This is a genomic window from Profundibacter sp. (assembly GCF_056498605.1).
Genome location: NZ_JBSMEZ010000028.1, coordinates 1 through 56838 on the forward strand (window position 1 = coordinate 1; position 56838 = coordinate 56838).

Genomic DNA, 56838 nt, shown 5'->3' on the forward strand with positions numbered 1-56838 from the left:
CTTCCAAAAGATAAAGGAATTCAAAAGGATAGCATTACGTGCATGTAAAACTGACGATAGTTTTAAGGCCATGATTTCAATCGTCGCAACCGTCATTCATTTGCGGTAAACGTCAACAGGCCCTAAGATTATTGGCGATTAATCTTGTGAGTTACCGGAAATCGCCACCCCAGCGGCCCAACCCGATGACCACGCCCATTGAAAGTTATACCCGCCCAGCCAACCGGTCACATCCACCACTTCGCCGATAAAAAATAGGCGCGGCACGTCACACGCCTGCATGGTTTTGGACGACAGCGCATCTGTGTTGACCCCGCCCAAAGTGACCTCGGCGGTGCGATAACCCTCGGTGCCAGCGGGGTGCAGTTTCCACGCGGTGATCGCCTGCACCACGTCGATCAACGCGGCATCTGAATGGTCCGCTAGATTGCCGCCCCAGTCATGTAGCTCGGCCAGATAATTAACCAGCCGCTTGGGCAACAACTCTGCCAGTTTAGTTGTAATGTCGCGCCGCCCTGATATCTGGCGCATCGCCCGAAGGCGGTCCAGCAAATTGCCCGCAGGCCACAGGTTCAAGGTGATCGGCATGCCTTCGACCCAGTAGGATGAAATCTGCAAAATCGCAGGGCCGGACAACCCGCGGTGGGTGAATAACACCGCCTCGTCAAACGATGCCCCGCCGCAGGATACACGCGCATCCACAGCCACACCGGCCAGCGGTTTGAATGTGTCGCTAAAGGTCAGCGGCACCAGCGCAGCGCGGGTTTGGGTGACTGGTAGGCCGAACTGCCGCGCGATCTGATACCCCAAACCGCTGGCCCCCATTTTGGGGATCGACTTGCCACCGCAGGCCACCACGAAATTGCGGGCGGCCAGAACCTCGCCTGTATCCAGCGTCACCTCAAACCCCGCATCAACCTTGGAAACTTTGCTGATCGACGTGCGCAGCCGCACCTCTGCCCCGTCCATTTCAGCTCGCAGCATGGTGATGATCTCTTTCGCTGATCCGTCACAAAACAACTGCCCCAGTGTTTTCTCGTGATAATCAATGCCGTAGTGCGCTACCATTTCAATGAAATCCCATTGGGTATACCGGCTCAGCGCCGATTTCATGAAATGCGGGTTTTGCGAGATGAAATTTTCCGGCCCCGTGCCCGTATTGGTGAAATTACAGCGCCCACCGCCCGATATGCGGATTTTCTCGCCCACCGCACGCGCCTGATCGACCAGCAACACCCGCCCACCGGCGTGCGCAGCACACATCATACCAGCGGCCCCTGCGCCCAGAATGATAGTGTCATATGTGGTGATTGCTGTGTTCATTCCCCTTGATGAACACGATCGGCAAAAAGACGCAAGCCTTTGCGAACAAGGGACTAGCGCCGCGCGCGTCCTTGCGTTACAATGACACCCAGATCCGGCAAACGGACGAATGAGCAGAGGCAGTAAGGCGGTATCCCATGACGGTAATGGCACATGGTGCAATTCCGGTTCGCAATAGCGACCCTATTCTTCCCCGATGGTGGCAGACGATCGACAAATGGTCTTTGACCTCGATCCTATTGCTGTTCAGTATTGGTATTTTGTTAGGCTTGGCGGCCTCGCCGCCACTGGCTGCAAAGAACGGATTTTCCGCTTTTCATTACGTGCAACGCCAAGCGGTGTTTGGCGGCATGGCACTGATCGTGATGTTCGTCACCTCGATGATGGCCCCGTCACTGGTGCGCCGTCTGGGGGTGCTCGGGTTTCTGGGTGCCTTTGTTGCGCTGGTCTTGCTGCCGGTCTTGGGCACGGATTTTGGCAAAGGGGCGGTGCGCTGGTACTCGCTGGGCTTTGCTTCGTTGCAGCCCGCCGAATTCCTGAAACCGGGTTTTGTTATTCTGGCCGCATGGTTGATGTCGGGCAGTAACGAGATCAACGGGCTGCCGGGCAAGCTGTATTCTATTATCATTGCGATCACCGTCGTTGGTTTTCTGGTGATGCAACCCGACTTCGGCCAAGCGGCTTTGGTTCTGTTTGGTTGGGGCGTGATGTATTTCGTCGCTGGTGCACCGCTGTTTTTGTTGCTGGGTATGGCGGGGCTGGTGGTGTTTGGCGGCACCTTTGCCTATAATAACTCCGAACACTTTGCGCGGCGCATTGACGGTTTTCTATCGCCCGAGATCGATCCAAACACCCAAATGGGATACGCGACCAACGCGATTCAAGAGGGCGGATTTTTCGGCGTCGGGGTCGGTGAGGGTCAAGTGAAGTGGTCGCTGCCCGATGCCCATACTGATTTCATTGTTGCAGTTGCTGCCGAAGAATACGGGCTGATCCTGGTTCTGGTGATCATCATGCTTTATGTAGTGATAACAGTACGGTCCCTGCTGCGCCTGATGCACGAGCGTGATCCGTTTGTCCGGTTGGCGGGCACGGGGCTGGCCTCTATGTTCGGCGTTCAGGCAATGATCAATATGGGCGTGGCTGTGCGCCTGCTGCCAGCCAAAGGCATGACGCTGCCGTTTGTCAGCTATGGTGGATCGTCGCTGATTGCGGTCGGTATTGCGGTTGGTATGTTGCTGGCCTTTACCCGCACGCGCCCACAGGGCGAAGTGAACGACCACTTTGCGCGACGGGGACATTAGGCAATGGCCAAAGCGCCTCTGTTAATTATCGCGGCTGGCGGCACGGGCGGACATATGTTCCCAGCCCAAGCACTGGCCGAGGCCATGTTGCGCAAGGGTTGGCGGGTCAAACTGTCAACCGATGCCCGTGGTGCGCGCTATACTGGCGGCTTTCCGCATGTGGTTCAGGTTGAACAAATTGCATCTGCCACGTTCGCGCGTGGCGGGATATTGGCCAAACTGTTGGTGCCGTTTCGGGTGTTGGGTGGTATCATAGGTGCCACATTCCGTATGCTGCGTGACAAACCGGCGATGGTTGTTGGCTTTGGCGGTTACCCGTCGATCCCTGCCGTTACAGCCGCATGGATCCTTCGCCGCCCGCGCATGTTGCACGAACAAAACGGTGTGTTGGGTCGGGTGAACCGGCTGTTTGCCAAGCGGGTTAACGCGATTGCCTGTGGGACTTGGCCCACCGACCTGCCTGCGGGCGTTGAGGGCACGTTCACCGGAAACCCTGTGCGCAGTGCTATTTTGGAACGGGCCGGATCAGGCTATATCGCGCCGGGTGATTACCCGATGTCACTGCTGGTGATGGGTGGCAGCCAAGGTGCGCGCATCCTGTCCGATGTGGTGCCCCAAGCGATTTTGAACCTGCCTGAGGCCTTGCGTCGGTATCTGCGCGTCGCCCATCAGGCCCGCGAAGAGGACCAAAAACGCGTTGAGACCTTTTACGCCAGCCACGGCATTGCAGCCGAGGTAAAGCCGTTTTTCAACAACGTTCCCAGCCGGATGAGCGAGGCGCAATTGGTGATTTCCCGCGCCGGTGCCTCATCCGTTGCCGACATCGCTGTGATTGGCCGCCCGTCGATCCTGATCCCTTATGCCGCTGCAACGGGTGATCACCAAACCGCCAATGCGCGTGGTTTGGTCGAGGCGCAGGCTGCTATCTTGATCCCCGAATCCCAACTGGACGCTGACACGTTAACCGCGCAAATCCTTGCCGTATTTGACAACCCAACCGCCGCCAACCAGATGGCGCAGGCCGCATTATCATGTGGTCGCCCCGACGCGACCGAACGGTTGGTCGAAATGGTTGAAACCCTCGCTGATACAGGACCAAAAACATGAACGCAGCCGCAACCAAACTCCCGCTTGATGTCGGGGCCATCCATTTCGTCGGTATCGGCGGCATCGGCATGTCGGGCATCGCTGAAGTGCTGCTGAACCACGGTTATCAGGTGCAGGGATCAGACCTTAAGCGCAGTAAAATAACGGATCGTCTGGAGAGTCTGGGTGCGACTATATTCGAGGGCCAAAACGCCGATAATCTGGAAAACGCCCAAGTGATGGTGATTTCGTCTGCCATCAAACCCGGCAACGCAGAACTGGATGCGGCACGGGTGCGTGGTATGCCGGTTGTTCGCCGCGCCGAAATGCTGGCCGAGCTGATGCGGCTGAAATCCAATGTGGCCGTTGCCGGAACCCACGGCAAAACCACCACCACCACGATGGTTGCCACCCTGCTGGACGCTGGCGGGCTAGATCCGACCGTGATCAACGGCGGCATCATCCACGCCTATGGATCGAACGCGCGAATGGGCGGTGGTGAGTGGATGGTGGTCGAAGCCGACGAATCTGACGGCACCTTTAACCGGCTGCCTGCCACGATTGCGATTGTCACCAACATTGACCCTGAACATATGGAGCACTGGGGCACGTTTGATGCCCTGCGCGAGGGGTTCCATGATTTCGTTTCCAACATTCCATTCTATGGTCTGGCCGTTTGCTGCACCGATCACGCCGAGGTACAGGCACTGGTTGGCCGCATCACCGACCGGCGCGTGGTGACCTATGGTTTTAATGCTCAGGCCGACGTGCGGGCGGTCAATCTGACCTATAAAAAGGGCATCGCGCATTTTGATATTGAACTGCACGCCGAGGATAAGGTGATCAAGGATTGCACCCTACCGATGCCCGGGGACCACAATGTTTCCAACGCTTTGGCCGCCGTCGCTGTCGCGCGACATCTGGGGATGAAACTGGATGAAATACGCGAGGCTTTGGAGAACTTCAAAGGTGTGAACCGGCGCTTTACCCGCGTTGGCGTGGTGGATGGGGTCACTATTATAGATGACTACGCCCACCACCCCGTTGAAATTGCCGCCGCGCTAAAGGCCGCGCGCCAATCCACCGAAGGCCGCGTGATAGCCATGCACCAACCCCACCGTTTCTCGCGCTTGCACGACCTGTTCGATGAATTCTGCGCCTGTTTCAATGATGCTGATATTGTCGGCATTTCCAACGTGTTTGCGGCGGGCGAAGACCCGATTGAAGGCGCAAACCGTGATGATCTGGTCGCGGGCCTGATCCGTCACGGCCACCGCTATGCGACGGCCATTGATAATGAGGACGCCATGCTGGCGCTGATCAAAGCCGAGGCCAAACCTGGTGATATGGTGATCTGCCTCGGGGCAGGGACCATTTCGGCATGGGCCAACGCGTTACCGGACCGCATGAAAGGATAACCGCATGGCCGACACCCTGAAACGCCAACTCGGGCTAGGTTTGCTGACCGCCTATGGCGTCGGGATCATGGTTGGGGCTGGCATCTATGTTCTGGTCGGTGTGGCTGCGGGCGAGGCCGGAGTCTGGGCACCATTGTCGTTTCTTTTAGCCGCCATTGTGGCGGTACCAACCGCGCTCTCCTTCTCGGAACTTTCGGCCCGAATACCTGAGGCGGCGGGCGATTCATCCTATGTTGAAATCGGCCTGCACCAGCACTGGCTGGCGCTGGTCGTCGGGGCCATCAACGTGATTGCGGGCACCGTGGCGTCGGCGGCTGTGTTGCGCGGTGGGGTCGGCTATCTGACCTCGATTGTGCCGGTTTCCTTCGAGGCCGCGGTGATCGGCTTGGGTCTCGCCCTGACCCTGATTGCGCTGATCGGGGTGTTGGAGAGCCTGACCTTCGCCGCCATCCTGACCGTGGTCGAGGTGATCGGCCTCTTGATCATCATCTGGGTTGGTTTCGGGTCGGTGCCGGTGGCCGATTGGCAATCGCCGCCGCCCCCACAATGGTCCGGCATTGCCGCAGCGTCGGTCTTCGCGTTCTTCGCCTTTATCGGTTTTGACGATCTGGTCAACATGGCCGAAGAGGCCCATGAACCGACGCGCAACATGCCGCGCGCTATCCTGATCTCGCTGGCGATTACCACCTTGTTATACATGCTGGTTTCAATGGCCGCCGTGCGCACGGTGCCGCAGGAATTTCTGACCATAAGCGAACAGCCTCTGGCGCTGGTTTGGGAAACCGCGACTGGAAAATCGGCGGCGTTTCTGGCCGTGATCGCTGTGGCGGCGGCACTGAACGGGGTGTTGGCGCAAATCGTTATGGCCAGCCGCGTTTTATTTGGCCTAGGGCGGCGCTCCCCCAGCCTCGCCATCTTTCACCACGCCCATCCGCGGTTTGGCACACCGGTTTTGGGCACCGTGCTTATCGGTGCGGTTGTCATCGCCTCGGCGCTCACGCTTCCGGTTGCATCACTGGCAGAAATAACAACTATGGCGCTTCTTGTGGTTTTTGCTATTGTGAACGCAGCACTGATTGGATTAAAGCGGCGCTCACCCACTTCACCATTCAGTGTTCCGGTATTTGTTCCTTGGTTCGGGCTGTTTGCCTGCCTCGCCGCATTCGCGGCCGCAATCGGAGGGAAACTATGACCCTATCGCTCATTCTGGCCTGTTTATGGGTTGTTGCCGCAGCCCTTGTTGCGATGTTGCCAATGCGCCGCCAGTTTACGCCTGGTATCGCATTGCTGATGTGCGCCCCGTTTCTAATGGCTTTCCTCGGCTACCAGCACAATTTCTGGATCGTTCTGGCCGCCGCCATTGCCATTATATCCATGTTCCGTCGCCCGCTATTTTATATGCTGCGCCGCCTGACAACCCGTAACAGAGGTGCCACATGACGCTCTCGCTTATCCTCGCTTTTCTTTGGGTTATCCTCGCCAACATTTCTGCAATGATCCCCAGCAAAGATAACTACTGGACCCGCGCCTATTTCCTGATCGGTGTCGGGGTGCCGTTGCTGGGTTATGTCACCTATGAAAACGGACCTGTCTGGGGGATGATCTTTCTTGCTGCAGGGGCATCAATGCTGCGCTGGCCGGTGGTTTATTTGGGCCGTTGGCTGAAAAGACGGGTCTTTCGGACAAGCCCTTAGTGCGTTTCGGGTTGCAGTCCGTTCTGTTGGGCCGATATCTAGCGTTAACGGTTGTAACAGCGAGATAGCAAATGGGCGGCGTATCATTCGGAGAGATCATAGTTTTCGGAATGCCAATGCTGATTGGCGCCTCCATGTTCTTCTTCTTGGGGAAAAGTATCTCGGGCTTTGTGCTTATCGGTCTGACGTTGATATTCCCGTTTGCCTTGTTCTTTTTGGCTGTCGGTGCACTCCCCGCAAAGGATAGCCCAGATGTTGCTTTGCAGCTTATCGTTATTAGCAGTGCCGCGTTTGGTGCGATCACTGGCGCGTTGGTCGGGTTTGCAGTAAAGAAATACAAGACGAACAAACGGCAAGAATAGTATGGTTGATTTCCCCCCTGTGCGTGGCACCCTGACCGAAAACCGTCCGCTGAATGACCTGACGTGGCTGCGTGTCGGCGGGCCAGCGGATGCGCTGTTTCAACCTGCCGATGTCGACGATCTGGCGACATTCCTGCGTGCCCTTGATCCTGCCACGCAAATCTTCCCGATGGGGGTGGGATCTAACCTGATCGTGCGCGATGGCGGCATTCGTTCCGTGGTGGTCCGCATGGGGCGCGGGTTCAATCACATCGAAATTGACGGCACCCGTGTTACCGCTGGCGTGGCGGCGCTGGATGCGCATGTGGCCCGCAAGGCGGCTGCGCAGGGGCTGGACCTGACGTTCCTGCGCACCATTCCCGGGGCGATTGGTGGGGCTGTGCGGATGAATGCGGGCTGTTACGGCTCTTATGTGGCGGATGTGTTCGTGTCGGCCAAGGCGATCACGCGGGCAGGCGATATCGTCGCTCTGAGTGCTGATGATTTGAACTTTGAATATCGTCAGACCGATCTACCCGAGGGCTGGGTGATCATAGAGGCCACGTTTGACGCGCCCAAAGGCGACGCGGATGAATTGAACGCGCTGATGGATGCCCAAATCGCCAAACGTGACGCGACCCAACCCACCAAGGATCGTAGCGCGGGATCGACATTCCGAAATCCGGCGGGGTTTTCATCGACAGGGCAGGCGGATGACAGCCATGACCTAAAGGCGTGGAAGGTGATTGATGACGCGGGTTTGCGCGGGTTTTCCGTTGGCGGGGCACAAATGAGCGAGAAACACCCGAACTTTATGATCAACACCGGTGGCGCAACTGCCGCAGACCTAGAGAAACTGGGTGAAGAGGTCAGAAAAAGGGTTTTCAAATCAAGTGGTTTGACGTTAGAGTGGGAAATTATGCGGATCGGTGAACTGGTTATCAGAAAATAAGATAAAATGGGCCGCAAATGGTCCAATAATAAGGGGTCGCAAAAGACCCTGTAGGCAAAACACGAGGCGGGTATGTCGAGCAGGACAACCCCGAAAGTGGCGGTATTAATGGGTGGGCCTTCGCGCGAGCGCGAGGTGTCGTTATCATCCGGACGCGAATGCGTCGCTGCCCTGCGGGAAACAGGCTGTGAAGTGGTTGAGGTGGACGCGGGTCCAGACCTCTGCGCGCGTCTGTCTGAAATCAAGCCCGATGTTGCCTTTAACGCATTGCATGGCCGCTATGGCGAAGATGGCTGCGTGCAGGGGGTGCTGGAATGGATGGGCATTCCCTATACCCATTCGGGCATCCTGTCGTCGGCTTTGGCGATGGACAAAGAACGCGCCAAACTGGCCTATCAATCGGTTGGCCTGCCTGTGGTCGATAGCGTCATCGCCAGCTCGGCGGATGTGCAGGCGGCGCATGTTATGCCCCCGCCCTATGTGGTTAAACCGAACAATGAAGGCTCCTCTGTTGGCATCTATCTGGTGCATGAAGGCGCAAACGGGCCACCGAAGTTATCCCCCGATATGCCCGACACCGTGATGGTCGAGGCCTTCGTGCCGGGGCGTGAACTGACCACGACTGTGATGGGCGCGCGCGCCCTTGGGGTCACCGACATTCTGACCGATGGATGGTATGATTACGACGCGAAATACGTCGAGGGTGGCTCGCGTCATGTTGTGCCAGCGGACCTGCCGGATGAAATCACCGACGCCTGTCTGGATTATGCCCTTCGCGCCCATAAGGTATTAGGCTGCCGCGGTGTTAGCCGCACTGATTTTCGCTGGGATGAAACCCGCGGGTTGGACGGTTTAATCCTGCTGGAAACCAACACCCAGCCCGGTATGACCCCGACGTCGCTGGCACCTGAACAGGCCGCGCATGTGGGTATTTCTTTTGCGGAACTGACCCGCTGGATGGTGGAGGACGCCTCATGCAACAGGTAGACCAACCGATCACCGCGCCCCCGCGCCGCGATCCGGCCCCCAGCCGCGTTTCCTATAAAATGCAACGCCTGATGCTTACCCCGAGTTTTCGCCGTTTCCTGCGGGTTGGCCTACCGGTTCTGGCCCTGATGGCGACGGTCGGGATTATCCTGTCTGATGCAGATCGGCGCGAGGCGCTTGAATTGAAGGTTGCCGAGGTTCGCCGTTCAATCGAGGAGCGGCCGGAGTTCATGGTCAAGCTGATGGCGATAGATGGCGCAAGCGTTGCGGTGGCACAGGAAATCCGCCTAAGCCAGCCGCTGCAATTCCCTATGACCGCCTTTGATCTGGATCTGGAAGCGATGCGTGCCAGTATCGCCGAAATGGATGTTGTGGCCAATGTCGATGTGCAGGTGCGCAGCGGTGTTTTGCAAATCAACGTGGTTGAGCGCACGCCGGCATTGGTCTGGCGCAGCTTTGAAGGGGTGATCCTGCTGGATGCTGACGGGCAACGTGTGGCCCCGATTGGCAGCCGGATGGAGCGTCCTGACCTGCCGTTGATTGCGGGGGAGAGTGCGGATGAACACGTTGCCCAAGCCCTTGAAATTCTTGCTGCAACCGGCCCGTTGGCTGGGCGTGTGCGCGGGATTGAACGCATGGGTGAGCGGCGCTGGGATCTGGTTCTGGACCGTCGTCAGCGTATCCTTTTGCCCGAACAAAATCCGATTGCAGCACTTGAACGCGTGATCGCCCTGAGCAAGGCGCAAGAAATGCTCGCCCGCGATTTAACAGTGATTGACATGAGAAACGAACAGCGACCCACGATCCGAATAGCCGAAAGCGCCATAGAAGAGCTGCGGCGGATCAGGGCCTTGAAATGAGGGAGTATTGATGATGAGTGAATTATACGCAACCCAGCGCGCCATGCGCAACATGCGCAAAGCGGCGATGCAACGCGGGGTGATTGCCATTCTGGATGTAGGCACTTCGAAAATTGCCTGCCTTGTGCTGCGGTTTGACGGACCTGACCAGTTTAGTGGCGGCGACGAGATTGGCTCGATGGCCGGACAGTCCGGTTTTCGGGTGATTGGTGCTGCCACTACGCGCTCGCGCGGGGTCAGATTTGGCGAAGTCGAGGCAATGCAGGAAACCGAACGCGCGGTGCGCACGGTTATTCAGGCGGCCCAGAAAATGGCCAACCTGCGGGTGGACCATGTGATCGCCTGTTTTTCGGGCGCGCGGCCACGGTCGTATGGTTTGGCGGGCGCGGTTGATCTACATGATAGCGTGGTCACAGAAAACGATGTTTCCAGTGTTCTGGCCGCGTGTGATGTGCCCGATTACGGCGACGAGCGCGAAGTGCTACACGCCCAACCGGTGAATTTTGCGCTGGATCACCGGTCGGGTCTGGGTGATCCGCGCGGCCAGATCGGCAATCAGTTGGCCGCCGATATGCATCTGCTGACAGTGGACGCCCATGTGGTTGGCAATTTGCTGCACTGTATCAAACGTTGCGATCTAGAGGTCGCGGGGCTGGCGTCATCCGCTTATGTGTCCGGTGTTTCGGCGCTGGTCGAGGACGAACAGGAATTGGGTGCGGCCTGCATTGATATGGGCGGCGGCGCGACAGGTCTGTCGATCTTCATGAAAAAGCACATGATTTATAGTGATAGCGTGCGCCTTGGCGGTGACAACATCACCTCGGATATTTCGCAAGGGTTGCAAGTGCCGATGGCCACAGCCGAGCGGATCAAAACGTTTTATGGTGGCGTTGTTGCCACCGGCATGGATGACCGCGAGATGATCGAGGTCGGTGGTGATACCGGTGATTGGGAACATGACCGGCGCACGGTTTCGCGGGCCGAGCTGATCGGCATTATGCGCCCTCGCGTCGAGGAAATTCTGGAAGAGGTTCGCGACCGTCTGGATGCGGCCGGGTTCGAGCATCTGCCAAGCCAGCAAATCGTGCTGACGGGTGGTGGTAGCCAAATTCCGGGGCTTGACGGATTGGCGACAAAAATTCTGGGCCAACAGGTTCGTCTGGGTCGTCCGATGCGGGTTCAAGGCCTGCCACAGGCGGCAACAGGTCCGGCATTTGCCGCATCCGTCGGTTTGTGTATGAACGCGGCACATCCTCAAGATGAGTGGTGGGATTTTGATATTCCATCCGAAAAATACCCGGCACGGTCGCTAAAACGCGCCGTAAAATGGTTCAAGGACAACTGGTAAACCGCAACATATGGTGAACATGGCAAAATACTGCCGATAAATGGCTGTTTCACCCTATATTTTGTGGCTAAATTGCGTTTTTTAGGTGACGAGTGCTGTATCTGTGGATAAGATCAGCCAAGAGTAGGCAATCAAAAGCTCCTTTAAGGGCTTGGAACAACAAACAGGCGGATAGTTAAATGGCATTGAATTTTGTGGAGAACCAGCAACAAGACCTGAAACCGCGTATTACGGTTTTTGGGGTCGGCGGGGCTGGTGGTAACGCTGTCAACAACATGATCGAAAAAGAGCTCGACGGGGTCGAGTTTGTTGTGGCCAACACCGATGCACAAGCGCTGCAACAAAGCAACGCGCCCGCAAAAATCCAGATGGGTGTCAAAGTCACCGAAGGTCTGGGTGCTGGTGCGCGTCCCACAGTGGGGGCCGCCGCAGCCGAGGAAAGCATTGAAGGCATCGTTGATCATCTGGCAGGCGCCCATATGTGTTTCATCACCGCAGGCATGGGCGGGGGCACCGGAACCGGCGCTGCACCGATCATTGCTCAGGCTGCCCGCGAGTTGGGTGTTCTGACCGTTGGTGTTGTCACCAAGCCGTTTCAGTTTGAAGGTGGCAAGCGGATGAAACAAGCCGAGGACGGCGTCGAAGCGCTGCAAAAGGTTGTTGACACGCTGATCATCATCCCGAACCAGAACCTGTTCCGTTTGGCCAATGAAAAAACCACTTTTACCGAAGCATTCTCGCTGGCTGATGATGTGCTTTACCAAGGTGTTAAAGGCGTGACCGACCTGATGGTGCGTCCCGGCCTGATCAATCTAGATTTTGCCGATGTTCGCGCCGTAATGGACGAAATGGGCAAAGCTATGATGGGCACAGGCGAGGGCGAAGGCGAAGATCGTGCAGTTCAAGCCGCCGAAAAAGCCATCGCTAATCCGCTACTGGACGAAATCAGCCTGAAGGGCGCTAACGGTGTTTTGATCAACATCACGGGTGGTTATGACCTGACATTGTTCGAGCTGGACGAGGCGGCAAACCGGATCCGCGAAGAAGTGGACCCCGAGGCAAACATCATCGTTGGCTCCACTCTGGATACGGCGATGGACGGTGTGATGCGTGTGTCTGTGGTTGCCACCGGCATTGATGCAGTCGAAGTGGATACAGACATGCCAGTGCCGCGCCGCACTTTGGCCGAACCGCTGACCGCATCCGTAGCAGCCGAAACCGTAGCTGTCGAAATCGAGGATGATCTGGAGATGCCTAAAGAGGTGGCAGCAGCGCGCGAACCATCCGAGCCTTCGTTCTTTGACAATGTGCAAACCACCGCACAAGAGCAGGGCGAAGACATTTTGGACACAGGCGCCGATGATCTGCCGCCGCCAGCGTATCGCCCTGAAATGACAGAGTTTCAGGCGCAACCTGAAAGCATTGAAGCAGTAGAGGTCGAGGTGTCGCAATTTGTCGCCCCGCGCCCACCAGCAGCCGGCACCCCTACGCCCGAGGCAATGGCCCGCTTGCACGCTGCAATCGGCAGTTCCCCGACAGAAACAGCAGCCGAACCAGAGGCCAGTGCCGCCGCTGAGAAGCCGCGCTTCGGGATCAATTCGCTGATTAACCGGATGACAGGTCATGGTGATGAGCCAGCCGCACCACGGGTGCAAAACCCGCCGGTTCAAAGCCATGCGACGGATGATGAAGTTGACCCGGAACAGGAACAGATCGAAATTCCGGCGTTCCTGCGGCGTCAAGCGAACTGATCACATCTCACTTTATTACGGGAAGGGCCTGCAAGTTTGCGGGCCCTTTTCTTTTGATAACAATGGGTTAAAAACCTGCTTTTCCGTTTCCGGCAGGTCCCCGCGCAACCGTTACAAAGATGTTTCAGTCCGTTACAAAGAGTGTGTTGTGATACGGGCCAGTAGCAATTACCTCAAATGAGTCGGAACAGCTGTAATGTCCGGCGATTCCTTACGGGGTAGAATTTGCAAACGACGATAAAAAATTCAGTTGGTTTTTCAGGCATCGGCCTGCACACGGGTAAAACCGTGCGCATGACCGTGCATCCGGCGTCTGCCCAATACGGCATCTGGTTTCGCCGCACCGATCTGACGGGTGACGCGCTGATCCCCGCCCGCTGGGACGCGGTCAGCGATTCCCGTTTGTGTACTAAAATCTCCAACGCATCCGGTGCGTCGGTTTCGACAATTGAACATATCATGGCGGCCCTTTCAGGATGTGGTGTGCAAAACGCCCTGATCGAAATTGATGGCCCCGAAGTTCCGGTTTTGGACGGCAGCTCAGCCCAGTTTGTTAAGGCGATTGTCGCCGCGGGTCTGCAACGGCTGGATGCACCGGTGCGCGCTATTGAGGTTTTGATGCCGATCGAGGTGTCCATCGGTCAGGCCACTGCGCGTCTGGAACCTGCCGAAAACCTGCACATTGATTTCCACATCGATTTTGCCGACCAGTCCGAAGTGATTGGCCGTCAGAATAAAACACTGAACATGGCCAACGGCGCATTCGTGCGCGAATTGTCCGATAGCCGCACATTCTGTTTGGAAAAAGACGTTGAAACGATGCGGGACGCCGGACTTGCCTTAGGTGGCACAATGGAAAACGCTGTTGTTGTTGACAGCGACAGCGTGTTGTCCCCAGGTGGTTTGCGCCACGATGACGAGGCCGTGCGCCATAAAATGCTGGATGCTTTAGGCGATCTGGCGCTGGCGGGTGCCCCTTTGCTGGCGCGTTATACTGGTCACCGCGCCGGTCACGCGCTGACCAACAAATTGTTGCGCGAACTGTTTGCAACACCGGGCGCATATCGCATGGTTACCTGTAATGAATCAATGGCGTCGCGCCTGCCTGGTGTTGATGTTCACCGCAAGGATTTGCCAATCATCGCATAAACGGGGCGAACCTGTGAAAAAAGCGTCGTTAAGACGTTTTGCACAGGATTTTTCTGTGCTAGATAGGGGCGAAGCACGATGGATTGTGGTATCAATCCGCACAGGCATATGACGGGGTAGTCGGGCAATGGCACGCGGCAAAGCACGCTTAGTAATGATTGGTATGGTGGCTGCATTGGCCATCACAGCTGGCTGTTCCGGTCAAAGTGGGCGCAACAAAGAAAAACCAATCGAATCTTTTAGCGCCGAAGAAATATTCAAACAGGCCGAATTTGAACTGGAAACCAGCCGTAAAGCGACCGAGGCAACAAGGCTGTTTGGCGAGGTCGAGCGCCTGTATCCTTATTCGGAATGGGCCAAACGGGCGTTGATTATGCAGGCCTTTTCCTATCACAAGGATAAGGACTATGAAAACAGCCGCACTACTGCGCAACGTTTCATCGACTTTTACCCAGCTGACGAAGATGCGGCCTATGCACAATACCTGTTGGCGATATCCTATTACGACCAGATTGATGATGTGGGCCGTGATCAAGGGCTGACCTTTCAAGCGCTTCAGGCGTTGCGTACAGTGATCGAACGCTACCCCGAAAGCGAATATGCACGGTCGTCCATTTTGAAATTTGATCTGGCGTTTGATCATCTGGCTGCCAAGGAAATGGAAATTGGCCGTTACTACCTGAAGCGCGGCAATTTCTCGGCGTCGATCAACCGATTCCGCGTGGTGGTCGAGCAATTCCAGACCACATCACACACCGCCGAGGCGCTGCATCGTCTGGTCGAGGCGTATTTGTCGTTGGGGCTGGATAGCGAGGCGCAGACGGCTGGCGCGATCCTTGGGCATAACTTCAAATCGACCGAATGGTATCAGGACAGTTTTCAATTGCTGACTAGTCGTGGCCTAGAGCCAAAATCGCGAGGCAATAATTGGTTGGCCAAAGTTTACCGTCAAATGATCAAGGGCGAATGGCTCTGATCGGGCGTAACTTGGGGGACGCATGCTCAGAAGCCTCGATATTCGGGACATTCTTATTATTGACCGGCTGGAGCTTGCGTTTCAGCCTAGTTTGAACGTGCTGACAGGAGAAACAGGGGCAGGGAAATCTATTTTACTGGATTCACTGTGGTTTGTGCTGGGCTGGCGCGGGCGGGCCGAACTGGTGCGCAGTGGTGCCGCGCAGGGCGAGGTGATAGCATCGTTCGATCTGGCGGATGACCACGCGGCGCATGCGGTGCTGCATAAGGCGGGGATACCGTTTGAGGGCGAGTTGATCTTGCGCCGGATCAACACCACCGAGGGGCGTAAAACCGCATGGGTCAATGACCGACGGGTGTCAGGCGAGGTGCTGCGGGCGCTGTCGGAAACGTTGGTTGAACTGCACGGCCAGTTTGATGATCGCGGGCTGCTGAATCCGCGTGGGCACATGGCGTTATTGGATGAATTTGCCAACCTTTCCAAAGATATAACTTCGTTGCGTCGTCAATGGCGCAATGTGGCCGAGGCCCGCAAATCCCTGACCCAAGCCGAGGAGGATCTGGCGGCGGTCAAAGCCGAGGAAGAGTTCCTGCGCCATGCGGTGGCCGAATTGGACGCGCTGGACCCACAGCCACAAGAAGAGGCCGCATTGGACGCCTCACGCCGTCTGATGCAGGGGGCCGAACGCATCCGCGAGGACATCGACAAGGCCAGTAAGGCGCTTGGATACGAGGGGGCCGAGGGGCTGATCAATGACGCGACCCGTTGGCTGGACGGGGTGGGGGATCATGCGGACGGACGGCTGATAGCACCGGTTGAGGCATTGGCGCGCGCGCAGGATGCGTTGGGCGAAGCGCAGCAGGGGGTTGATGCGGCACTGGCCGCCCTTTCGTTTAATCCGTCTGATTTGGAACACGCCGAGGAACGCCTGTTTGCGATCCGCGCATTGGCCCGAAAACATGAAGTGCAGCCCGATGATCTGGGCGATTTTGCCAACGGGTTACGGGCCAAAATAACCGCGCTGGATCAGGGCGAGGGCGATGTCGCCGACCTGCGCACGGCATTGGCCAAACAAGAAGCGATATACGCTGACAAGGCCGAAAAACTGACCGCCAAGCGCCAAAAAGCGGCGCGTGCGCTGGACAAGGCGATGGCGGGCGAACTGGCCCCGTTGAAAATGGAACGCGCGGTTTTCACTACCGAAATCACCGCAACCGATGCCGGTCCGAGCGGCCAAGACGCGGTGGTTTTCACTGTTGCCACCAACCCCGGTGCGCCTTCGGGGCCGCTGAATAAAATTGCATCCGGCGGCGAGTTGTCGCGGTTTTTGCTGGCGCTCAAGGTCTGTTTGACCCGCGATACCACCGGCGTGACGATGATATTTGATGAAATCGACCGCGGGGTTGGCGGGGCCACGGCCGATGCAGTTGGCCGCCGTCTGGCGGATTTGGCCAGTGACGCGCAGGTATTGGTCGTCACCCATTCACCACAAGTCGCGGCCAAAGGGGCGCATCATTGGCGGGTGGAAAAACGGGTGGTTAAAGGCCAGACAATATCGGGTGTGGTGCATTTGGACAGCGGCGAGCGTATTGATGAAATCGCGCGGATGTTGTCGGGGGATACGGTGACGGATGTGGCGCGAGAAGCTGCCAAGTCATTGTTAAATCAAGAGTAAGTAAAAAAATTCAAGGCGACCCCGTGATGTTTAACACTGAATATAATGTGTCATTGCCACCCAACAGCCGCCCAGAATCCCGGTAATCCGGAAAATATGAATTGTCGAACTTTCATCCCGGAAGGGGAATGCGAAATCCTTAAAAAGTGTTACGGGTTTGCAGCGAGTAACCTGTTTACCGTTCTTCAATAGAACAATATTGCACCGGAACGGGCTGAGTCGTCATACCCCATATGGGGTAAGCAGCTAATTTTTATAAATATTTCTCGATCAGGAGGATGATTTCGGACCATTTCTTGAAAAATACCAACTGGCCGCAATCCTCGAAATCGGTAAAATGGATCCACGTATGTTTCGCTTGAAATTCACGTAGGGTTTCTTTGGGCACCTGCGGGTCTTGCAATCCACTCAAGCAATAGAACGGCACGGTGTCGCGGGCGGCGTCAATTAAATATGTCCAGTCATTGCGTTCCTGCACCAACACTTCGGCGGCGAATGCGTTATGGGCGCTGTGGGTTTCAGACAGGCATACTTCAGATCCACAAACCATGGCCTCATAGACTTCGGGGTTTTCAAATGTGGCAACGTCGGCGGGCGAGGTGCCAAACACCGCGTGAACGAATTTGCGCTTACCCAACTTGCGCGCCAGTGAAAATCCGGCCTTGACCATGAACGGCATAAGGTGCGGGGTGTAGCGGGCGCTGGCCAGAATGAAGCGGTGCCATTTTGCCATACGTTCGTATTGGGCCGAATTTTCCAGCGGAAAAGAACCGCCACAGGCGATGATCGCGGTTATGCGGTCGGGGTATTTATGGTGAAAATGCAGGGCGTGAAAGGGATCGGCGCCCAAGGTAACAACCGGAAACTTTTCGACCTTTAGATGTGTCAGCAATTCATTCAGATCATCAGCCACAATTTCGCTTGGCGGCACCTTTTTGGGCAGCGGGGTAGAGTTGCCAAATCCGGGGCGGATCGGCACAATTATCTTCATCCCGCGTCGCGCGGCTTCGGCCTCGGCTGATGCAGGCCAGCGCACAAGACCATAGTCCTGCGGCATGAAAACAAGGGGTTTTCCGTCCTGATTCCCCAATATTAGATATTCCATTTTGCGCCCGTCCCGCAGGGTAATCGCATGGAAAGGGCGCGAAACAAGGTCTTTTGTGCCAATGCTCTGGGCCTGAATTTCTGAGGCTATATCCTCGGTATAACTGGTGATATCCATCATCGAGAGGGCAAGACGCACCAGTTCGGTTTGCGAACGGGTTTCGGTTTTACCCAGCACCGATTTTAGCTGTGCCCTGACTGTATCTATTGAGCGTTCCCGCGCTTCAGCGATCTCGCGCAAGCTGTGGCATTCGGTCAGGGCGCGCACGATGTCAACTTCGGCATTGGTCAGCGAAAAAGCCGCGTTCAGCACCCCGTCAAACCCGTCGGGCCAGCTGACTTCGGATGATATGGCAACCACCAGCGGCGGCGCACCATCGGGTTGCAGTGTTTGCAGTTGAAAGATAATCAACCGCTGTGAATCCAGTAAACGGACCCGCAAAATGGCAGGCGCATCGCGGTTGCTCATCAGCATGGCGGCAGTCTGGTTTTCCAGCGCCCGCAGATCATCGGCCTCTATTGGTAAATCCGACAGCTTGTTGTCGGTTTGCACGCTGAAAACGGATTGGGCAGCTTTGTTCACATCTATCAGGCGTAAATCCCGCCCGATCAGGAATGCAGCGGCTTTGTCCACATGTGACAAGTGGTTTACCTGCTCCGAACTATCCTCCAGTTTCTCGAGGAACTTGTCAGCGCGGCTAAAGTGGCTTGCGTATTCGGCGTCCAGATCGAGATTGACCAATGTGCCGTTGGCCCCTTCACGCAAAGGGCGGATCATGCTTTCCCAATGGTCCAGCAAGTCCTCGTATCGCGACGGATCCATTGCGACCTCATAGAGGCGGTCAATCACCTCGTCGCGCACCTCGGGTGACGTTTCCGAGTTTAACTTGTCTTGGTCTACTGACATGCTTTTTACGCTATCTGTTGCTTCCCCAAACACCTACCGTTGCTACAAAACCATGCCGGAAACAGCCCTGAATGGCACACCTCTTAAAAATAGGGGAAAGTTATTTCTGTAAAATATTTAGTGTTTCCTGATGCGATGGTAACCGATTTCTGGATCAGGTCCAGTGATCAAGCCAGAAACACAGTGTTTTTTACCAGACGGGCAGCCTTTTTACCAAACATCAGTTTATTTCAACAACCTTAGCGGGATTAAGCGTGTTTTTGGGGTCTAGCGCCCGCTTGATTTTGCCCATTACGGCCCAGCCATCGCCATGCTCATCACGCATATAGTCCAGTTTCCCCATGCCGATTCCGTGCTCGCCTGTGGCGGTTCCACCCATCGCAAGGGCCCGTTCAACCATGCGGTTTGATAGCGCCTTGGCGGTTTCCATTTCGGCTGCGTTGTCCGGTTCCACCAGCAAAATAGCGTGGTAATTGCCATCGCCAACATGCCCCAGTATCGGGCCGGGGATGCCGCTGGCGGCAATATCGGCGCGGCTGGCCTCGACCGCTTCGGCAAGGCGCGAAATTGGCACGCAAACATCGGTCACCAGCGCTACGGCACCTTTGCGCAAGGCCAGACAGGCGTAATACGCCTTGTGGCGCATGTCCCACAGGGCTGTGCGTTCTTCGGCTTTTGAGGACCACTTGAACCCCGTGCCGCCCATTTCCTCGATGATTTCACCAAACCGCGTTGCCTGCTCGGCCACCCCCGCGTCTGATCCGTGGAATTCCACCATCAGATGCGGAACTTCCGGCATGTCGGCACCGGAATAGGCGTTGCAGGCGCGGGTGGTGTCCTCGTCGATAAATTCAATCCGTGCCATCGGGATACCCATCTGGATGGTGGCGATCACCGCATTTACCGCGTCGCCAATATCGTCGAACGAACAAACCGCCGAGGATACCGCCTCGGGCTGGCCTTGCAGGCGTAACGTCAGCTCGGTGATCACCCCCAGCGTGCCCTCGGCCCCGACAAACAGCGCCGTCAGATCATAGCCGGCGGATGATTTGCGGGCGCGGCTGCCGGTGCGAATAATCCGTCCGTCCGCCAGCACCACCTCGAGCGCCAATACATTGTCACGCATGGTGCCATACCGCACCGCCGTGGTGCCGCTGGCCCGTGTGCTGGCCATGCCGCCCAGCGACGCATTGGCCCCTGGGTCCACCGGAAAGAACAGCCCCGTTGCACGCAATTCAGTGTTCAACGCCTCGCGCGTCAGGCCTGGTTGCACCACCACGTCCATATCCTCGGGGTTGATCGCCAGCACTGCCGCCATCCGGCCCATGTCAATGGTCACGCCACCGCGAACCGCCAATGTGTGCCCCTCAAGCGCGGTTCCGGCGCCATACGGGATCACCGGACAGTCGTGATCGGCACAGGTTTTCACGATCCGCGCGACCTCGGCAGTATCAACCGGATAGGCCACCGCATCGGGCGGGGCGGGGGCGAAATGCGTTTCGGATGCACCGTGCGCTTCCAGATCAGGCTTGGATAGGCTTAGACGATCGCCTAGGAAGGATGTGAGTGCTGCAATTGCGGATGGGATGGTCATACTGGGCCTTCATAGTTGCTGGGTGCAGATTAGGCGATGCGGGCGGGCTGTGAAAGGCCGGATTGGTAAAGCGGGACATAACGGATGAATGCTGCGAAATCAGCGATGAAGCGTAAGCTGGGCGAGGGGCGCGATGATTTGGGGCGTGTATGGCGTATGATGCGCAAACATGGTCCCAGTCAGGTGCAGTTCTGGTTTATCGCGCTGGCTATTGGTATCGCGTCGGGTTACGCCGCTCTGGGATTTCGTAAGGGGATTACGGCGCTTCAGGGTTGGCTCTACGGGGCCGAAGATTTACACATGCTGCATTCATTCGCCGAAACCTTGCATTGGTACTGGATCCTGCTGATCCCGATTGCGGGCGGGCTGGCTGTGGGTCTGATCCTGAACCGTTTCACCGATGATGGTGTGGTGCGATCCGTCGCTGACGTGATCGAGGGGGCAGCCCTGAACGAGGGGCGGGTCGAGCAAAAAGAGGGTATCGCTTCGGCATTTGCCTCGATGATCACGCTGGCATCGGGCGGATCCAGCGGGCGTGAGGGGCCGGTGGTGCATCTGGCCTCGGTGATCTCCAGCTGGGTGTCGAACCGGATTCATGCCAGTGGCATTACGGGGCGCGACTTGCTGGGTTGTGCTGTGGCAGCTGCAGTGTCGGTATCGTTCAACGCGCCCATAGCCGGTGCGTTGTTCGCGCTCGAAGTGGTGTTGCGCCATTTTGCGGTCCACGCCTTTGCGCCGATTGTGATTGCATCTGTCGCGGGCACGGTGATCAGCCGCACCCATCTGGGCAATGTCACCGAATTTACCTTGCCGGTCGAGGGTGGATTGGCGTTTTATGTTGAACTGCCTGCCTTTGTGATCCTTGGTCTGCTTTGTGGTCTGGTGGCGGTGTTGCTGATGAAAGCGGTGTTCTGGGCCGATGATCTGGGCGACTATGTGCAGGATAAAACCCGCATGCCACGCTGGTTGCGCCCTGCTGTTGCAGGCGCGATGCTGGGCGCACTGGCCATCGCGTTTCCGCATATCATCGGGGTTGGATACGAAACCACCTCGCGGGCATTAACGGGTGATTTGTTGCTGTATCAGGCGATGGTGTTTGCAGTGCTTAAGGTGGTTGCGGTGTCGATCACCATGGCGGGGCGCATGGGCGGCGGCATCTTTTCACCATCCTTGATGGTCGGGGCGCTGACGGGGCTGGCGTTCGGGCTGATTGCCACCGCGATATTGCCCAATGTGTCGGGATCCGAAACCATCTATGCGCTGGCGGGCATGGGCGCGGTTGCGGCGGCGGTGCTGGGTGCACCTATTTCCACCACGCTGATTGTGTTCGAGCTGACCGGTGATTGGCAAACCGGCCTTGCGGTGATGGTCGCCGTGTCGCTATCAACAGCGCTGGCCAGCCGCATTGTGGACAGGTCGTTTTTCCTGACCCTGCTGGAGCGGCGCAATGTCCATCTGGCTGCAGGCCCGCAGGCCTATCTGCTGTCGATGTGCCGCGTTGCGACCACCATGCGGGCCAAAGATACGGACGGCGCCGCCAATGAGGACAGCTGTTGGGAGTTGATCGGGCAGGGGATTTACATTGATGGCAATGCCACGCTGGAACAGGCGATGCCGCTGTTTGACAGCACCGCCCGCACATTTATTCCCGTGGTCACCTTGGGCGGCGAGGGTGAAGCACCCGAACTGTGGGGCGCCCTGTTTCAGGTGGATGCACTGCGAGCCTACAACCGCGCCTTGGCAGCAACAGCTGCGGAAGAGCATTCCTGACGGATCGCAGGTTCAGCCTCCTAGCACCGTCCAAGCAATCGCCATCTGGCAGCCAAACCCGAACAGGTAAACTGGGGTCCGCAGCCACGGCACTCCGAAGGTGTAGACTGCAAAATGGACAACCCGCGAGATGAAATACAGTTTAGCCGCAGTGGCGGTCAGACCGTTCGCCGCCCCTGTAATTTCCAGCACTAGAACCAGCACGCCAAAGATAATCAGGTTTTCAACCGCGTTTGTGTGGGCGCGGATACTACGCTGTGCCCAAGGGGCTTGTGTCGCCACATCGTGGCGCGGGTCGCGAAAGGCGGCGTAGGGTTTCATTTCCAGAATGCGCTGCAGGATGTGCGGTGCCCACAGCATCGAGGTGAAAACCGTGGTGATGGTTAGCCAGTATAGTTCAGTGGATAGCGGGGTCATTTTTCTGCTCCTGTGATCAGTTAGGATTGCAATTTGCACCAAAGGAGAATTAAGTAAACTACGCAGTAATATTGCATATAGTGTCGTATTCTGTACTAAGGAGAGAAAGCGCATGCGTAAGCAAAAGCACGAAGACCCGATAGAATGCCCAGTCGAGGCAACGCTGGATATTATGGGCGGCAAGTGGAAAGGCGTGATCCTGTTCCGGTTGAACGAGGGCACCAAACGGTTTGGCGAATTACAACGGATGATGTGCAAGATCACCCAGCGCACCCTGACCAACCAGTTGCGCCAGCTAGAAGCAGACGGGTTGATCCGGCGCAAGGTTTACGCTGTGGTGCCACCAAAGGTTGAATATAGCCTGACGGATATGGGCAAATCCCTATCGGGTCTGCTGATGGATATGCATGACTGGGGGATGGATAACCTGATTTTACCAACCAAACCGAAGGGCGACATTCCATGACCGCTGCGCCCTATCGCTTCAGGGCAATACCCGCTAGGCTATAATACAAAGACCAAAACAGCACTGGAGATGCACATGTCAGATGATACCCCGATTGTAGTCGCGCGCGAAAACGGCCCGTTGATTGTGAAACACCTGAAGACCTTCAAAATGCCCGATGGTTCGGTTGCTGAGGCCAAACCGTTGATCGCCCTGTGCCGTTGCGGCCATTCCAAAAACAAACCTTACTGTGACGGTTCGCACAATGACGTGGGCTTTGATGGCAGCGCACAGGATGTCAGTGACCGCGATAAGGTTTATACCTACGAGGGGAGCGCCGCGACGATTCATTACAACAAATTGCTGTGCTCGCACGCGGGTGAATGCGTGAAACACGCCGGCAACATCTTTAACCCGAAAAACAAACCATGGTGCGCACCGGACGAGGGCACGCTGGAGCAGATCAAAACGGTTGTCGCCGCTTGCCCGTCAGGTGCCCTTAGTTACAGCACGGCAGATAGCGCCCGCGATGCGCTATATAGCGACGAGGTCGAGATTTCGGTCGAGACCAACGGCCCGTTCAGGGTGAAAAATGTGCCAATCGAAGTCGACTATTGGGCCGATGGCCAAACCGCGCGCGAATATGTGCTGTGCCGTTGCGGTCTGTCGAAAAACAAACCGTTTTGCGATGGCACCCATGCGGATGAAGGGTGGTCCGAGGACTAAGCCCTACAGTTCCTCGATGGTAACAAGCGCCGGATCAAATGCCAGATAGCTTTTGATCCGCGTGACGGACCCGATCGGGGCCTCATATGACCACACCGCGTTTTCTAGAACTGTGCTTTTGGTCTGGATCGAGAAATAGCTGGCATCGCCTTTGTGTGGGCAATGGCTGGAATGGTCGCTTGTGTCCAGAAACGCCATCGCAATATCCTTGCGCGGGAAATAGATCACTGGCGCATAGTCGCCCTCGCTCAATTCCAGCGCATTGGTGGATTCGCCCAGTATGGCCCCGCCAGCCCGCACAACCCATTTCCCGTCAGCCTTGTGGATTTTGATATGTTCTGACATGTGCGCGCCCCTTTTTGTTATGGTGAAGCGCGACCCTAGCACATCTTGGGCGCGAATTGCACGTCCCAAAGGCGCACAGGCAGAAAATAGCGCAGCTGTTAAATCTTTCGCCGCAACATTTGCAGATGCAAACCGATGGGGGGCATGAAAAACAGAACCAGTCCAAATGTGAAATAGCTTAGTATCATCATCGGGATCCACAGCACCGCAATCACTAGCCCGACACCTCCACTGACCCTTGTGGCCATGCCCGGCGACATGATGCGCATCAGGGCGAACTGGAACAATTTACCACCATCCAGTGGCATAACAGGGATCATGTTAAATCCGGCCAAAAACAGGTTGATCCAGGCCAGCGTGTTCACCGCCCACATCAACTGGCCAGCAGGCAGATATGGCAGCGACAGCGAGGCCAACGCCCAAATCACCAAGTTCACAATTGGCCCCATTGCGACGATCAATTCGTCCTGCTTGACCGACGCTGATCTTGACCGTTCGCAAAATCCGCCGCCGCCATAGATCATAATCCGGCGGACCGGTATGCCCTGCACAATGGTGCCCCACGCATGGCCCAGTTCGTGCAGGAAAATTGATCCGATTAGCAATGCAAGGAAGATTGCGTTGTAGTAAATCTGAGTCGCACTTGACCCAAAAAACAGGAAAACCATGACCAACAGCATGATGCTGGAGCCGATTTGAACCGGAACACCAAACGGTCCGCGAAACTCGAAAATTACATTATTATCTTGAAACATGCTCTACCGTTAACGCTACGCTCTTAAAATTGATCGGGGTGCACAGAATAGCCAACGCATCCGCATTGATTTCACGCTATAAAGGTGCGCAGGCTTGGGTCAACCAATGGCGTGTCTTTCCTTCGACCAGTGGGCCCAGAATTTCAAGTGTTTTTGCGTGATAGGCATCCAGCCAGTCCCGCTCACCTGTACTCAGCATGTCCGCCACAATCAGTCGCCGGTCAATCGGAACGTAAGCCAGTGTTTCAAACGCCAGCATATCGCGATCATCGGCACCTTGCAGGGCAGGGGCATCCTGCACCACGATCAGGTTTTCAATCCGGATGCCAAACGCACCTTCACGGTAATATCCAGGCTCGTTCGATAGGATCATGCCGCATTCCAGCGTCACATCCGATATGCGTGAAATCCGCTGTGGGCCCTCATGAACCGACAGGTATGATCCCACCCCGTGCCCCGTGCCGTGGTTGAAATCCTGCCCTGCCAGCCATAATGGATACCGCGCCAACGGGTCCAGATCACGGCCCGCCAACCCTTTGGGAAAACGGGCCCGTGATATGGCAATCATACCTTGCAACACACGGGTAAAACAGGTTTTTTCCTCGTTTCCGACGGCGCCAACAGAAATTGTTCTGGTAATGTCGGTGGTGCCGTCCTGATATTGCCCGCCGCTATCGATCAGGAGCATTTCGCCTGTTTTGATCTCGCGGTTGCTGTCACTAGACACCCGATAATGCATGATCGCACCATTCGACCCTGCGCCGCAAATCGTCTCGAAACTGATATCACGCAACACATTTGTCGCCCGCCTGTACCCTTCCAGTTTTTGCACCACATCTATCTCGTGCAACCCGCCTATGGGGGCTGCATCATCCAGCCACGCCAAAAACTGCACCATCGCCACACCATCGCGCAAATGCGCAGTGCGTGCGCCAGCGACCTCGACCGCATTCTTGCGGGCTTTGGGCAGGATGCAAGGATCAACCTCTTTGAAAATCTCGACATCCGCATCATGCAAAATATCAAACACGGCCTTGGGGGCACTTGCCGGATCAACCCGAACAATGCCCGTCAATGCGCCAAGTGCAGTCGCGAACGCGTCCCAATCCTGCACCTCGATATCCAGCCCTTGCGCCTTGGCTGGATCGGTAAACAGCACCACACGTCCATCGCTGTGCAAAATGGCAAACGCCTGCACCACGGGATTGCGTTCAATATCGCTGCCCCTGATGTTCAACAGCCAGCAAATGCTGTCGGGCAGTGTCAGAACCGTGGCATCCGCGCCCATATCAGCGGCTATACGGCGGCGCTTGTTAGCGGATGTTTCGCCTGAAAATTCAATAGGATGATCGACGATCTTGCCACATGGTCTGGCGGGACGCCCCGCCCAGATACGGTCGACCAGATTTGTCACGGGTACCAGCGTAACACCGCAATCGACCAGCTTTTCAATCTCTTCCGCGGTGTGCAACCAAGGATCAAATCCGACCTTACCTCCCTTGGGCATGGCGTCTTTCAACCACACACCCAGCTTTACCTCTGGCCAATCCACCGGCGTAAAATGCGCCAGATCGACCTGTGATTTGATCTGCGTACGGTAGCGACCATCAACGAAAACGCCCGCTCGCCCCGTCAGAACCGCACAAAACCCCGCCGATCCGGTGAACCCCGTCAACCACGCCAACCGCGCGTCACAAGGGGCGACATATTCGCCCTGATGCGCATCAGGGCGCGGCACCAGAAATCCGTCCAACCCTTCACGCGCTATTTCCTTGCGTAACAGTGCCAAACGCGCCGGACCATCCTCGGGCCGTGATGTCACCTCGAAACTTTGAAACATCCCTTGACCCTTCGTTTTGCTAAAAATACCTCCGCCGGAGGCATCCAGAATAAAGTCCAGCGTCAGCTGGCCCGCTTCATTCCCATCACCCGCGCGCGCGCCCGTGGATCACTGTCAAACAGGCTCGCCAGTTGTTCGGTCATTGCACCGGCCAATTGCTCTACATCGGTGATGGTCACAGCCCGCTCGTAATAGCGGGTCACGTCATGGCCGATGCCGATTGCCAGCAGTTCCACTTGTTTGCGTTTTTCCACCATGCCGATCACGTCACGCAGGTGTTTTTCAAGATAATTCGCGGGGTTAACCGACAAAGTTGAATCATCCACCGGTGCCCCATCCGAAATCACCATCAGGATTTTACGCGATTCAGGCCGCCCCACCATACGGCGATGCGCCCATTCCAGCGCCTCGCCGTCGATGTTTTCCTTTAGCAGGCCCTCTTTCATCATTAGCCCCAGATTGGGCCGAACCCGACGCCACGGAGCATCCGCCGATTTATAAATGATATGGCGCAGATCGTTCAAACGCCCTGGGGTCTGATCGCGGCCCGAACCCAGCCATTTCTCACGACTTTGACCGCCCTTCCACGCCCGCGTGGTAAAGCCCAAAATCTCGACCTTGACCTGACAGCGCTCCAACGTGCGGGCCAGAACGTCGGCACAAATCGCGGCAATGGAAATCGGGCGGCCGCGCATAGAGCCGGAGTTATCAATCAAAAGTGTGACGCAAGTATCGCGGAACTCGGTGTCTTTTTCCTGCTTGAAGGAAAGTGGCGTGGTCGGGTTGGCAATCACCCGCGCCAGACGGCCCGCGTCCAGCGTGCCTTCTTCCAGATCAAATTCCCAAGACCGGTTTTGCTGCGCCTGTAGGCGGCGTTGCAGCTTGTTCGCCAGCCGTGACACCGCGCCTTTTAGCGGCTCCAGTTGTTGATCCAGATAAGCCCGCAGGCGTTCTAATTCGGCAGGTTCAGCCAAATCTTCAGCGCGGATTTCTTCATCAAAATCAGTGCAATACACTTCATAGTTCGGGTCAGCTTCAGACACAGGGGCAGGCGGCGGTGGTTCCATCGGGGCGTCGCCCTCGGGCAGTTCGGCCTCATCGCCCTGCTCCATATCCGCCATGTCGTCCATCGAAACTTGGGCTTGCGACTGGTCCTGCTGTTCGTCTTGCGACTGCTCGGGGCTGGCGTCAGCATCTTCCTGCTCGTCCTCGCTGCCTTGGCTGTCGGGGTTTTCCTCTTCTTCCTCAGACTCTTCGGCCTGATCGTCTGACTGATCATCCTCCATATCAGGATCATCGCCCAACTGGTCAGCATAGCCCAGATCGGAAATCACTTGGCGGGCAAATTTGGCAAACTGTTTTTGATCCGCCAGCGTGTCTTGTAATCCGTCCAGCGTGCCGCCGGCCTTTTCGGTCATGAAATCCTGCCACAGCGCCATCACGTTCTGCGCACCAGCAGGCAGATCACGCCCCGTCGCCAGATGGCGCACCAGATATCCGGCGGCAGCGGCCATTGGGGCCTCGGATTGTTCGGTGATCTGGCCATAACCGCGCTTGTCGGCCTCGACTGCAATCTTGGCATCAATGTTGCCCAAAGTGCCGGGCATTTCCCGCGCGCCAACAGCCTCGCAGCGGGCATGTTCCATCGCCTCGTAAATGCCACGCGCCAATTCGCCTTGCGGGGCATAGCGGGCGTGGGTGGCCAGATCATGATGCTTGTGCCGCAGCGCCAGCGCATCCGCCGTGCCACGCGCCAACATAACCTCGTCACGGGTCATTCGGCGGGTGACTTGCGGCAGGCGCACGGTGTCTTGCGTTGCACCCGAAGGGTCCACGGTAAAGGAGACCGACAGGTCGGGGTCATCGGCCATCACTTTGGTGGCCTCGGCGAGGGCTTTTTTGAAGGAGTCGGCTGGGTGATCCGTTGGTTTGTTCATAGGGAGACTCTAGGATGAAATGTACAGATCATTCCTTCTGGAGAAACGTATCTAAGGACTTTGTTGTCACAATCTGGCGACAAGCCAATCCGTGTTTCTAGGAGAATTGATTCATTGTAGGTGACGATATTATAAACGAACAAGTTGGTAGCGCTTTCACTTACTTGCGTGAAAACCTGTCGATATTCCCCCACCGAAGGCGAGGCATGTAGGTTTAGGTTTTGCCCGCGAGGAAGAGTGCAAAGAGCAATGGCATCTGGGGCGGTTTCCCAATTGGAGTTATAGTGTGTAGGGTTGGCGCGCTTCTCGCTACAAACAAATGGGACTTCAGCCCCAACAACAGAGACGTTGCAGACAAGGGCTAGAAATACTGTTCCAAATAGCTTGCCGCTCATTGCCTCATCACCCCATACTCATGCTCGCCGCACTCTCCGGCAGTTCCTCATCGAAACAACGCTGGTAGAACTCGGCGACCGTTTGGCGCTCCAATTCGTCACATTTGTTCAGGAACGACAGCCGGAAGGCGTAGCCCACATTGCGGAAGATCGTGGCGTTTTGTGCCCATGTGATCACCGTGCGGGGTGACATCACTGTGGACAGATCACCATTCATAAACGCGGTGCGGGTCAGGTCGGCAACTGTCACCATCTGGCTGATGGTCTTGCGGCCCGCGTCAGTGTTGTAAACGGGGTTTTTCGACAGCACGATTGCCGATTCTGAGTCATGCGACAGGTAGTTCAATGTCGCCACCAGTGACCAGCGGTCCATCTGGCCCTGATTGATCTGTTGGGTGCCGTGATACAGCCCCGTGGTGTCGCCCAGACCAACTGTGTTGGCGGTGGCGAACAGCCGGAAATAGGGGTGCGGGGTGATCACTTTGTTCTGGTCCAGCAGCGTCAGCTTGCCGTCCACTTCCAGCACCCGCTGGATCACGAACATCACGTCGGCGCGGCCCGCATCATATTCGTCAAACACGATCGCGGTGTTGGTGCGCAGGGCCCACGGAAGGATCCCCTCCTGAAATTCGGTGACCTGTTTGCCGTCCTTCAGTTTGATCGCGTCCTTGCCGGTCAGGTCGATCCGGCTGATGTGGCTGTCCAGATTGACCCGAACGCAAGGCCAGTTCAGTCGCGCCGCAACCTGCTCGATGTGGGTTGATTTACCTGTGCCGTGATAGCCTTGGATCATCACGCGGCGGTTGTGGGTGAATCCGGCTAGAATGGCCAGTGTGGTGTCTGGATCGAACTTGTAGGTCGGATCAATCTCGGGCACACGCTCGCTGGTCTCGGCAAAGCCCTTGACCATCATATCCGTGTCGACGCCAAACACCTCGCGGACTGAAATTTCCTGATCGGGTTTCTCGTTGGTTTGCATCGTCATATCCGCTTCTTTTTCGTTTTCGGGGTCGCCCGTTTGGGCCTTACAGGAGTGGTGCAACAATTTGCGCGCCTGTGCAAGGGAGGGTGGCAATATTCATCAGAGCATCAGCGTAAAAGTGAGTGTCGATTACGAAAAAAAAGGCCCGATTTGACAAGGATCAGGGACTGCAAAAGAAGATGGATATACACTTTGCCCATCGGGTATGGGGGATAGAATGCCCCGCTGTTTATGTTGCTTGCATAGAGCACAGAATGGATGTCTCGGTATGTGCCGAATTTGGCCAAGGCTATGCATAACGAAGGGTAAGACGATGACTATACACACGAAAACTGCATTCATATCAGCAATGTTCGCAACCGCCCTGCTGGCGGGGTGTGATCTGGTGCATTATTCCGACGTTGTTTTGGGTGATAAATCTTATGAAATTCTCGCTATGGATGAAATCGACGTCTATGATGGAGATCCACTGCCGACACCGGATTTGTATATTGATCCCGGTGAAGGATACAAACTGGTCAAATGTTCACCAAACAGTGTCGCCGGATGCAAAAAAGCGCTGGAAACAGCGCTTTCATATCCACCTGCCAACCCAGCAGTGAATAATGCAGAAAACAGAGATGGCGGGGAGGGCGGTGGTCACGGCTGATCGTAGCACCAAGCCCTGTGCAGAGTGGAGGGCTTGGTGGCCACAACCACACCAAAGTGTGATTCCACCTGTGAACACTGGCGTGCTATGAGGCCCTAGCCATACAAAGGAGACTGATATGAACCGACGCACTATGTTGACATCCGGGCTTGCCGCCGCTGCTGCCCTCGGGTTTGGATCAACCCGCATGAATGCGGCAACGGGGAAATTTGAAGTGACGCGCACGGATGCCGAATGGCGTGCTCTACTGACCGCCAAGCAATACAGCGTTATGCGTCAAGAGGATACCGAGCGCCCGCGTTCCAGCCCATTGGACAAGAATTATGCTGCAGGCACCTATTTGTGCCGCGGATGCGATCTGCCGCTGTATCCGTCCAAGACCAAGTTTGACAGTGGCACCGGATGGCCCAGTTTTTGGAAATCGCTTCCAGGTTCAATTGGCACAAAAGACGATAGCACCTTTTTCACCACCCGCGTTGAAGTTCACTGTCGGCGCTGCGGCAGCCATTTGGGGCATATCTTTAATGATGGCCCAGCACCTACGGGCAAGCGCCATTGTCTGAACGGGGTGTCGTTGAAATTTATTGCGGCCTGATCTGACAAAACCTGTTCAATCATGATATGCCCTTCAGAACGTTGTTTCTGGAGGGCTTTTTTGTGCAGGACTTGATTTTGACGCTTGCTGGTATTGGTGCCGTGAGTGTGTTGGCGTGGCTGTCGCCTGGCCCAAATATGCTGGCAGTGGCAAGTGCGTCGATCAGCAAGGGGCGGCGTGCGGGGGTTGCAACCGCATTTGGGCTTGTTCTGGGGGGGCTGGTCTGGGCCACATTAACCATCATGGGGGCGGCAACGGCGTTTGAATTGTTCCCAAACGCGGTGCTTGCATTTCGTTTGATGGGCGCGTCCTATCTGGTGTGGCTGGGGGTTAAGTATCTGCGCAATGCCTGGACGGGGCAGGGGTCTGTGATGCAGATTAACCACGTCGATTACAGCAACTGGACCGCATTTAGAACCGGATTTGTTGTGATTATGACCAACCCCAAGGCGATGCTGTATTTCAGTTCGGTGTATGCGGCGTTTATTCCGGCCAGCGCCCCGATCTGGGTGTGGTGTGTGATTTTATTGTTCAGCCAGACAACGGCGTTTATGCAGCATTGCATTACTGTTTGGCTGTTTTCATCCCGTGCTGTAATGCGCAAAATCGAGGTGGCACAGCGCAGGGTAAACGGGGTGATTGGTACGCTATATTGCGGGCTTGGTATTGGTGTGGCGGCGGATGCCTTGCGCCGGATCTAGCCAAAAGGAGACCCTTCGGGTCGCTTGATGTCTCGCTGCGCTCGGGATTTGCCTGTGGCGCAGGTACTTAAGAAAAGAAGAAGGGCATCAGGTTTTGAAGTGGCGGCTGGTTTTGATTTGTTCCCAGGCCCAGACAACCTCTTGCAGCTGTTCCTCTTGTGAACGATCCCCGCCGTTCATGTCAGGGTGCAGCACCTTGATCAGCTTTTTGTAGGCTTTGCGCACTTCGGTTTTGGTCCAGTGGTCTTTGGCCTCTAACACCTGAATGGCTTTACGCTCGGTCGGGGGCAATTTGCGGGTGCCGGTGATGGAACGGCCGGGGTTTTGGGTGGCGTTGCTGCCCAGCACCTGATGCGGATCGTCCACGCCCAGCCGTGCCCATGCGCGTTCCTCGTCGGATTGTTTGAATGGTTTGGTTTCCCGTTCCCAGACGCGGTCCTTGTCAATCTGGTTCGCAACCGCATCTTCAGCCGAGCCATCAAAGAAATTCCATTTCAGGTTATATTCGCGCACATGGATTTTGCAGAACCACAGAAAATCATCCACCGCATCCGGCGAGCGTGGCGCGCGGTATTTTCCGGCCTCTTCACACCCCTCATGTTCGCATACTCGAGTTGAGGTATCGAATGCACCAGACATACCGCGGCGACCGCGGGTGCGTTTCTTTTTGTCTGTCGACACTGACATATCAAACCCGAAGGGATCGCTTTTAACCATTTTCACACCTTTTCGACTCGGACTGGACAGTCTAGCGTGATCCACGCCGGATAGAAGGGGGCAGATGAAAAAAATGTTGATAGAAGACCAGATTTCCGAAAAATTACAGGCCGTGTTTATGCCAGACGCGCTGCAAGTGATCAATGAAAGCGATCAGCATGCGGGTCACGCGGGCCATGATGGCACGGGCGAGAGCCATTTCAGGGTGGTGATCCACGCCGGTGCATTTGCAGATATGAGCCGGATTGCCCGCCACCGCGCGGTTCATGCGGCTTTGGGCAAAGAGCTGATCGGGCGTATTCACGCGTTGGCGCTAGAGATTAACGGCTGATTATTGCGCGGCTACATCAGAGCGCGGGTCTTTGGCCTCAACCGTTTCGTCGGTTGCAGGGCCTAGTGTTGGGGCGTTGCCATGGTCTGTGCCGGAAGTGCCGTCCAGCAGGGGCGCGTGGGTTTGGGCGATTGTTTCAGCCGCGACAGCAACTGCGGCTACAGGGGCGGTCTTCAACTCGGCGATGTCAGCCACTTCGACCTCGATCAAAACCTTGCGCCGAAAAACCAGCATGTTCTGGAATGTTGTGGATTTCCCCATCATGCCGCTGCGTTCTTCGCATGGCAATGTGTCGGAGCGCTGGTATTCCCAGCCATCGGCACCCAATTCGTTCATGGTAGTCATCAGCGCATTTGCAAACCGTTCCTCGGCGCCCTTGATGCCTTTGCCCTTCAGCCCCTTTTTAGGTGCTGGAACAACTTTATATTCGTAATGTGACATCTTGTGGCCCCCTAAACGGTTTGTAACAGGCTGGTTTATTAACAAATATTACCGCCCGAGTCCAAACCCCCATGGCAAGTTTATGCCGTGGCATCGTGGGCTGTGGCATTCGCGCAAACCAATACAAGGGGTGGTGTTGGCAGGGTCAGCGGGGCGGATATGTAGGGTGGGAAGCTTGCCCCTTTAGCTGTTCAGCTTCTTGGCGACGATCTCGTTCACTGCTTTGGGGTTGGCTTTGCCACCCGTAGCTTTCATCACTTGGCCGACAAACCAGCCTGCAAGCTTGGGATTCGCTTTGGCCTTTTCGACCTGGGCTGGGTTGGCGGCGATAATCTCGTCCACAGCCGCTTCGATCGCGCCGGTATCGGTGACTTGCTTCATGCCACGCGCTTTGATGATCTCGGCAGGGTTGCCGCCTTCAACGTATACAATCTCGAATAGTTCTTTGGCTATTTTGCCGCTGATGTCGCCCTTGGTGATCAATTCGATCACACCGCCCAGCTGATCAGCTGAAACGGGGCTGTCGGAAATGGTTTTATCGTCCTTTTTTAAACGGCCAAACAGCTCATTGATCACCCAGTTGGCGGCCAGTTTGCCGTCGCGGCCTTTGGCCACGTCCTCAAAGAACGCCGCATTGGCCACATCGGCTGTCAGCACCGAGGCGTCATAATCCGACAGGCCAAAGTCGCTAATAAAGCGTAGTTTTTTATCGTCAGGCAGTTCCGGCAGGGTGGCGGCAATGCCATCAACCCAGTCCTGTTCGATCTCAAGCGGCAGAAGGTCAGGACAGGGAAAATAGCGGTAATCATGCGCTTCTTCTTTGCTCCGCATCGAACGCGTTTCGTTTTTGTCCGGATCATACAGGCGGGTTTCCTGACGGATTTCGCCGCCATCCTCCAGAATTGCAATTTGGCGCTTGGCCTCATACTCAATCGCGGCCTGCATGAAGCGCATCGAGTTCATGTTCTTGATCTCGCAACGGGTGCCCAGATGGGCGAAATCGTCAGTTTCGCGGTAACGCTCGTAATCTCCAGCGCGACAGACCGATACGTTCACATCGGCCCGCAGATTGCCGTTTTGCATGTTGCCGTCACAGGTGCCCAAGTAGCGCAGGATCTGGCGGATTTTGGCGACATAGGCGGCGGCCTCTTCGGGGCCACGAATATCGGGGCGGCTGACGATCTCCATCAGCGCAACGCCTGTGCGGTTCAAATCAACGAAGGACATATTCGGATCCATGTCGTGAATGGATTTACCGGCGTCCTGTTCCAGATGGATGCGTTCAACCCGCACCAGACGGGCCACACCCTCGGACAATTCAACCAGCACTTCGCCCTCGCCCACGATGGGGTGGTAAAGCTGCGAAATCTGGTAGCCTTGCGGCAGATCGGGGTAGAAATAATTCTTGCGGTCAAAGGCGGAATAAAGGTTGATTTCAGCCTTCAGGCCAAGGCCCGTGCGCACGGCTTGTTCGACGCAAAACTCGTTGATCACCGGCAACATGCCGGGCATTGCAGCGTCGACAAAGGCGACGTTGGAATTTGGCTCGGCACCGAATTTGGTCGAGGCACCCGAAAACAGCTTGGCTTTGGAGGCGACCTGCGCGTGGACCTCAAGGCCAATCACCAGTTCCCAGTCGTGTTTAGCACCTGCGATCACTTTGGGTTTGGGGCTGTCATATGTTTGGTCGAGCATGGCTAAGTCCATCCGGCTGTTGGTTGTTCACAGCCTTCTAAGGTAGGGGGCAAGACGGGGCAAGGGGGAGGGCGGCAATGGATGGCCTACGCAGGTTTTTGCGATTGCCCTTATGGTGGATACGCCTTTAGGTAAGGGCTAAACACAATAGTGGGATTTATTATGCGTAACCTGTCTGCCGCCTTGTTGGCGTTGCCTTTGCTTTTCGTTGCTGCCTGTGGTGGAGGCGCGGACGATGTCCAAGAGCCGGAGCCGTTGTTCTTTACGCTGGATGATGCGGCGCTGCCCGCGACCCGCTGGGATCACCGACCCGAGGCCAGCCAGTGGACCCGCCAAACACTGGTAGCAGTGATGCAGGGGCAGGGACAGCCGCTGATCTCGATGGTGCCAAGCGACATCAATACATGGTGCCCGACCTATGAGAGTAACGGCGTCTTGGATCGGGCGTCGTTCTGGGTTGGTCTGCTGTCGGCGATGGCCAAACATGAAAGCACATGGAATCCGGCGGCTGTGGGTGGCGGTGGTCAGTGGTTCGGGTTGGTGCAAATCTCGCCTGCCACAGCAAAAGGCTATGGATGCGGGGCGAGTAGTGGCGAAGCGTTGAAGGATGGCGCTGCCAACCTGTCCTGTGCGATCCGCATTATGGCAAGCACAGTGCCGCGCGACGGGGTTGTGGCAGCGGGCAGCCGCGGAGTGGCCGCCGATTGGGGGCCATTCCACAGTGCGTCCAAACGCGCCGATATGGCGGCTTGGACGACGCAGCAGAGCTATTGCCGGTAGGTCAGCCTTTGAGTTGGTAACTTTCCCAACCAATATCACCGGACCAGCGCCACGCGGCCAGCATTGGATGGTCGCGGGTTTCGCTGCGGTGTGGCGTGTCCGCGGGGTGGAAGATGGCAGCACCAGCACCCTGCGGCGTGGACGGACCATCATCTGTTGACCAGAACCCTTCGCCTGCCAGCATGTGAAAACATTCTTCTGCGGCGTGGGAACGGGTGACGTAGTCAAGCCCGGCCTCTTGCAAAAACACCCCCAACCGCAGGTCCGAATTAAACACTAGGCCGTCGGGACCAATAAGTTCTGCGGTATACATATGGTGCGCAATTTCAGGCCGGATGCGGCCATCCTCGAGCCCCGCACAGTGCCAGTTTAGGCTGGTCAGAACATGTGAAAACCGCACAAGATCAGGCAGCGGGCCACGGGTTAGAACATCCTGACACAGGGTCGCGGGCATCGGGTTTTCGGTTGCATCCAATTCAGATAGGGCAGAGGATATATTTGCTGCCACCATCAGGGCATTGGCTGCGGCGTCGCCTCCGGCCCTGTGCTCGGACTGAAACAGGGGGGCAAGAAATCTGAAAAATTCTGAATAAACGCCGGACATGGATCACCTCTGGTGACCAGTCTTGAATGGCGGCACGGGGGGGCGTCTGTCTTGTTTGCGACAGAATTAACAGGCCTGACCCTACGGGTTCATAACCGCGTTCAGGCGCGGCTTTATCTCGGCTTTGGTGCCAGCATATGTCGGCAACCCGCGTGGCCCCCAGCCTTTGCCGTTTGGACCACCTACCATGCCTTCGGACACATCCAGAATATTCGGAAACCCTTGCTGGTTCAACGCACCAAATACATAGCCGGACCGGCTGCCGGTGCGGCAAATAAAGGCAATAGGTTTGTCAGGGTGGGCTGCTCGAAGTTTAACAAGCGAGTCCACAAAGGATTTTTCGGTCATATCCAGCGCAATCGCCCCTTCGCCGATACCGGTTTGGACCCATTCTTCGGGCGTGCGGATGTCGACCAGAATGATATTGCCAGCCTTGGCCGCGACATAGGCATCCGGTGCGCTGATCACGGTTTCGGTGGCGGATGCGGGCTGTGCGGTTAGCGAAAGCCCAACAACGGCGGTGCAGATAGCGCCAATCAAAAAGCCGCGACGATTTGCATGTGCAAAGGGGATGGTGACTTGTGATTGCATTTGGTCTACTCCACTGTGATGTTTAACGTGGTTTATATGACTGCAAAAGAACACATTGCAAAGCTCGAATATGAGGTTTAGCACAGACAAAAGGTCACATTCGCGTGTAGGAGTGTGCGGGGAACAAGGAGGAACGGGTCTTGAAAATAGGTGCACCTAAGGAAGTTTTTGAAGGCGAAGCGCGGGTGGCGATGACGCCCGAAAGCGCGTTGCAGTTGCAAAAACTGGGGTATGATTGTCTGATCGAGGCGGGTGCTGGCAAGGCGGCTGGTTTCTCGGACAAAGCCTATAAAGAGGCCGGTGTGACGGTGATCCGCGGGGCGGTGGCCCTGTGGAAAGCGGCCGATGTGATCACCAAGGTACGCCCCCCGACCAAGACCGAAGAGCGCCGCCTAGCCAAAGGCAAGACACTGATTTCATTCTTCTTTCCGGGTCAAAACGAAGAGTTACTAGAGCTTGCCAAATCCAAGGGTGCCAACGTTATTGCGATGGACATGGTGCCGCGCATTTCCCGCGCCCAGAAGATGGATGCGCTGTCCTCCATGGCCAATATCGCCGGTTATCGTGCCGTGATCGAGGCGGGTAACAATTTCGGGCGCTTCTTTACCGGCCAAGTCACCGCTGCCGGTAAAGTGCCCCCCGCCAAGGTCTTGGTAATTGGCGCTGGCGTGGCCGGATTGGCCGCAATTGGCACTGCAACCAGCTTGGGGGCGATCACCTATGCGTTCGATGTGCGTCCCGAGGTCGCCGAGCAGGTGGAATCAATGGGGGCCGAATTTGTGTTCCTTGATTTTGAAGAAGATCAGGCCGATGGCGCGGCGACAGGTGGCTATGCCGCCGTATCCAGCCCAGAATTTCGCGAGGCCCAACTGGCCAAATTCCGCGAAATTGCACCTGACATCGACATTGTGATCACCACCGCTCTGATCCCGAACCGCGAAGCGCCCGAACTGTGGACCAAAGACATGGTCGAGGCGATGAAACCGGGCAGCGTGATCGTCGATCTGGCCGCCGAAAAGGGTGGCAATTGTAAACTGACAGTGATGGATGAGAAAATCGTTACCAAAAACGGTGTGACCATCATCGGTTATACCGATTTTCCCAGCCGGATGGCAGCGCAATCCTCGACGCTTTATGCCAACAACATCCGCCACATGATGGATGATCTGACGCCGGATAAAGACGGCAAGATCAATCACGACATGGAAGATGACGTGATCCGCGGCGCGACCGCGACCTATAAGGGCAAGATCACCTTCCCGCCGCCCCCGCCAAAAATTCAGGCGATTGCGGCGCAGGCTCCAAAAGAAGCGCCCAAAGAACTGACAGTGGCCGAAAAACGGGCAAACGAGGTCGCCGAATTCAAGGCCGCCACCCGCAGCCAAGTCGGCATGTTGGCAATTGGCGCTGTGCTGATGCTGATCATCGGCGCATACGCCCCCACCAGTTTCATGCAGCATTTCATCGTGTTCGCGCTGTCGTGTTTCATCGGCTTTCAGGTGATCTGGAATGTCAGCCACGCGCTGCACACCCCGTTGATGGCGGTGACCAACGCCATTTCCGGCATCGTGATCTTGGGTGCGCTGTTGCAGGTCGGCTCCAGCAACTGGCTGGTGGTAATCCTTGCGACCGTGTCGATCCTGATCGCGTCTATAAATGTTGTTGGTGGTTTTCTGGTGACACGCCGGATGCTCGCCATGTTCCAGAAATCTTAAAGAGGGGGACGTGAGATGAGCATTGGTATCGTATCCGCAGCCTATATCGCATCGGCAATCCTATTCATCCTGTCGCTGGGCGGGCTAAACAATCAGGAAAGCGCCAAACGCGCAGTCTGGTATGGCATCGTCGGCATGGCCGTGGCAGTATTTGCCACCATTTTCGGCCCCGGCATCGGCAATTATTTCCTTGTATTGGTCGCCGTCGCGGCGGGATCTTACGCGGGCTATTACGTTGCGGGCAAGGTCGAGATGACCGAGATGCCGCAACTGGTGGCCGCCTTGCACAGCTTTGTCGGCTTGGCCGCTGTGTTCATCGGCCTGAATGCCGAACTTGAACTGGGCACGGTGCTGGCGCTCAAGGCCAACATCCCCGCCTCGTTGAACGAGGTAGGCGCCGCGATCTGGTTGCAAGAGGCAGGCCTTGCGGGTTTTGCCGAAAAACTGGCGCACAAATCACCGGTGGAAATCTCGATCCTGAAGGTCGAGGTGTTTTTGGGCATCTTCATTGGGATCATCACCTTTACGGGGTCGATCATCGCCTTTGGCAAACTGGCGGGCAAGGTCGATGGCGGCTCTAAAAAGCTGCCTGGTGGTCATATGTTGAACGCTGCCGCATTGGCCGCAAGTGTGATCCTTGGCCTGATGTATTTCGGCGGTTCCGGCATCTGGACGCTGCTGTTGATGATCCTGATTGCGGGCTTTATCGGCTGGCATCTGATCATGGGCATTGGCGGCGCTGATATGCCTGTCGTTGTGTCGATGCTCAACAGCTATTCCGGCTGGGCGGCAGCGGCGATTGGCTTCACGCTGGGCAATGACCTGTTGATCGTTGTCGGGGCGCTGGTTGGATCAAGCGGTGCGATCCTGAGCTACATCATGTGCAAGGCGATGAACCGCAAATTTGTTTCGGTGATTTTGGGCGGCTTTGGCGGCCCATCCGGCCCGCAAATGGAAGTCGAGGGCGAGCAGGTGGCGATTGAAGCCGAAGGCGTCGCGGCGGCACTGGAAGGGGCTGACAGCGTGGTGATCATCCCGGGCTATGGTCTGGCGGTGGCACAAGCGCAGCAAGCAGTGAGCGAGCTGGTCAAACGCCTGCGTGACAAAGGTAAAACCGTGCGCTTTGCCATTCACCCCGTCGCCGGACGTCTGCCGGGCCACATGAACGTGCTGCTGGCCGAAGCCCGCGTGCCATACGACATCGTGCTGGAAATGGACGAGATCAACGACGATTTCCCCGACACAGATGTGGCAATTGTGATTGGCTCCAATGACATCGTCAATCCGGCCGCGCAGGACGATCCGAACAGCCCGATTGCAGGGATGCCAGTTCTGGAAGTCTGGAAGGCCAAGCAGGTGTTTGTAAGTAAACGCGGGCAGGGCACGGGCTATTCCGGTATCGAAAACCCGCTGTTCTATAAGGAAAACACACGGATGTTCTATGGAGATGCCAAGGATAGTTTGAACAAGCTGTTGGCGTTGATTGAGTAGATGAAGGCGCCGATTTTGAAAACAATTCGTGCAGCTATATTGAAAACAATTTTTGCAGCTTTTGTCGGGTGGCTGATCTTTGCGATGTTTTTCGCCAATCTAGCTTGGCCATGGTATTTTGATGTTGTCGGAGTTGTTGCAGTGATGGGCTTTCCCTATGCTATGAAAAAGTGGATGGGCAAATCGATAAAAGAGCATGCTCGGCCAAACGGAAAAGAAAGCCACAGGCCACACGAATTGGATGAATTCTTATTTGGGAAAGACGGTAACAGCAAATGGGTAACCGTCGCCGAATGCGATGAGGCGATTGTCTAGCTTAAAGCACACCGTGATCAAGGATTATGGTATGATGTCGTTACGGGTTTTAATTATGACAATGACTGCACTTACAAAACCGTAGAATGGATCATAAAGCAGCCGGATTGCCAAAATACCATAGCGGTTACGGTGACGGATTTGATCGGTATGTCAGATTATTGTGGCAAAGGTGCGCTCAAGTATCGTGAGGAGAGAACCCATTCAATCCTTGAGGCGATTTCACAAAGGGATCAGGAAAACCCGTTCCTCAATGACCTGATGTCTGACCCCAAACGGCTGGACCGAAACGCAATTCTAAAGGCGTGTCTGGCCGCCGAGAACGAATGCCATGCGGATGGCAAACAAGCCGTATTGCCGGTTCCCCACAACACACTCTCAACGCAGCCCACCGGCCCGCAGCCCGCAAGCAACTACCTTGTTGACGAAGAAGGCATCAGTGAATTGCAGCCGAATAATCCTGCGGGCTGATTTTTGAATGGCGGAATCCCCGCTGCAATCAACGGGCTGAATGCCGCCAAAGAGGTGTTCGAGGCGCAACAATGACAACCGTGTCAGATATACGCAGTTTAATTGTTACAGGAATGCGCTAGGTTACAGTTGACCCAAAAAGGCTGCAGACAATGAGCGAATTTCAGGATCACCCCCTGCGCTACCAGATGGCGAACGAATTGCACGCGCGGCCCTTCCCGACGCTAAGTGCGCCGTGTCATGCGGTCTATCTGGCGATCAAGAACCCGCATGATGCTGCCAACCGCGACCGTGCGCAGGACCGCGCCCATCTGATTGATCTGCTGGACCGGTTCGGGGCGGCACACCCGCAACCCGATGCCACGCATTTCTTTTGTGATCTGGGCCGCCATAAACTGAAGTGGGAACTGCACACAGAATTTGTCACCTACACAGTATTTTCCGACGGGGTGGCGGACCGTGCGTTCGACCCTGTGGCGTTTGATGTGTTTCCGGCCGATTGGCTGGCGATGGTGCCGGGCAAACGGCTGACGTCGGCGTTGATCCGGATAGATGAAATGCCAAAGACCGCCAAACAGGTCGAGGCGCAGGTCAAAGCCAGTTTCGTTGCCGAAAGCATTGCGGTATCCTATACGCTGGACCGCAACGCGATTGTGGCGGGGGATTACCGGATAGATAGCGCGGGCCATCTGCGGTTTGCGATTTTTGTGAAGGCGGGGACGGGCGAACGCCGCATCGGGCGCACACTACAACGTCTGTGCGAGATCGAGACCTACAAAGCGATGTCGATGCTGGCCCTGCCCAAGGCCCGCGCCCTGTCCAAACGGCTGGCGCAGGTCGATGTGCAGGTGTCGGAACTGGTTGGCCATATCAAGGGATTGGAGCGCAGCGAGGAAGACGTTCTGGGTGAACTGCTGGGGATCTCGGCCGAGTTGGAAGATATGATTGCGCAGAGCAGTTTCAGGTTTGCGGCAACGCGGGCCTATGGCGCGATTGTCGATGAAAGGGTCAAAGGGTTACGCGAGGAACGGTTTGGCGGGCGCCAAACCATTTCGGAATTCATGATGCGCCGGTTTGATCCGGCCATGCGCACAGTGATATCCACCGAGGAGCATCTGGAGGCGATGTCGGGTCGGGTGATGCGGGCCGCGGATTTACTGCGCACACGGGTCGAGGTGGAGCGGTCAGCGCAAAATCAGGCGCTGCTGGAGAGCATGGACAAACGGGCCGACTTGCAATTGCGATTGCAGCGCACGGTCGAGGGGCTTTCGGTTGTGGCTATCAGCTATTACGCGATCAATCTGGTGACTTACGGCGCTTATCCTTTCGCCAAAGCCGCGGGGCTGGACAAACCAATGCTAACGGCGATTGCGACGCCATTGGTGCTGCTTACGGTCTGGTGGATCGTGCGCAGGATCAGGAAGGCGCATTAGGCCCGTAAAGCGCCAGTTTCAACTTATCTCGGATACCATCGCCAGTAAGGACAAGGCCAGATATTGTTATGAATAGAGCCAGTGATGCGAATAACAGCGGGGTGATGGGTTTGGTTTGACCATCGGAAATTAGACGCCCGATGTCTGGTGTATCAGGCGGTTGCCCAAGACCAACAATTCCGAGATAGGCGGCACCAAGTATTGCCCACGCTACAGCAGAAAACAAGCCAAGGCTGATTGCTTTTCCAGCAAGGGTTAGCTGCCCTGCCGCCAGTGTTGTGCGCAGGGTAAATGGGGCCATCGTCAAACCAACAGATGCTCCAATGATAACAGAGGTTGGCAGAGTTTCCCGTATGTTAGGCAACAAGTAGATAATGGTAATTGTACTGAACAGTAACATTGGTTCGACCAACAACATGCGCAACATACGCCAACCTATTGTTGTCCAACGTGTTCGTTCTGGCACCTCGGGTAGGAACGATGATTTCTTGCGTAATGCGATCAGCACCATAGCTGCACCCAATATCGAGAGAATATCGATTAATTCGACCCACCATTCGAATATATCAGTTATCTGAAAGAAGATGGCATTGAATGAAATCGTAACTGTGAAAATCCAGAACAGAACCATAATCATGGTTAGAGTTTTTACAATTGCAGGCGCAATTTTGGGGAGGCGAGAAAGGATCAGCAATCCAGAAAGCGCACCAACGATTAGCGCGGTCGCCAGAGATATCATACTCGTTATAAACGTGAGGCGGAGGCCATAGGCAAGGCGGGCAAGGGTATCTCGCCCCAGAAGGTCGGTGCCAAGTGGGTGTCCCAGTTTGTAAAAGGCGTGGCATGTCTACTGCGGATGTCCATTTGCAGTGGGTCTAGCGAGACCAAAGGGCCAAGAAATGCCAATAGCAAGAGTGGTATCAGAAGCGTAAGGCCAATGCGTAGGCGCACTGTCTTACCGCCCTCTAATCCGTGGGTCCAGCGCATCCCGCAGCCCGTCGCCGATATAGTTCACCGACAGCACGGTTAGTGAAATAGCCAGACCAGGCCAGATCACCCGTTCAGGGTAGAGCTGCAAGAAATCGGTGGCGTCAAACAGCAGCCGGCCCCATGTGGGAAAATCGGGCGGGAAGCCAAGACCAAGGAAGCTCAGCGCGCTTTCGGTGATGATGGCATTGGCAATCCCCAGTGTGGCGGACACCATGATGGGCGACAGCACATTGGGCAGGATATGGCGCATGATCATCTTGAACGGTGTGGTGCCTATTGATCGGGCTGACAGGATGAATTCGCGTTCCTTTAGCGCCAGCACATCGCCTCGAACAATCCGCGCTGTGGGCATCCAGCTGGTGATACCGATGGCAGAAACCATCAGGATAAAGATACCGGTTTCGGTGCCAAAGGCGGCACTAAGCGGTTCGCGAAACAGCATCACCATGACAAGCAGCAGCGGCAGCAAGGGCAGGGCGAGAAACAGATCAGTCATCCGCATTAAAATTCCGTCCAGCCGTTTGAAATATCCCGCAGCCACCCCGACAAACGTGCCAAGAAACAGCGCCAGCAACATCGCGGTCAGGCCAACGGCAATTGAAATTTGCCCGCCACGGATCATCCGCGCCAATGTATCACGGCCCAATTGGTCTGTGCCCAGCGGATGGGTTAGGGATGGCCCCTGATTGCGCGAGCGGATATCGATGAAGGAGGCGTCAAAATGCCAGAGCGCTTCGCCAAACATCACCGCAAACAGGATTATCAAAAAGATCACCGCACTGATCATCGCGCCCTTGTGGGTTTTGAACTGGTCCCAAACGTCCCACCACTGGGAACGGGGTGCGCTTGTGGGTTGGGATGAATCAGTCATAACGGATCCTCGGGTCAAGAATGCCATACATGATGTCGGCAATCAGGTTGAACAGCACAATCAGTATGGCAAACATAAAGGTCAGGGTTTGCACCATCGGCAGGTCGTTGGCCTGAATGGCGGTGATCAGCAACTGGCCAATGCCATTCACCTTGAACACTTGTTCAGTAATGATCGCGCCGCCAAAAATCGCCGGAACCCCCAGTGCAATAACGGTAACCACAGGGATCATCGAGTTGCGCAATACATGCACCAGCACCACGACTTTTTCGCTTAACCCCTTGGCCCGCGCGGTGCGGACGTAATCCTGATTTAGGTTGTCCAGCATCGAGGCTCGCATAAAGCGGCTGATCTGCGCCGTGGTTTGCAGCGCCAGCACCATTACCGGCATGATCATCTGTCGCAGTTGTTTGCCAAAGCTTTCCCAGCTGTCGACCACCAGCGTGGTGTCATAGATCGACGGGAACCAGCCCAAAAATACCGAAAAGATCACAATCATCAAAACGCCGGAAAAGAACGGCGGCACCGAATAGCCGATCATCGAAATGAATGTGCCGACCTGATCAAACACCGAATATTGCTTGTAGGCCGAATAAATCCCGATCGGGATCGCGATCAGCACCCCGACGAGGTAAGCCATGCCGACCACCCACAGGGTTTGCGGAATGCGCTGCACCACGATGTCCATCACGGGGCTGCGGGTCTGCCAGCTGATCACCCGTTGCTTGCCTTCGGCAAAGGTGGAGCCAGTCATGCTGTCCATCAACACTTGGGGTTCGACCCAGAACATCTGCACCAACCATTTGAAGTATTGGATATGCAGCGGTTGGCCCAACCCCAGCGATTCTCGCATCTTTTCTTTGACTTCGGGGGGAACGGTTAACGGCACTTGGGCCATCGGGTCGCCAGGGGCGAGTTTCAACAGAAGGAAAATCACCAGAGAGATGAACAGAAGCGTCGGCACGGCCAGCAATAGGCGTCGGATGGTAAAAGTCAGCATCGGCGTCTCGGTTCATGTCTCGGAAAATGGGAGAGGGTGAAAATGCGGCCCCGAAAATCAATTCGAGGCCGCAAATATCGTTGGTGGATTACTTCACACGGGTCCAGTCGGCGACGTTCCACATTTGGCTGTCCCACACGTTCATTACCACGCCACCCAAGGAATTGGAGTGTGCGGAAACGTTTGAACGGTGCGTGATCGGCAGCATAACGTAGTTCTGCATCAGCATATCGTTCATCGCTTTTGCAAGATCTGCGCGTTTGTCCAGATCACCTGTGACGGCCATTTCAGCAACCAGTGCTTCATAGTCATCATTACAGAAGCGCGGCATGTTGTTGCCCTGCCACTGATTGTCAGGCGTTGGGATTTGGTTACATGCCCAGCCAGCAATATATGCTTCTGGATCGGTTCCCGAGTAGTTGTTGGTATACATTTCGATGTCCGCAAAGAACTTCTGGAATGTATCGTTTGAACCTGGATCAGAACCAAAGAACACAGAAGCCGAGATGTTGCGAAGTTCAACTTCTACACCCAGTTCATTCCACCACTGTTTAACCAGCGCTTGGTAATCCTGACGCACAGCGTTTGTGGATGTTTGATACAGAACCGACAGACGCACACCGTCTTTGGCGCGGATGCCATCAGCACCACGAACGTAACCTGCCTCGTCCAACAGCGCGTTGGCGCCAGCGATGTCTTGCGTTAGGCACGCATCGTTTGCAGTTGATGCATAGATCGCAGGCGCTGGTAGCACGTTACAGGTTGGTTTACCGGTGGCACCATAGCCGATTTCGGTCAGCAAGGCGCGGTCAATAGCCATTGACAATGCTTTGCGCACCTTGATGTCCGACAGGAACGGGTGTGGGTTGGCCACTGTGCCGCGTGTGTCGCCCAGATCGGCGCTCACATCGGTCAGGTTGACCATGATGCGTTCCACGGATGTGCCAAAGCCGGAAATGACTTTGCCTTTGCCAGCAGCCGCCATGTTGCCCAGAACATCAGGGGCCAGTTGCAGGTTCCAGGCGTAGTCAAATTCGCCTGTTTCCAGTACCGAACGACCAGCCGCAGTTGCGTCGCCGCCACCTTTGAAAGTCACCGATGCAAACGCCGGTTTGTTCGGGTCACGGTAGTTTTCATTGGCCTTGAAGGTGATCACGTCATTGGGGCGGAATTCATCCACCACAAACGGGCCGGTGCCGATCGGGTTAAAGTTTTCTGTGGTACATTCCTGTGCTTTTGCACCAACACAATCCTTGAACTGCGCCATTTGAATGATTGGTGTGTTTGCACCAACGAACGGGCCATATGGATAAGGCTTGGCTTTGCCAAAGGTAATGACAACCGTTTGCGCGTCAGGCGTGTCCATGCTGACAACATCTTCAAAGTAGTTGGAGCTGGCACAACCGCCATCCGGATCAACGCAATATTCCCAAGTGAATTTCACGTCGGCAGATGTCAGGTCGCTACCGTCGGACCATTTCAGGCCTTCGGTCAATTTCCATGTGATTGACATCAGGTCGGCAGATACACCGCCGTTGGCAACGGTCGGCACTTCGTCCACAAGCCAAGGCACGATTTTACCGGTTTCGTCGTAACGCGCCAGAGGCTCGATCACCAACGCGGCGGCGTCTTGCTCTTTGTTACCGCCGGACAGGTAGTTGTTCATCGTCGATGGCGCTTGCCAATAGATGATGTTGACGTGGCCGTCAGACCCGCGTTCGGCAAATGCCGCAGCGGGGGCGAATGCAAAGGCACAGGCTGCGCCCATAAGGATTGTTTTCATTTTCATAGTTTTCAGTCTCCCTTGTTGAAGTCGTCGTGCTGTAGGTGCTTAAGATGCGGACATGCCGCTTTGCCTCGCAGAGTGCGAGGGGATCAAAGCGTTGGTTGGGTTGGTGCAAATACCCTTAAAAATAAGGGCGGGCAGCGCCCAATCGGGCATGTCGTTACTCCCAGGCAGTTTATTGTTTTTATAGTCGGCACAGGCAGGCCAACAGTTAGCATTCGTCGAGGTTAGCAGGAAAATCGCATGTATCAACAGCAAATTAATACCCATAGCGGGAAACTTCCGTGTGAAATCAATTATTGAGCCATAGCCCTTGACCTTGGGCCAAGTGAGGATCACCCTGCGCTGACTGCAAAATCGGAGGGCCAGATGGCCAAACATTACACCTCGCGCGAACTACTTGAAAAACTTGTTTCTTTTCCCACTGTCAGTTCGGTTTCCAATCTGGAACTGGTGGATTGGGTCGAGGATTATCTAGACTCACACGGGGTGAAATCGCACCGCGTATATAACGAGGACAAGACCAAGGCGAACCTATACGCCAACGTCGGCCCCGTGGTCGAGGGCGGGGTTATCCTGTCGGGCCATACTGACGTTGTGCCGGTCAAGGGGCAGGACTGGGTGACGGACCCATTCAGCGTGGTCGAGAAAGACGGCAAACTATACGGCCGTGGCACCTGTGACATGAAGGGGTTTGATGCGTTGGCGTTGGCGGCGGTGCCTTTGGCGCTGGAGCGCGGTATCAAGCGGCCAATCCAGATTGCATTGTCCTATGACGAAGAGGTCGGCTGTATTGGTGCGCCCTTTATGATTGACGAGATGTCCAAACATATGCCGCACGCTGCGGCGGCGGTGATTGGCGAGCCATCGATGATGAAAGCGGTTAGCGGCCATAAGGGCGGGCTGGGGTTTGCCACCCATGTGCATGGGTTCGAGGTGCATTCCTCGCTGATCCACACAGGGGTATCCGCCGTGATGCAGGCGGCTAAGCTGCTGGAATGGGCCAACCAGAAAAATGCCGAAAACGCGGCCGCCACACCATCGCCGATCGTGGCCGAATTTATCCCGCCCTATACCACGCTGCACGTCGGGGTGATTGCGGGCGGGACCGCCCATAATATCACCGCCAAAGACTGCGAATTTGTGCTGGCCGTGCGGGTCGTTCCCGGAGAGAACTTTGACGATTGGGAAGCGACCTATATGGAAAAGGTGCGCGAGGTCGAGGCCGAAATGCAAGCAATCCGGCCCGAAACCAGCATCGAGGTCGTGCGCAAATTCGACGTGCCTGCCTTGCAGCCCGAAACCGATGGCGTGGCCGAAAAACTGGTGCGCCATCTGACTGGCGATAACGCCAATCATGTGGTATCATATGGCACCGAGGCTGGGCAATTTCAGCAACGCGGTTTTTCATCCATCATTTGTGGTCCAGGCAGTATTGACCAAGCCCACCAAGCCAATGAATTTATCGAAATCAGTCAATTTGAGGCGGGAGAGCAATTCATGCACCGTTTGGTTGACCATCTATGTAAGGAATAACCCATGCCCGTTAAAAACCGTTTCGCCGAAATGCAGGATGAAATCACCGGTTGGCGCCGCCATCTGCACGAAAACCCCGAATTGCTGTTTGATACGCCGAAAACCTCGGCCTTTATCACCGAGAAGCTGAATGAATTTGGCTGTGATGAAGTGGTTGGCAAGATCGGGCGCACTGGTGTTGTTGCTGTTATCAAAGGGAAAACCAACACATCGGGTAAGGTGGTTGGCTTGCGTGCCGACTTTGACGCGCTGCCAATTCTCGAGGCAACGGGGGTAGATTACGCCAGTAAAAACCCCGGCGTGATGCACGCCTGCGGCCACGATGGCCACACGGCGATGTTGCTGGGGGCTGCCAAATATCTGGCCGAAACCCGCAATTTTGACGGCACCGTAGTGCTGATCTTTCAGCCCGCCGAAGAAGGCGGCGGCGGCGGTAAAGAAATGGTCGATGACGGCATGATGGACCGCTGGAACGTGCAGGAAGTATACGGCATGCACAACTGGCCGGGCGAGGAAATTGGCGCATTCGCCATCCGTTCGGGTCCTTTCTTTGCCGCAACTGACCAGTTCGTGATCACGGTCAAGGGCAAGGGTGGCCATGCGGCCAAGCCTGATGTTTGTGTCGATCCCACAGTGGTTTCGAGCCATATCGTTCTGGCGCTGCAAAGCATCGTTTCGCGCAATGTAGACCCAGTGAAACAGGCGGTGGTTTCTGTCACCAGTTTTGAGACCGAAAGCAAGGCGTTTAATGTGATCCCGCAGATTGTCACGTTAAAGGGCACAGTGCGCACTCTGGAAAGTGACGTGCGTGCGTTGGCCGAAGAACGCCTGATCAAACTGGCCGAGGCCACTGCCGATGCTTACGGCGCGACCGCGACAGTCAACTACATGCATGGCTATCCGGCGACGGTAAACCACGAGACCGAAACCCATTACGCAGCTCAAGCCGCGACCAAGGTTTCTGGCGGCTGTGATACCAACGCAGCCCTAGTGATGGGCGGCGAGGATTTCTCTTACATGCTGGAATCACGCCCCGGGGCCTATATGCTGATGGGAAATGGCACAGAGGGCGCGATGGTGCATCACCCTGAATATAACTTTAACGATGAGGCTATTCCCGTCGGCTGTAGCTGGTGGGCCGAAATGGTCGAAAGCCGGATGCCAGCGGCATAAGCATTGGGGATGAAGCCGTTTTTGATCCTGCAATTGCGCCCTGAAACAGAGGCGTCTGATGATGAATATCAGGCGTTTCTGGACAAGGGGGGATTGCGGGCTGATCAGGTGCACCGGATCAGGCTGGATCGTGAGGACATCCCGCAAGACCTTGATCCGGCTGATTATTCCGGCGTGATCGTTGGCGGCGGGCCGGGCTGTGTGTCGGATTCGCCTAAGGAGAAGTCGACTGTAGAAGCAAAGATCGAAGCCGCCGTCATGGGGTTGATGCCACAAATTTGCGACCACGATATTCCGTTTATGGGCTGCTGTTACGGCATCGGGGTTCTGGGGGCGCATCTGGAGGGGGATGTGAGCAAAGAGCGGTATTTCGAGGAGGTCGGCACTTCGCAATGTGCTGTGACGGCTGACGGGGCGCGGGATGCATTGCTGGACGGGTTGCCTGCGCAATTCACGGCATTTGTGGGCCATAAAGAGGCGTTGCAAGACCTACCAAAGGGCTGCGTGCATCTGGTGTCATCGCCAAGTTGCCCCTACCAGATGATCCGGTTTGGTGACAATGTTTATGCAACGCAATTCCACCCCGAAGCCGATAGCGCGGGGTTTGAAGTGCGGATCGGGGTTTACAAAAACAAGGGCTATTTTGCACCAGAGGATGCAGCGCGTTTGGTTCAGATGTGTCATGCGTCGGACGTGCATGCGCCGGAGTTGATATTGCGGAATTTTGTGAAGATTTACGCACGGGACTGATTGAGGAATTGCGCCACGCTTGCGCGTGTCGCCCCAAGCGCTTTGCCCCTGCGGGCCAAAGCGCGGATGCCTGCGGCGCAGGTATTTAGGAAAAGAAGAAGGAGGCGGCGGTGGTTTACCCGCCGGTATGGCTCATGTGGCGTGACATTTGACCATCGGTGCGTTGGCGCGAATAGTCAAAATCATGGCCCTTGGGTTTACTGCCGATCGCTGTATGGATGGCGGCAATCAGGGGCGCGTCACTGTCGGGATTATCACGCAGGGCGGGGCGCAGGTCCATGTGGCCCTCTTGACCCAGACATGTGTAAATCTCGCCGGTGCAGGTGATGCGCACACGGTTACAGCTTTCGCAGAAATTATGGCTAAGCGGTTGGATTAGGCCAATTTTTTGCCCGGTTTCATTGATCCGGATATAGTGCGCCGGACCACCTGTGCTTTCGGATAAATCCGTAGTGCTGAAACGGGTTTCCAGCGTGTCGCGCAAATCTTTCAGCGACCAGTATTGGCCTAAACGCGCGGCCTCGCTCATGTCGTCACCCATTGGCATCACTTCGATGAATGTCAGGTCCATGCCTTTTTGGGCGCAGAATTCTTGCAGGGTGAACAGTTCGTCCTCGTTAAATCCCTTAACGGCCACAGCGTTCAATTTCACCCGTAAACCCGCGGCTTGCGCCGCCTCAATCCCGCGCAAAACTTGTGGCAAACGCCCCCAGCGGGTGATTTCGGCGAATTTTTCCTCGTCCAGCGTATCCAGTGACACATTGATGCGTTTCACGCCGCAGGCCACCAGTTCTTCGGCGTATTTTTCCAGTTGCGAGCCGTTGGTGGTCAGGGTCATCTCTTTTAACGCTCCACTCTCCAGATGTCGCTTCATGGATTGGAAAAATGTCATAATCCCGCGCCGCACCAAAGGCTCGCCACCCGTGATGCGCAACTTGGTCACGCCCAGCCCGATAAAAGCCGAGCACATGCGATCCAGCTCCTCGAGCGACAGCAATTCCTTTTTCGGCAGGAATTTCATGTTCTCGGACATGCAGTAAACACAGCGAAAATCGCAGCGGTCAGTGACGGAGACGCGCAAGTATGTAACGGCGCGCATGAAGGGGTCAATCAGGGCAGGTTCCATACGGCTATCCTAGGCCCGATGTTTGTTGACGACAAGGGGCCAGATCAAGTGTGAGGCATTGAACCGCAGCACAATTCGGCCTAGATTACCCGCATGGATTATCGATTGAAAACCGTATGTGTGATTTTGGCGACTTTGGTGCTGTCAGGGTGTGACGAGACATTTAGCAACGGGGCGAACCCGCGTGTGGCCCCGCCCGAGGTGCAAGCCGAGGCTCAGATGGATCACCGCCCACCGGCTCGACCCGCGTCAATACAGACGGCGGCACCTAAACCGGCCCGTTCGGCACAAACGGCCGAGCAATTTGACACCACCACCAGCGAGCAGAAGGCCGAAGCAGTCGCGTTGGCCCCCTCAGGCGGCGAACGCAAGCTGGGTGTTACTGTGGGCTCGCTGGGCAATCCGGCAGAGCCCGGATTCTGGTTGAAAACGCCGCTGGTTTCAGTGGCGGGAAAAGGGCGGGTTGAATACCCCGTTAACGGCAAATCGGTAGCGGTCGATCTGATCCCGATTGACGGGCCAAAGACGGCGGGCAGTCGGGTGTCTCTGGCGGCGTTGCGCTTGCTGGGCGCACCTCTGACGGGCCTGACTGATTTGATCGTTTACGCTGAATAACGGATGGTGCGTCGGTTAATAACACCTGATCCTGACTGGGATGTTATACAGCAGAACTTCCAGTGGAATCTGCCGGAACATTACAATATTTCAGAGAGTTGCTGCGCGGTATGGGCTGCGCATCACCCCGACCGTGTGGCGCTGATCCATCTATCGGCAGATGGCAGCCAGCAGCGTTGGACTTATGGCATGCTCGAGCGTGCGGCGTGTCGTATGGCCAATGCGTTTGCGGCTCATGGCCTAGGGCGTGGTGACCGGCTGGCGATCCTGTTGCAACAGGGGCCAGCCGTGCTGATCAGCCATTTCGCCGCCTATAAACTGGGCGCGGTTGCGCTGCCGCTGTTCACTCTGTTTGGCGAAGAGGCATTGTCTTACCGGCTGGTCGATTCTGGCGCAAAAATTGTGGTAACGGACGGGGGTAACTTGGCCAAGGTTATGGCGCTACGTGGCGGGTTACCTGATCTGGCAGAGGTCTATTCGATAGATCCTGCCACCGCCCTCGTGCGCGATTTCTACGGAGACATTGCCACATCATCCGATGCGGTCCTCCCAGTTTCTACTTCGCCGGATGATCCGGCATTACTGGTTTACACCTCTGGCACCACTGGCCCACCCAAAGGGGTCTTGCATGGGCATCGGGTGTTGCTGGGGCATTTGCCCAGTGTCGAGTTGCACCATGAATTTTTCCCCCAACAGGGTGATCTTGGCTGGACGCCTGCGGATTGGGCGTGGATGGGGGGCTTGCTGAATATTGCGCTGCCGTGCCTACATTACGGGGTGCCGCTGATCAGTCGGCGGATGCGCAAGTTCGATCCCGATGAGGCGTATGATCTGATCGTCCGCCACAAAATGCGCAACCTGTTTTTGCCACCCACCGCGTTAAAGCTGATGCAGCAGGCCAAGGTGCCGGACGGTGTTTCACTGCGATCAGTCAGTTCAGGGGGCGAAAGTCTGGGTGCGCCGCTGCTGGAATGGGCGCAAACCGCGCTGGGCTGTCATATTAACGAGATTTACGGCCAGACCGAATGCAATCTGGTGATTTCTTCGCAAGGCGGTGGCGGCCATCAGGTGGCGGGCGCGATGGGGCGTGCTGTGCCAGGGCATGATGTGGCGGTGATTGACAGTGCTGGTCAGGAATTGGCAACGGGTGAAATGGGCGAAATTGCGGTGCGCCGTCCTGATCCGGTGATGTTTCTGCGCTATTGGAATAAACCCGAGGCAACGGAAGCGAAATTTAGCGGTGACTGGATGCGCACGGGGGATTTGGGTGTTTGTGACGGTGCGGGATATTTCACATTTGCCAGTCGGGACGATGATGTGATCACCTCGTCCGGTTACAGGATTGGGCCAAGCGAGATTGAAAACTGTCTGGGCGGCCATCCGGATGTGGTGATGGCTGCGGTGATTGGCGTGCCGGACGCGCTGCGAACCGAGGTGGTGAAAGCGTTCGTTGTGCTGCGGGACGGGGCGGAATGGGACGGGCTTGAGGCAGCCCTGATTGCGCGGGTGCGTGAAAAAGTCAGCCCGCATGTGGCGCCACGGATGATTGAGCGCATCAAAACTTTGCCGATGACCACGACTGGCAAAATTATGCGGCGGGAACTGCGCGGAAAATAGCCCCAGCAGCCCCGAGTCGGTCTTATGCAAACAACCGAGGTCGTGTTAATTTAAGTGCCGTGTCGCTTCTTTGCGCACGAATGGCTTTACGCCCTTTTTATGCTTTTTCAGAAAGGCACGAATGCGGTCTGGATCGTGCTTGGACAGATCGCGCAGCCAGCCTGCGACTGCATTTTGGATCATGCGGTTTGTGTCAGGCAGATATGCGGCCGTCCAGTCCAAAACCCGATCACGCAGCACAATGTCTGCCGGTTTTGGATTGTTTTGTTTGGTCCACGGCTGAGTGATGGTCAGGACCGCGCGGCGGGTCCACATATCGGGGCTTTGGGTCCAGATTTCAATCTCTTCAAACCGGCTAGGATCGGCCTCGAGACGCTTACGCCCTGCGGTGCAAACATGATCGGCGATGGCCTCGCCATCAAAATCAGGCACCCATGATTTGATCAAATCCCAAGCCGCTTGATCCGGTTGAATTCGGGCCTGGGTCAACAGTTTGGCGGCGGCGATGCGCCCCTCATGGATGTCACTGCGCCACAGCGCATCCGCCAGCGCAACACGCGCGTCAATGTCGAGCACTGCACGCCATTTTTTGACCTCGGCATCAATGGCCGGATTGGGGACGCCCAAATAACGGCGCTTGATTTTATGATAGGCGGCCATTTGCAGCGCCTTGCCCTCAATACTGTGCTGCAGCAGGGTATCAATTGCGATTTTAGGATTCATTCTACGGTCACCGATTTGGCTAGGTTGCGGGGTTGATCGACGTCAGTGCCTTTGGCAATCGCGGTGTGATAGGCCAGCAATTGCGCCGGAACCGCATAGAGGATTGGCGCGAACAGTGGGTCAACCTGCGGCATTGCCAGGGTCTCCCATGTGCCTTCGCCGGCTTCCTTGATGCCTTGCGCATCCGAGATCAGCAGCACCTTGCCGCCGCGCGCCATCACCTCTTGCATGTTGGAAACGGTTTTATCAAACAGCGCGTCGCGCGGGGCCATTACCACCACCGGCATGGATTTATCGATCAGGGCAATGGGGCCGTGTTTCAACTCGCCTGAAGCATAACCTTCGGCGTGTATATAGCTGATTTCTTTTAGTTTTAATGCACCTTCAAGGGCCAGAGGGAACATTGCGCCACGTCCAAGGAACAGTACATCCTGCGCCTCGGCCAGCTTGCGAGAAATGCTTTCCACTTCATCGCCCGTGCCGATTGCAAGGCTCAGAAGACCGGGCAATGTGCGCAGGGTGGCGAGGTGTGTGGCAAGCGTTTCGGCGTTCAGTTCGCCCCTATCCGAGGCGGCTTTTAGCGTCAAAGTGGCCATCACTGACAACTGGCAAGTGAACGCCTTGGTCGAGGCCACGCCAATTTCGGTGCCCGCCAGAATGGGCAGCGCCAGATCGGATTCCCGTGCGATCGAAGATTCAGGCACATTGACCACCGACACTATCATATCGGCCTTGCCCTGACAGTAGCGCAGCGCGGCTAAGGTGTCAGCGGTTTCGCCGGATTGACTGACAAACAGGGCCAGAGTGCGGGCAGGGATCGGCGGTTCCCGATAGCGGAATTCCGAGGCGACATCGACCTCGACCGGAATGCGCGCGACCTGTTCAAACCAGTATTTTGCGGTGAGGCAAGCGAGGTAGGCTGTGCCGCAGGCGACCATCGTGATCCGGTCGAATTTAGAGAAATCAATGCCTGCGTCGGGCAGGGTGATTTGGCCACCATCAGGGGTGAGGTAATGTTCAATTGCTTCGCCCAGAACGGTGGGCTGTTCAGCGATTTCCTTGGCCATGTAGTGTTTATGGCCGCCCTTTTCGATCCGCGCACTATCAATATTAACGGTTTTAACTGGGCGGTTGACCTGCTGGTTTTGCGCATCGCGGATTTCAACGCCCGCGCGGGTGACGATGGCCCAATCGCCCTCGTCCAGATAGGTGATCCGGTTGGTCATCGGCGCCAGCGCGATAGCGTCTGAACCGACATACATTTCGCCATCTCCGTGCCCGATGGCCAAAGGCGAGCCTTTGCGGGCGGCGATCAGCAGATCATCTTCGCCGTCAAACAGGAAACACAGCGCGAAAGCGCCTTCGAGCCGCGCGATGGTTTCGCGGGCGGCGTCACGGGGCGACATGCCTTGTTCAATATAGTGATGCGCCAGCAGAGCGATGGTTTCTGTATCGGTCTCGGTCTGGAATTTGATGCCGTTTTGCGCCATTTCCTCGCGCAGGTCGCGGAAATTTTCGATGATGCCGTTATGAACCACGGCCACCGGTCCCGCCTGATGCGGATGCGCATTCCCAACGGTGGGGGCGCCATGTGTGGCCCAGCGGGTGTGGCCGATGCCGGCCTTGCCTGCCAGTGGATCATGCACCAGTAAATCCGACAGGTTCACCAGCTTGCCAACGGCGCGGCGCCGATCCAGCGCACCCTCGTTAATGGTGGCAATTCCGGCGCTGTCATAGCCACGATATTCCAGCCGTTTTAGCGCCTCAACCAGTATCGGACCCACTTCGTGATCCCCTAGCACCCCGACAATACCACACATTATTTGGCCTCCTTGGCGCGTCTCGCCTTGGTTTTCTTTAACTTATCGAACAATTTACGTGCCATGCCCGGTTTTATCTCTTGGCGGGCGCGGGCCAGGGCCAATGCGCCATCCGGCACGTCTTTGTTGATCACGGAACCTGTCGCTGTCATCGCCTCGTTACCGATTTTGACCGGTGCGACCAGCATGGTGTTGGACCCGATGAATGCGCCTTCACCAAT

General features: G+C 56.1%; 55 protein-coding genes (1 of these 55 only partly in view). 33 read left to right on the forward strand and 22 right to left on the reverse strand.

Annotation, left to right across the window (positions count from 1 at the left end; all coding sequences use genetic code 11):
* Positions 1 to 138 precede the first annotated feature (138 nt).
* Complete coding sequence (locus ACWB12_RS03210; protein ID WP_479528620.1) at positions 139 to 1323, reverse strand: BaiN/RdsA family NAD(P)/FAD-dependent oxidoreductase; 1185 nt, start codon at positions 1321 to 1323, stop codon at positions 139 to 141.
* A gap of 137 nt (positions 1324 to 1460) precedes the next feature.
* Between ACWB12_RS03210 and ftsW the strand changes: the two genes are divergently transcribed.
* The 15 genes from ftsW (at position 1461) to recN (ending at position 16864) form a co-directional block, all read left to right on the forward strand.
* Positions 1461 to 2627: a putative lipid II flippase FtsW gene (gene ftsW, locus ACWB12_RS03215; protein WP_479528621.1), complete on the forward strand. Its 1167-nt coding sequence runs from the start codon at positions 1461 to 1463 to the stop codon at positions 2625 to 2627.
* 3 nt (positions 2628 to 2630) lie between these two features.
* A complete protein-coding gene (gene murG / locus ACWB12_RS03220) occupies positions 2631 to 3734 on the forward strand; it encodes an undecaprenyldiphospho-muramoylpentapeptide beta-N-acetylglucosaminyltransferase (protein ID WP_479528622.1) in 1104 nt (367 codons plus the stop codon).
* Positions 3731 to 5131: a UDP-N-acetylmuramate--L-alanine ligase gene (gene murC / locus ACWB12_RS03225; protein ID WP_479528623.1), complete on the forward strand. Its 1401-nt coding sequence runs from the start codon at positions 3731 to 3733 to the stop codon at positions 5129 to 5131. Before murG ends, murC begins: the two co-directional genes overlap by 4 nt.
* Before the next feature lie 4 nt (positions 5132 to 5135).
* Positions 5136 to 6323, forward strand: a complete 1188-nt coding sequence (locus ACWB12_RS03230; protein ID WP_479528624.1) for an APC family permease — start codon at positions 5136 to 5138, stop codon at positions 6321 to 6323.
* Complete coding sequence (locus ACWB12_RS03235) at positions 6320 to 6571, forward strand: DUF2484 family protein (RefSeq protein WP_479528625.1); 252 nt, start codon at positions 6320 to 6322, stop codon at positions 6569 to 6571. Before ACWB12_RS03230 ends, ACWB12_RS03235 begins: the two co-directional genes overlap by 4 nt.
* Positions 6568 to 6825, forward strand: coding sequence for a DUF2484 family protein (locus ACWB12_RS03240; protein WP_479528626.1), 258 nt, complete (start codon positions 6568 to 6570; stop codon positions 6823 to 6825). Before ACWB12_RS03235 ends, ACWB12_RS03240 begins: the two co-directional genes overlap by 4 nt.
* A gap of 71 nt (positions 6826 to 6896) precedes the next feature.
* Complete coding sequence (locus tag ACWB12_RS03245) at positions 6897 to 7187, forward strand: hypothetical protein (protein ID WP_479528627.1); 291 nt, start codon at positions 6897 to 6899, stop codon at positions 7185 to 7187.
* Position 7188: 1 nt separating this feature from the next.
* Entirely contained in the window at positions 7189 to 8118 is a 930-nt protein-coding gene (gene murB / locus ACWB12_RS03250) for a UDP-N-acetylmuramate dehydrogenase (protein ID WP_479528628.1), read from the forward strand.
* 72 nt (positions 8119 to 8190) lie between these two features.
* Positions 8191 to 9105, forward strand: coding sequence for a D-alanine--D-alanine ligase (locus tag ACWB12_RS03255; protein ID WP_479528629.1), 915 nt, complete (start codon positions 8191 to 8193; stop codon positions 9103 to 9105).
* A complete protein-coding gene (locus tag ACWB12_RS03260) occupies positions 9093 to 9965 on the forward strand; it encodes a cell division protein FtsQ/DivIB (RefSeq protein WP_479528630.1) in 873 nt (290 codons plus the stop codon). Before ACWB12_RS03255 ends, ACWB12_RS03260 begins: the two co-directional genes overlap by 13 nt.
* Positions 9966 to 9978: 13 nt before the next feature.
* Positions 9979 to 11313 (forward strand): cell division protein FtsA, encoded by a 1335-nt coding sequence (ftsA, locus tag ACWB12_RS03265; protein WP_479528631.1) that lies wholly within the window; start codon positions 9979 to 9981, stop codon positions 11311 to 11313.
* A 179-nt stretch (positions 11314 to 11492) separates the two neighbouring features.
* Complete coding sequence (gene ftsZ, locus ACWB12_RS03270; RefSeq protein ID WP_479528632.1) at positions 11493 to 13064, forward strand: cell division protein FtsZ; 1572 nt, start codon at positions 11493 to 11495, stop codon at positions 13062 to 13064.
* A 225-nt stretch (positions 13065 to 13289) separates the two neighbouring features.
* Positions 13290 to 14213, forward strand: a complete 924-nt coding sequence (gene lpxC, locus ACWB12_RS03275) for a UDP-3-O-acyl-N-acetylglucosamine deacetylase (protein ID WP_479528633.1) — start codon at positions 13290 to 13292, stop codon at positions 14211 to 14213.
* A gap of 127 nt (positions 14214 to 14340) precedes the next feature.
* On the forward strand, positions 14341 to 15189 hold the full coding sequence (locus ACWB12_RS03280; RefSeq protein ID WP_479528634.1) for an outer membrane protein assembly factor BamD: 849 nt from the start codon (positions 14341 to 14343) through the stop codon (positions 15187 to 15189).
* 22 nt (positions 15190 to 15211) lie between these two features.
* Complete coding sequence (gene recN / locus ACWB12_RS03285) at positions 15212 to 16864, forward strand: DNA repair protein RecN (protein WP_479528635.1); 1653 nt, start codon at positions 15212 to 15214, stop codon at positions 16862 to 16864.
* Positions 16865 to 17117: 253 nt separating this feature from the next.
* Here the strand turns inward: recN and ACWB12_RS03290 are convergent, their stop codons facing one another.
* Both ACWB12_RS03290 and ACWB12_RS03295 read right to left on the reverse strand, forming a co-directional pair.
* On the reverse strand, positions 17118 to 18875 hold the full coding sequence (locus ACWB12_RS03290) for a helix-turn-helix transcriptional regulator (protein ID WP_479528636.1): 1758 nt from the start codon (positions 18873 to 18875) through the stop codon (positions 17118 to 17120).
* A gap of 220 nt (positions 18876 to 19095) precedes the next feature.
* Positions 19096 to 20469 (reverse strand): FAD-binding oxidoreductase, encoded by a 1374-nt coding sequence (locus ACWB12_RS03295; protein WP_479528637.1) that lies wholly within the window; start codon positions 20467 to 20469, stop codon positions 19096 to 19098.
* 105 nt (positions 20470 to 20574) lie between these two features.
* On the opposite strand from ACWB12_RS03295, the gene ACWB12_RS03300 reads away from it, so the two are divergent.
* Positions 20575 to 22239 carry a chloride channel protein gene (locus ACWB12_RS03300; RefSeq protein WP_479528689.1) on the forward strand — a complete coding sequence of 555 codons (1665 nt, stop codon included), beginning with the start codon at positions 20575 to 20577 and terminating at the stop codon, positions 22237 to 22239.
* Between the two features lie 12 nt (positions 22240 to 22251).
* Here ACWB12_RS03300 and ACWB12_RS03305 read toward each other — a convergent pair whose 3' ends face one another.
* A complete protein-coding gene (locus ACWB12_RS03305) occupies positions 22252 to 22656 on the reverse strand; it encodes an MAPEG family protein (protein WP_479528638.1) in 405 nt (134 codons plus the stop codon).
* Between the two features lie 112 nt (positions 22657 to 22768).
* Here ACWB12_RS03305 and ACWB12_RS03310 point away from each other — a divergent pair, with 112 nt between their 5' ends.
* Both ACWB12_RS03310 and ACWB12_RS03315 read left to right on the forward strand, forming a co-directional pair.
* On the forward strand, positions 22769 to 23122 hold the full coding sequence (locus ACWB12_RS03310; protein ID WP_479528639.1) for a winged helix-turn-helix transcriptional regulator: 354 nt from the start codon (positions 22769 to 22771) through the stop codon (positions 23120 to 23122).
* A 75-nt stretch (positions 23123 to 23197) separates the two neighbouring features.
* Entirely contained in the window at positions 23198 to 23827 is a 630-nt protein-coding gene (locus tag ACWB12_RS03315) for a CDGSH iron-sulfur domain-containing protein (protein ID WP_479528640.1), read from the forward strand.
* A 3-nt stretch (positions 23828 to 23830) separates the two neighbouring features.
* Here the strand turns inward: ACWB12_RS03315 and ACWB12_RS03320 are convergent, their stop codons facing one another.
* From ACWB12_RS03320 to cobS, 5 genes are all read right to left on the reverse strand, one after another.
* Positions 23831 to 24172, reverse strand: coding sequence for a DUF427 domain-containing protein (locus ACWB12_RS03320; RefSeq protein ID WP_479528641.1), 342 nt, complete (start codon positions 24170 to 24172; stop codon positions 23831 to 23833).
* 98 nt (positions 24173 to 24270) lie between these two features.
* Positions 24271 to 24927, reverse strand: coding sequence for a site-2 protease family protein (locus ACWB12_RS03325; protein WP_479528642.1), 657 nt, complete (start codon positions 24925 to 24927; stop codon positions 24271 to 24273).
* Positions 24928 to 25003: 76 nt separating this feature from the next.
* The gene (locus ACWB12_RS03330; protein ID WP_479528643.1) at positions 25004 to 26767 is read right to left on the reverse strand and encodes an aminopeptidase P family protein; all 1764 of its coding nucleotides are present in this window, start codon (positions 26765 to 26767) and stop codon (positions 25004 to 25006) included.
* A 62-nt stretch (positions 26768 to 26829) separates the two neighbouring features.
* Positions 26830 to 28704 (reverse strand): cobaltochelatase subunit CobT, encoded by a 1875-nt coding sequence (gene cobT, locus ACWB12_RS03335; protein ID WP_479528644.1) that lies wholly within the window; start codon positions 28702 to 28704, stop codon positions 26830 to 26832.
* 402 nt (positions 28705 to 29106) lie between these two features.
* Positions 29107 to 30084: a cobaltochelatase subunit CobS gene (gene cobS / locus ACWB12_RS03340; protein WP_479528645.1), complete on the reverse strand. Its 978-nt coding sequence runs from the start codon at positions 30082 to 30084 to the stop codon at positions 29107 to 29109.
* 310 nt (positions 30085 to 30394) lie between these two features.
* On the opposite strand from cobS, the gene ACWB12_RS03345 reads away from it, so the two are divergent.
* The 3 genes from ACWB12_RS03345 (at position 30395) to ACWB12_RS03355 (ending at position 32026) form a co-directional block, all read left to right on the forward strand.
* Entirely contained in the window at positions 30395 to 30730 is a 336-nt protein-coding gene (locus ACWB12_RS03345) for a hypothetical protein (protein ID WP_479528646.1), read from the forward strand.
* A gap of 118 nt (positions 30731 to 30848) precedes the next feature.
* Positions 30849 to 31325 carry a peptide-methionine (R)-S-oxide reductase MsrB gene (msrB, locus tag ACWB12_RS03350; RefSeq protein WP_479528647.1) on the forward strand — a complete coding sequence of 159 codons (477 nt, stop codon included), beginning with the start codon at positions 30849 to 30851 and terminating at the stop codon, positions 31323 to 31325.
* 62 nt (positions 31326 to 31387) lie between these two features.
* Positions 31388 to 32026, forward strand: a complete 639-nt coding sequence (locus ACWB12_RS03355; RefSeq protein ID WP_479528648.1) for a LysE family translocator — start codon at positions 31388 to 31390, stop codon at positions 32024 to 32026.
* A gap of 87 nt (positions 32027 to 32113) precedes the next feature.
* Here ACWB12_RS03355 and ACWB12_RS03360 read toward each other — a convergent pair whose 3' ends face one another.
* Entirely contained in the window at positions 32114 to 32743 is a 630-nt protein-coding gene (locus ACWB12_RS03360) for a DnaJ domain-containing protein (protein ID WP_479528649.1), read from the reverse strand.
* 73 nt (positions 32744 to 32816) lie between these two features.
* Between ACWB12_RS03360 and ACWB12_RS03365 the strand changes: the two genes are divergently transcribed.
* Positions 32817 to 33074, forward strand: a complete 258-nt coding sequence (locus ACWB12_RS03365; RefSeq protein ID WP_479528690.1) for a BolA family protein — start codon at positions 32817 to 32819, stop codon at positions 33072 to 33074.
* Here the strand turns inward: ACWB12_RS03365 and ACWB12_RS03370 are convergent, their stop codons facing one another.
* Complete coding sequence (locus tag ACWB12_RS03370; RefSeq protein WP_479528650.1) at positions 33075 to 33515, reverse strand: DUF4177 domain-containing protein; 441 nt, start codon at positions 33513 to 33515, stop codon at positions 33075 to 33077. It lies immediately after the preceding gene.
* 183 nt (positions 33516 to 33698) lie between these two features.
* The gene (gene gatB / locus ACWB12_RS03375) at positions 33699 to 35210 is read right to left on the reverse strand and encodes an Asp-tRNA(Asn)/Glu-tRNA(Gln) amidotransferase subunit GatB (protein ID WP_479528651.1); all 1512 of its coding nucleotides are present in this window, start codon (positions 35208 to 35210) and stop codon (positions 33699 to 33701) included.
* Between the two features lie 162 nt (positions 35211 to 35372).
* Here gatB and ACWB12_RS03380 point away from each other — a divergent pair, with 162 nt between their 5' ends.
* Positions 35373 to 35990 (forward strand): transglycosylase SLT domain-containing protein, encoded by a 618-nt coding sequence (locus ACWB12_RS03380; protein WP_479528652.1) that lies wholly within the window; start codon positions 35373 to 35375, stop codon positions 35988 to 35990.
* A gap of 1 nt (position 35991) precedes the next feature.
* Here the strand turns inward: ACWB12_RS03380 and ACWB12_RS03385 are convergent, their stop codons facing one another.
* Positions 35992 to 36594, reverse strand: coding sequence for a dimethylsulfonioproprionate lyase family protein (locus ACWB12_RS03385; protein WP_479528653.1), 603 nt, complete (start codon positions 36592 to 36594; stop codon positions 35992 to 35994).
* 81 nt (positions 36595 to 36675) lie between these two features.
* Positions 36676 to 37185 carry a rhodanese-like domain-containing protein gene (locus ACWB12_RS03390; protein WP_479528654.1) on the reverse strand — a complete coding sequence of 170 codons (510 nt, stop codon included), beginning with the start codon at positions 37183 to 37185 and terminating at the stop codon, positions 36676 to 36678.
* A 140-nt stretch (positions 37186 to 37325) separates the two neighbouring features.
* Between ACWB12_RS03390 and ACWB12_RS03395 the strand changes: the two genes are divergently transcribed.
* The 5 genes from ACWB12_RS03395 (at position 37326) to ACWB12_RS03415 (ending at position 42610) form a co-directional block, all read left to right on the forward strand.
* On the forward strand, positions 37326 to 38900 hold the full coding sequence (locus ACWB12_RS03395; protein WP_479528655.1) for a Re/Si-specific NAD(P)(+) transhydrogenase subunit alpha: 1575 nt from the start codon (positions 37326 to 37328) through the stop codon (positions 38898 to 38900).
* 15 nt (positions 38901 to 38915) lie between these two features.
* Complete coding sequence (locus tag ACWB12_RS03400) at positions 38916 to 40391, forward strand: NAD(P)(+) transhydrogenase (Re/Si-specific) subunit beta (RefSeq protein WP_479528656.1); 1476 nt, start codon at positions 38916 to 38918, stop codon at positions 40389 to 40391.
* The gene (locus tag ACWB12_RS03405; RefSeq protein WP_479528657.1) at positions 40392 to 40706 is read left to right on the forward strand and encodes a hypothetical protein; all 315 of its coding nucleotides are present in this window, start codon (positions 40392 to 40394) and stop codon (positions 40704 to 40706) included. It abuts the gene before it with no gap.
* A 150-nt stretch (positions 40707 to 40856) separates the two neighbouring features.
* Positions 40857 to 41177, forward strand: a complete 321-nt coding sequence (locus ACWB12_RS03410) for a hypothetical protein (RefSeq protein ID WP_479528658.1) — start codon at positions 40857 to 40859, stop codon at positions 41175 to 41177.
* Between the two features lie 152 nt (positions 41178 to 41329).
* Positions 41330 to 42610, forward strand: coding sequence for a DUF3422 family protein (locus tag ACWB12_RS03415; RefSeq protein WP_479528659.1), 1281 nt, complete (start codon positions 41330 to 41332; stop codon positions 42608 to 42610).
* On the opposite strand, the gene ACWB12_RS03420 is transcribed toward ACWB12_RS03415, so the two are convergent.
* From ACWB12_RS03420 to ACWB12_RS03435, 4 genes are all read right to left on the reverse strand, one after another.
* Positions 42594 to 43349: a hypothetical protein gene (locus tag ACWB12_RS03420; RefSeq protein WP_479528660.1), complete on the reverse strand. Its 756-nt coding sequence runs from the start codon at positions 43347 to 43349 to the stop codon at positions 42594 to 42596. The genes ACWB12_RS03415 and ACWB12_RS03420 overlap by 17 nt on opposite strands.
* A 216-nt stretch (positions 43350 to 43565) precedes the next feature.
* Positions 43566 to 44471, reverse strand: a complete 906-nt coding sequence (locus tag ACWB12_RS03425; RefSeq protein WP_479528661.1) for an ABC transporter permease — start codon at positions 44469 to 44471, stop codon at positions 43566 to 43568.
* Positions 44464 to 45471, reverse strand: a complete 1008-nt coding sequence (locus ACWB12_RS03430) for an ABC transporter permease (protein WP_479528662.1) — start codon at positions 45469 to 45471, stop codon at positions 44464 to 44466. The genes ACWB12_RS03425 and ACWB12_RS03430 overlap by 8 nt, the downstream gene beginning before the upstream one ends.
* Positions 45472 to 45559: 88 nt before the next feature.
* The gene (locus tag ACWB12_RS03435) at positions 45560 to 47260 is read right to left on the reverse strand and encodes a peptide ABC transporter substrate-binding protein (RefSeq protein ID WP_479528663.1); all 1701 of its coding nucleotides are present in this window, start codon (positions 47258 to 47260) and stop codon (positions 45560 to 45562) included.
* 366 nt (positions 47261 to 47626) lie between these two features.
* On the opposite strand from ACWB12_RS03435, the gene argE reads away from it, so the two are divergent.
* The 3 genes from argE to ACWB12_RS03450 are packed head-to-tail and all read left to right on the forward strand — an operon-like array spanning position 47627 to position 50716.
* Positions 47627 to 48793, forward strand: coding sequence for an acetylornithine deacetylase (gene argE, locus ACWB12_RS03440; protein ID WP_479528664.1), 1167 nt, complete (start codon positions 47627 to 47629; stop codon positions 48791 to 48793).
* Between the two features lie 3 nt (positions 48794 to 48796).
* Positions 48797 to 49966: a M20 aminoacylase family protein gene (locus tag ACWB12_RS03445; RefSeq protein ID WP_479528665.1), complete on the forward strand. Its 1170-nt coding sequence runs from the start codon at positions 48797 to 48799 to the stop codon at positions 49964 to 49966.
* Positions 49967 to 49975: 9 nt separating this feature from the next.
* On the forward strand, positions 49976 to 50716 hold the full coding sequence (locus ACWB12_RS03450; RefSeq protein WP_479528666.1) for a glutamine amidotransferase: 741 nt from the start codon (positions 49976 to 49978) through the stop codon (positions 50714 to 50716).
* 115 nt (positions 50717 to 50831) lie between these two features.
* On the opposite strand, the gene moaA is transcribed toward ACWB12_RS03450, so the two are convergent.
* Positions 50832 to 51842, reverse strand: coding sequence for a GTP 3',8-cyclase MoaA (gene moaA, locus ACWB12_RS03455; protein WP_479528667.1), 1011 nt, complete (start codon positions 51840 to 51842; stop codon positions 50832 to 50834).
* 93 nt (positions 51843 to 51935) lie between these two features.
* Between moaA and ACWB12_RS03460 the strand changes: the two genes are divergently transcribed.
* Together ACWB12_RS03460 and ACWB12_RS03465 are read left to right on the forward strand one after the other, a co-directional pair.
* Positions 51936 to 52457, forward strand: coding sequence for a hypothetical protein (locus ACWB12_RS03460; protein WP_479528668.1), 522 nt, complete (start codon positions 51936 to 51938; stop codon positions 52455 to 52457).
* A gap of 3 nt (positions 52458 to 52460) precedes the next feature.
* Complete coding sequence (locus tag ACWB12_RS03465) at positions 52461 to 54074, forward strand: AMP-binding protein (protein ID WP_479528669.1); 1614 nt, start codon at positions 52461 to 52463, stop codon at positions 54072 to 54074.
* 45 nt (positions 54075 to 54119) lie between these two features.
* On the opposite strand, the gene ACWB12_RS03470 is transcribed toward ACWB12_RS03465, so the two are convergent.
* The 3 genes in view from ACWB12_RS03470 to glmU are tightly spaced (each overlapping or abutting the next) and all read right to left on the reverse strand, a layout consistent with a single transcriptional unit that may run on beyond the window.
* Positions 54120 to 54797 (reverse strand): DNA alkylation repair protein, encoded by a 678-nt coding sequence (locus ACWB12_RS03470; RefSeq protein WP_479528670.1) that lies wholly within the window; start codon positions 54795 to 54797, stop codon positions 54120 to 54122.
* Positions 54794 to 56617 carry a glutamine--fructose-6-phosphate transaminase (isomerizing) gene (gene glmS / locus ACWB12_RS03475; protein WP_479528671.1) on the reverse strand — a complete coding sequence of 608 codons (1824 nt, stop codon included), beginning with the start codon at positions 56615 to 56617 and terminating at the stop codon, positions 54794 to 54796. The genes ACWB12_RS03470 and glmS overlap by 4 nt, the downstream gene beginning before the upstream one ends.
* On the reverse strand, positions 56617 to 56838 hold the final stretch of the coding sequence (glmU, locus tag ACWB12_RS03480; protein ID WP_479528672.1) for a bifunctional UDP-N-acetylglucosamine diphosphorylase/glucosamine-1-phosphate N-acetyltransferase GlmU. 1137 nt of this gene lie beyond the right edge of the window; the window shows 222 of its 1359 coding nt (coding positions 1138-1359); the start codon falls outside the window, past its right edge — the gene reads right to left on this strand; the stop codon is at positions 56617 to 56619. Before glmU ends, glmS begins: the two co-directional genes overlap by 1 nt.

Excerpts from the sequence above, each read along its gene's own strand:
- ACWB12_RS03210 (WP_479528620.1), bottom strand. The coding sequence starts at position 1,323 with ATGAACACAGCAATCACCACATATGACACTATCATTCTGGGCGCAGGG.
- ftsW (WP_479528621.1), top strand. The coding sequence starts at position 1,461 with ATGACGGTAATGGCACATGGTGCAATTCCGGTTCGCAATAGCGACCCT.
- murG (WP_479528622.1), top strand. The coding sequence starts at position 2,631 with ATGGCCAAAGCGCCTCTGTTAATTATCGCGGCTGGCGGCACGGGCGGA.
- murC (WP_479528623.1), top strand. The coding sequence starts at position 3,731 with ATGAACGCAGCCGCAACCAAACTCCCGCTTGATGTCGGGGCCATCCAT.
- ACWB12_RS03230 (WP_479528624.1), top strand. The coding sequence starts at position 5,136 with ATGGCCGACACCCTGAAACGCCAACTCGGGCTAGGTTTGCTGACCGCC.
- ACWB12_RS03235 (WP_479528625.1), top strand. The coding sequence starts at position 6,320 with ATGACCCTATCGCTCATTCTGGCCTGTTTATGGGTTGTTGCCGCAGCC.
- ACWB12_RS03240 (WP_479528626.1), top strand. The coding sequence starts at position 6,568 with ATGACGCTCTCGCTTATCCTCGCTTTTCTTTGGGTTATCCTCGCCAAC.
- ACWB12_RS03245 (WP_479528627.1), top strand. The coding sequence starts at position 6,897 with ATGGGCGGCGTATCATTCGGAGAGATCATAGTTTTCGGAATGCCAATG.
- murB (WP_479528628.1), top strand. The coding sequence starts at position 7,189 with ATGGTTGATTTCCCCCCTGTGCGTGGCACCCTGACCGAAAACCGTCCG.
- ACWB12_RS03255 (WP_479528629.1), top strand. The coding sequence starts at position 8,191 with ATGTCGAGCAGGACAACCCCGAAAGTGGCGGTATTAATGGGTGGGCCT.
- ACWB12_RS03260 (WP_479528630.1), top strand. The coding sequence starts at position 9,093 with ATGCAACAGGTAGACCAACCGATCACCGCGCCCCCGCGCCGCGATCCG.
- ftsA (WP_479528631.1), top strand. The coding sequence starts at position 9,979 with ATGAGTGAATTATACGCAACCCAGCGCGCCATGCGCAACATGCGCAAA.
- ftsZ (WP_479528632.1), top strand. The coding sequence starts at position 11,493 with ATGGCATTGAATTTTGTGGAGAACCAGCAACAAGACCTGAAACCGCGT.
- ACWB12_RS03280 (WP_479528634.1), top strand. The coding sequence starts at position 14,341 with ATGGCACGCGGCAAAGCACGCTTAGTAATGATTGGTATGGTGGCTGCA.
- recN (WP_479528635.1), top strand. The coding sequence starts at position 15,212 with ATGCTCAGAAGCCTCGATATTCGGGACATTCTTATTATTGACCGGCTG.
- ACWB12_RS03290 (WP_479528636.1), bottom strand. The coding sequence starts at position 18,875 with ATGTCAGTAGACCAAGACAAGTTAAACTCGGAAACGTCACCCGAGGTG.
- ACWB12_RS03295 (WP_479528637.1), bottom strand. The coding sequence starts at position 20,469 with ATGACCATCCCATCCGCAATTGCAGCACTCACATCCTTCCTAGGCGAT.
- ACWB12_RS03300 (WP_479528689.1), top strand. The coding sequence starts at position 20,575 with ATGAAGCGTAAGCTGGGCGAGGGGCGCGATGATTTGGGGCGTGTATGG.
- ACWB12_RS03305 (WP_479528638.1), bottom strand. The coding sequence starts at position 22,656 with ATGACCCCGCTATCCACTGAACTATACTGGCTAACCATCACCACGGTT.
- ACWB12_RS03310 (WP_479528639.1), top strand. The coding sequence starts at position 22,769 with ATGCGTAAGCAAAAGCACGAAGACCCGATAGAATGCCCAGTCGAGGCA.
- ACWB12_RS03315 (WP_479528640.1), top strand. The coding sequence starts at position 23,198 with ATGTCAGATGATACCCCGATTGTAGTCGCGCGCGAAAACGGCCCGTTG.
- ACWB12_RS03320 (WP_479528641.1), bottom strand. The coding sequence starts at position 24,172 with ATGTCAGAACATATCAAAATCCACAAGGCTGACGGGAAATGGGTTGTG.
- ACWB12_RS03325 (WP_479528642.1), bottom strand. The coding sequence starts at position 24,927 with ATGTTTCAAGATAATAATGTAATTTTCGAGTTTCGCGGACCGTTTGGT.
- ACWB12_RS03330 (WP_479528643.1), bottom strand. The coding sequence starts at position 26,767 with ATGTTTCAAAGTTTCGAGGTGACATCACGGCCCGAGGATGGTCCGGCG.
- cobT (WP_479528644.1), bottom strand. The coding sequence starts at position 28,704 with ATGAACAAACCAACGGATCACCCAGCCGACTCCTTCAAAAAAGCCCTC.
- cobS (WP_479528645.1), bottom strand. The coding sequence starts at position 30,084 with ATGACGATGCAAACCAACGAGAAACCCGATCAGGAAATTTCAGTCCGC.
- ACWB12_RS03345 (WP_479528646.1), top strand. The coding sequence starts at position 30,395 with ATGACTATACACACGAAAACTGCATTCATATCAGCAATGTTCGCAACC.
- msrB (WP_479528647.1), top strand. The coding sequence starts at position 30,849 with ATGAACCGACGCACTATGTTGACATCCGGGCTTGCCGCCGCTGCTGCC.
- ACWB12_RS03360 (WP_479528649.1), bottom strand. The coding sequence starts at position 32,743 with ATGGTTAAAAGCGATCCCTTCGGGTTTGATATGTCAGTGTCGACAGAC.
- ACWB12_RS03365 (WP_479528690.1), top strand. The coding sequence starts at position 32,817 with ATGTTGATAGAAGACCAGATTTCCGAAAAATTACAGGCCGTGTTTATG.
- ACWB12_RS03370 (WP_479528650.1), bottom strand. The coding sequence starts at position 33,515 with ATGTCACATTACGAATATAAAGTTGTTCCAGCACCTAAAAAGGGGCTG.
- gatB (WP_479528651.1), bottom strand. The coding sequence starts at position 35,210 with ATGCTCGACCAAACATATGACAGCCCCAAACCCAAAGTGATCGCAGGT.
- ACWB12_RS03380 (WP_479528652.1), top strand. The coding sequence starts at position 35,373 with ATGCGTAACCTGTCTGCCGCCTTGTTGGCGTTGCCTTTGCTTTTCGTT.
- ACWB12_RS03385 (WP_479528653.1), bottom strand. The coding sequence starts at position 36,594 with ATGTCCGGCGTTTATTCAGAATTTTTCAGATTTCTTGCCCCCCTGTTT.
- ACWB12_RS03390 (WP_479528654.1), bottom strand. The coding sequence starts at position 37,185 with ATGCAATCACAAGTCACCATCCCCTTTGCACATGCAAATCGTCGCGGC.
- ACWB12_RS03400 (WP_479528656.1), top strand. The coding sequence starts at position 38,916 with ATGAGCATTGGTATCGTATCCGCAGCCTATATCGCATCGGCAATCCTA.
- ACWB12_RS03405 (WP_479528657.1), top strand. The coding sequence starts at position 40,392 with ATGAAGGCGCCGATTTTGAAAACAATTCGTGCAGCTATATTGAAAACA.
- ACWB12_RS03410 (WP_479528658.1), top strand. The coding sequence starts at position 40,857 with ATGTCAGATTATTGTGGCAAAGGTGCGCTCAAGTATCGTGAGGAGAGA.
- ACWB12_RS03415 (WP_479528659.1), top strand. The coding sequence starts at position 41,330 with ATGAGCGAATTTCAGGATCACCCCCTGCGCTACCAGATGGCGAACGAA.
- ACWB12_RS03420 (WP_479528660.1), bottom strand. The coding sequence starts at position 43,349 with ATGATATCTCTGGCGACCGCGCTAATCGTTGGTGCGCTTTCTGGATTG.
- ACWB12_RS03425 (WP_479528661.1), bottom strand. The coding sequence starts at position 44,471 with ATGACTGATTCATCCCAACCCACAAGCGCACCCCGTTCCCAGTGGTGG.
- ACWB12_RS03430 (WP_479528662.1), bottom strand. The coding sequence starts at position 45,471 with ATGCTGACTTTTACCATCCGACGCCTATTGCTGGCCGTGCCGACGCTT.
- ACWB12_RS03435 (WP_479528663.1), bottom strand. The coding sequence starts at position 47,260 with ATGAAAATGAAAACAATCCTTATGGGCGCAGCCTGTGCCTTTGCATTC.
- argE (WP_479528664.1), top strand. The coding sequence starts at position 47,627 with ATGGCCAAACATTACACCTCGCGCGAACTACTTGAAAAACTTGTTTCT.
- ACWB12_RS03445 (WP_479528665.1), top strand. The coding sequence starts at position 48,797 with ATGCCCGTTAAAAACCGTTTCGCCGAAATGCAGGATGAAATCACCGGT.
- ACWB12_RS03450 (WP_479528666.1), top strand. The coding sequence starts at position 49,976 with ATGAAGCCGTTTTTGATCCTGCAATTGCGCCCTGAAACAGAGGCGTCT.
- moaA (WP_479528667.1), bottom strand. The coding sequence starts at position 51,842 with ATGGAACCTGCCCTGATTGACCCCTTCATGCGCGCCGTTACATACTTG.
- ACWB12_RS03460 (WP_479528668.1), top strand. The coding sequence starts at position 51,936 with ATGGATTATCGATTGAAAACCGTATGTGTGATTTTGGCGACTTTGGTG.
- ACWB12_RS03465 (WP_479528669.1), top strand. The coding sequence starts at position 52,461 with ATGGTGCGTCGGTTAATAACACCTGATCCTGACTGGGATGTTATACAG.
- ACWB12_RS03470 (WP_479528670.1), bottom strand. The coding sequence starts at position 54,797 with ATGAATCCTAAAATCGCAATTGATACCCTGCTGCAGCACAGTATTGAG.
- glmS (WP_479528671.1), bottom strand. The coding sequence starts at position 56,617 with ATGTGTGGTATTGTCGGGGTGCTAGGGGATCACGAAGTGGGTCCGATA.